At 70.6% G+C, this 55,828-nt stretch carries 50 protein-coding genes and 1 riboswitch (1 of these 51 cut by a window edge); of the genes, 22 read left to right on the top strand and 28 right to left on the bottom strand.

What is annotated here, in order from left to right; translation table 11 throughout:
• Positions 1-256: 256 nt before the first annotated feature.
• A complete protein-coding gene (gene ybaK, locus BM070_RS10420; protein WP_092939518.1) occupies positions 257-757 on the top strand; it encodes a Cys-tRNA(Pro) deacylase in 501 nt (166 codons plus the stop codon).
• A gap of 71 nt (positions 758-828) precedes the next feature.
• Complete coding sequence (plsY, locus tag BM070_RS10415) at positions 829-1,458, top strand: glycerol-3-phosphate 1-O-acyltransferase PlsY (RefSeq protein ID WP_245785173.1); 630 nt, start codon at positions 829-831, stop codon at positions 1,456-1,458.
• A gap of 47 nt (positions 1,459-1,505) precedes the next feature.
• Here plsY and BM070_RS10410 read toward each other — a convergent pair whose 3' ends face one another.
• Positions 1,506-2,972, bottom strand: coding sequence for a diguanylate cyclase domain-containing protein (locus BM070_RS10410; protein WP_092939516.1), 1,467 nt, complete (start codon positions 2,970-2,972; stop codon positions 1,506-1,508).
• Positions 2,973-3,190: 218 nt separating this feature from the next.
• Entirely contained in the window at positions 3,191-5,326 is a 2,136-nt protein-coding gene (locus BM070_RS10405) for a TonB-dependent receptor family protein (RefSeq protein WP_092939515.1), read from the bottom strand.
• 222 nt (positions 5,327-5,548) lie between these two features.
• Here BM070_RS10405 and BM070_RS10400 point away from each other — a divergent pair, with 222 nt between their 5' ends.
• Together BM070_RS10400 and BM070_RS10395 are read left to right on the top strand one after the other, a co-directional pair.
• Entirely contained in the window at positions 5,549-5,881 is a 333-nt protein-coding gene (locus BM070_RS10400) for an SMR family transporter (protein WP_092939514.1), read from the top strand.
• Positions 5,882-6,043: 162 nt separating this feature from the next.
• Positions 6,044-7,432 (top strand): PQQ-dependent sugar dehydrogenase, encoded by a 1,389-nt coding sequence (locus BM070_RS10395; RefSeq protein ID WP_092939513.1) that lies wholly within the window; start codon positions 6,044-6,046, stop codon positions 7,430-7,432.
• A gap of 10 nt (positions 7,433-7,442) precedes the next feature.
• On the opposite strand, the gene BM070_RS10390 is transcribed toward BM070_RS10395, so the two are convergent.
• From BM070_RS10390 to BM070_RS10380, 3 genes are read right to left on the bottom strand one after another with little or no spacing between them, the layout of a single operon-like run.
• Complete coding sequence (locus BM070_RS10390; RefSeq protein WP_092939512.1) at positions 7,443-8,765, bottom strand: type II toxin-antitoxin system HipA family toxin; 1,323 nt, start codon at positions 8,763-8,765, stop codon at positions 7,443-7,445.
• A 27-nt stretch (positions 8,766-8,792) separates the two neighbouring features.
• A complete protein-coding gene (locus BM070_RS10385) occupies positions 8,793-9,110 on the bottom strand; it encodes a helix-turn-helix domain-containing protein (protein ID WP_092939511.1) in 318 nt (105 codons plus the stop codon).
• Between the two features lie 59 nt (positions 9,111-9,169).
• Positions 9,170-10,129 carry a LysR family transcriptional regulator gene (locus BM070_RS10380; RefSeq protein ID WP_092939510.1) on the bottom strand — a complete coding sequence of 320 codons (960 nt, stop codon included), beginning with the start codon at positions 10,127-10,129 and terminating at the stop codon, positions 9,170-9,172.
• A gap of 108 nt (positions 10,130-10,237) precedes the next feature.
• Here BM070_RS10380 and dsdA point away from each other — a divergent pair, with 108 nt between their 5' ends.
• The 3 genes from dsdA to BM070_RS10365 all read left to right on the top strand — a co-directional run bounded on the left by dsdA (position 10,238) and on the right by BM070_RS10365 (position 14,286).
• On the top strand, positions 10,238-11,617 hold the full coding sequence (dsdA, locus tag BM070_RS10375; RefSeq protein WP_175518465.1) for a D-serine ammonia-lyase: 1,380 nt from the start codon (positions 10,238-10,240) through the stop codon (positions 11,615-11,617).
• Positions 11,618-11,691: 74 nt separating this feature from the next.
• Positions 11,692-12,684: a Bug family tripartite tricarboxylate transporter substrate binding protein gene (locus BM070_RS10370; protein ID WP_092939509.1), complete on the top strand. Its 993-nt coding sequence runs from the start codon at positions 11,692-11,694 to the stop codon at positions 12,682-12,684.
• Positions 12,685-12,729: 45 nt separating this feature from the next.
• Positions 12,730-14,286 carry an amidase gene (locus BM070_RS10365; RefSeq protein WP_092939508.1) on the top strand — a complete coding sequence of 519 codons (1,557 nt, stop codon included), beginning with the start codon at positions 12,730-12,732 and terminating at the stop codon, positions 14,284-14,286.
• 70 nt (positions 14,287-14,356) lie between these two features.
• Here the strand turns inward: BM070_RS10365 and BM070_RS10360 are convergent, their stop codons facing one another.
• The 4 genes from BM070_RS10360 to BM070_RS10345 all read right to left on the bottom strand — a co-directional run bounded on the left by BM070_RS10360 (position 14,357) and on the right by BM070_RS10345 (position 17,438).
• The gene (locus BM070_RS10360) at positions 14,357-14,887 is read right to left on the bottom strand and encodes a hypothetical protein (RefSeq protein WP_092939507.1); all 531 of its coding nucleotides are present in this window, start codon (positions 14,885-14,887) and stop codon (positions 14,357-14,359) included.
• 64 nt (positions 14,888-14,951) lie between these two features.
• Positions 14,952-15,161, bottom strand: coding sequence for a putative motility protein (locus BM070_RS10355; RefSeq protein ID WP_092939506.1), 210 nt, complete (start codon positions 15,159-15,161; stop codon positions 14,952-14,954).
• A 112-nt stretch (positions 15,162-15,273) separates the two neighbouring features.
• A complete protein-coding gene (locus tag BM070_RS10350) occupies positions 15,274-16,716 on the bottom strand; it encodes a dihydrolipoyl dehydrogenase (RefSeq protein WP_092939505.1) in 1,443 nt (480 codons plus the stop codon).
• 128 nt (positions 16,717-16,844) lie between these two features.
• The gene (locus BM070_RS10345) at positions 16,845-17,438 is read right to left on the bottom strand and encodes an IMPACT family protein (protein WP_092939504.1); all 594 of its coding nucleotides are present in this window, start codon (positions 17,436-17,438) and stop codon (positions 16,845-16,847) included.
• Between the two features lie 189 nt (positions 17,439-17,627).
• Between BM070_RS10345 and azu the strand changes: the two genes are divergently transcribed.
• Both azu and BM070_RS10335 read left to right on the top strand, forming a co-directional pair.
• Positions 17,628-18,089 carry an azurin gene (gene azu / locus BM070_RS10340; RefSeq protein WP_092939560.1) on the top strand — a complete coding sequence of 154 codons (462 nt, stop codon included), beginning with the start codon at positions 17,628-17,630 and terminating at the stop codon, positions 18,087-18,089.
• 179 nt (positions 18,090-18,268) lie between these two features.
• The gene (locus tag BM070_RS10335; protein WP_092939503.1) at positions 18,269-18,469 is read left to right on the top strand and encodes a hypothetical protein; all 201 of its coding nucleotides are present in this window, start codon (positions 18,269-18,271) and stop codon (positions 18,467-18,469) included.
• 40 nt (positions 18,470-18,509) lie between these two features.
• On the opposite strand, the gene BM070_RS10330 is transcribed toward BM070_RS10335, so the two are convergent.
• The gene (locus BM070_RS10330; protein WP_092939502.1) at positions 18,510-20,120 is read right to left on the bottom strand and encodes a methyl-accepting chemotaxis protein; all 1,611 of its coding nucleotides are present in this window, start codon (positions 20,118-20,120) and stop codon (positions 18,510-18,512) included.
• 266 nt (positions 20,121-20,386) lie between these two features.
• On the opposite strand from BM070_RS10330, the gene BM070_RS10325 reads away from it, so the two are divergent.
• Positions 20,387-22,825 (top strand): YgiQ family radical SAM protein, encoded by a 2,439-nt coding sequence (locus BM070_RS10325; protein ID WP_092939501.1) that lies wholly within the window; start codon positions 20,387-20,389, stop codon positions 22,823-22,825.
• Here the strand turns inward: BM070_RS10325 and BM070_RS10320 are convergent.
• The 3 genes from BM070_RS10320 to BM070_RS10310 all read right to left on the bottom strand — a co-directional run bounded on the left by BM070_RS10320 (position 22,763) and on the right by BM070_RS10310 (position 27,999).
• Positions 22,763-25,282: an EAL domain-containing protein gene (locus BM070_RS10320; RefSeq protein ID WP_092939500.1), complete on the bottom strand. Its 2,520-nt coding sequence runs from the start codon at positions 25,280-25,282 to the stop codon at positions 22,763-22,765. The two genes, BM070_RS10325 and BM070_RS10320, sit on opposite strands and share 63 nt — an antisense overlap.
• Positions 25,283-25,642: 360 nt before the next feature.
• The gene (locus tag BM070_RS10315) at positions 25,643-26,557 is read right to left on the bottom strand and encodes a CoA transferase (RefSeq protein WP_092939499.1); all 915 of its coding nucleotides are present in this window, start codon (positions 26,555-26,557) and stop codon (positions 25,643-25,645) included.
• 77 nt (positions 26,558-26,634) lie between these two features.
• On the bottom strand, positions 26,635-27,999 hold the full coding sequence (locus BM070_RS10310) for a CitMHS family transporter (protein WP_092939498.1): 1,365 nt from the start codon (positions 27,997-27,999) through the stop codon (positions 26,635-26,637).
• A gap of 398 nt (positions 28,000-28,397) precedes the next feature.
• Between BM070_RS10310 and BM070_RS10305 the strand changes: the two genes are divergently transcribed.
• The 4 genes from BM070_RS10305 to alaS all read left to right on the top strand — a co-directional run bounded on the left by BM070_RS10305 (position 28,398) and on the right by alaS (position 34,928).
• Entirely contained in the window at positions 28,398-29,120 is a 723-nt protein-coding gene (locus BM070_RS10305; protein ID WP_092939497.1) for a response regulator transcription factor, read from the top strand.
• The gene (locus BM070_RS10300) at positions 29,107-30,702 is read left to right on the top strand and encodes a sensor histidine kinase (RefSeq protein WP_092939559.1); all 1,596 of its coding nucleotides are present in this window, start codon (positions 29,107-29,109) and stop codon (positions 30,700-30,702) included. Before BM070_RS10305 ends, BM070_RS10300 begins: the two co-directional genes overlap by 14 nt.
• Complete coding sequence (locus BM070_RS10295) at positions 30,699-31,913, top strand: ABC transporter substrate-binding protein (protein WP_092939496.1); 1,215 nt, start codon at positions 30,699-30,701, stop codon at positions 31,911-31,913. The genes BM070_RS10300 and BM070_RS10295 overlap by 4 nt, the downstream gene beginning before the upstream one ends.
• Positions 31,914-32,318: 405 nt before the next feature.
• The gene (gene alaS / locus BM070_RS10290; protein ID WP_092939495.1) at positions 32,319-34,928 is read left to right on the top strand and encodes an alanine--tRNA ligase; all 2,610 of its coding nucleotides are present in this window, start codon (positions 32,319-32,321) and stop codon (positions 34,926-34,928) included.
• A 107-nt stretch (positions 34,929-35,035) separates the two neighbouring features.
• Here alaS and BM070_RS10285 read toward each other — a convergent pair whose 3' ends face one another.
• The 5 genes from BM070_RS10285 to BM070_RS10265 form a co-directional block, all read right to left on the bottom strand.
• Entirely contained in the window at positions 35,036-36,064 is a 1,029-nt protein-coding gene (locus tag BM070_RS10285; RefSeq protein ID WP_092939494.1) for a GGDEF domain-containing protein, read from the bottom strand.
• 32 nt (positions 36,065-36,096) lie between these two features.
• A complete protein-coding gene (trmB, locus tag BM070_RS10280; protein WP_245785180.1) occupies positions 36,097-36,825 on the bottom strand; it encodes a tRNA (guanosine(46)-N7)-methyltransferase TrmB in 729 nt (242 codons plus the stop codon).
• A gap of 44 nt (positions 36,826-36,869) precedes the next feature.
• The gene (gene gluQRS, locus BM070_RS10275) at positions 36,870-37,913 is read right to left on the bottom strand and encodes a tRNA glutamyl-Q(34) synthetase GluQRS (protein ID WP_092939492.1); all 1,044 of its coding nucleotides are present in this window, start codon (positions 37,911-37,913) and stop codon (positions 36,870-36,872) included.
• An 87-nt stretch (positions 37,914-38,000) separates the two neighbouring features.
• Positions 38,001-39,128, bottom strand: a complete 1,128-nt coding sequence (locus tag BM070_RS10270; protein WP_092939491.1) for an NAD(P)/FAD-dependent oxidoreductase — start codon at positions 39,126-39,128, stop codon at positions 38,001-38,003.
• 180 nt (positions 39,129-39,308) lie between these two features.
• On the bottom strand, positions 39,309-40,247 hold the full coding sequence (locus BM070_RS10265; protein ID WP_092939490.1) for a LysR family transcriptional regulator: 939 nt from the start codon (positions 40,245-40,247) through the stop codon (positions 39,309-39,311).
• Between the two features lie 198 nt (positions 40,248-40,445).
• Here BM070_RS10265 and BM070_RS10260 point away from each other — a divergent pair, with 198 nt between their 5' ends.
• On the top strand, positions 40,446-41,000 hold the full coding sequence (locus tag BM070_RS10260) for a flavodoxin family protein (RefSeq protein WP_092939489.1): 555 nt from the start codon (positions 40,446-40,448) through the stop codon (positions 40,998-41,000).
• Positions 41,001-41,013: 13 nt separating this feature from the next.
• A complete protein-coding gene (locus tag BM070_RS10255) occupies positions 41,014-41,925 on the top strand; it encodes a pirin family protein (protein ID WP_092939488.1) in 912 nt (303 codons plus the stop codon).
• 52 nt (positions 41,926-41,977) lie between these two features.
• On the opposite strand, the gene BM070_RS10250 is transcribed toward BM070_RS10255, so the two are convergent.
• The 4 genes from BM070_RS10250 to BM070_RS10235 all read right to left on the bottom strand — a co-directional run bounded on the left by BM070_RS10250 (position 41,978) and on the right by BM070_RS10235 (position 46,291).
• A complete protein-coding gene (locus BM070_RS10250) occupies positions 41,978-42,736 on the bottom strand; it encodes a sulfurtransferase (protein ID WP_092939487.1) in 759 nt (252 codons plus the stop codon).
• A gap of 163 nt (positions 42,737-42,899) precedes the next feature.
• On the bottom strand, positions 42,900-43,748 hold the full coding sequence (locus tag BM070_RS10245) for a MinD/ParA family protein (protein ID WP_092939486.1): 849 nt from the start codon (positions 43,746-43,748) through the stop codon (positions 42,900-42,902).
• A 10-nt stretch (positions 43,749-43,758) separates the two neighbouring features.
• Complete coding sequence (locus BM070_RS10240) at positions 43,759-44,460, bottom strand: GGDEF domain-containing protein (RefSeq protein WP_092939485.1); 702 nt, start codon at positions 44,458-44,460, stop codon at positions 43,759-43,761.
• Positions 44,461-44,605: 145 nt separating this feature from the next.
• The gene (locus BM070_RS10235) at positions 44,606-46,291 is read right to left on the bottom strand and encodes a SulP family inorganic anion transporter (protein ID WP_092939484.1); all 1,686 of its coding nucleotides are present in this window, start codon (positions 46,289-46,291) and stop codon (positions 44,606-44,608) included.
• Between the two features lie 156 nt (positions 46,292-46,447).
• On the opposite strand from BM070_RS10235, the gene BM070_RS10230 reads away from it, so the two are divergent.
• From BM070_RS10230 to BM070_RS10220, 3 genes are all read left to right on the top strand, one after another.
• Positions 46,448-46,915, top strand: coding sequence for a BON domain-containing protein (locus tag BM070_RS10230; protein WP_092939483.1), 468 nt, complete (start codon positions 46,448-46,450; stop codon positions 46,913-46,915).
• A gap of 63 nt (positions 46,916-46,978) precedes the next feature.
• A complete protein-coding gene (locus tag BM070_RS10225; protein WP_092939482.1) occupies positions 46,979-48,241 on the top strand; it encodes a PLP-dependent transferase in 1,263 nt (420 codons plus the stop codon).
• Between the two features lie 71 nt (positions 48,242-48,312).
• Positions 48,313-48,507, top strand: a complete 195-nt coding sequence (locus BM070_RS10220) for a hypothetical protein (RefSeq protein WP_092939481.1) — start codon at positions 48,313-48,315, stop codon at positions 48,505-48,507.
• 157 nt (positions 48,508-48,664) lie between these two features.
• Here BM070_RS10220 and BM070_RS10215 read toward each other — a convergent pair whose 3' ends face one another.
• Entirely contained in the window at positions 48,665-49,342 is a 678-nt protein-coding gene (locus tag BM070_RS10215) for an arylesterase (RefSeq protein WP_092939480.1), read from the bottom strand.
• An 18-nt stretch (positions 49,343-49,360) separates the two neighbouring features.
• On the opposite strand from BM070_RS10215, the gene BM070_RS10210 reads away from it, so the two are divergent.
• The 3 genes from BM070_RS10210 (at position 49,361) to ribB (ending at position 52,042) form a co-directional block, all read left to right on the top strand.
• Positions 49,361-50,074 carry an ABC transporter ATP-binding protein gene (locus BM070_RS10210; protein ID WP_092939479.1) on the top strand — a complete coding sequence of 238 codons (714 nt, stop codon included), beginning with the start codon at positions 49,361-49,363 and terminating at the stop codon, positions 50,072-50,074.
• A 115-nt stretch (positions 50,075-50,189) separates the two neighbouring features.
• Entirely contained in the window at positions 50,190-50,939 is a 750-nt protein-coding gene (gene rlmB, locus BM070_RS10205) for a 23S rRNA (guanosine(2251)-2'-O)-methyltransferase RlmB (RefSeq protein WP_092939478.1), read from the top strand.
• A 49-nt stretch (positions 50,940-50,988) separates the two neighbouring features.
• Positions 50,989-51,189: riboswitch (FMN riboswitch) on the top strand.
• Between the two features lie 145 nt (positions 51,190-51,334).
• Positions 51,335-52,042, top strand: a complete 708-nt coding sequence (gene ribB, locus BM070_RS10200) for a 3,4-dihydroxy-2-butanone-4-phosphate synthase (protein ID WP_092939477.1) — start codon at positions 51,335-51,337, stop codon at positions 52,040-52,042.
• Between the two features lie 21 nt (positions 52,043-52,063).
• Here ribB and BM070_RS10195 read toward each other — a convergent pair whose 3' ends face one another.
• The 5 genes from BM070_RS10195 to BM070_RS10175 all read right to left on the bottom strand — a co-directional run.
• Entirely contained in the window at positions 52,064-53,071 is a 1,008-nt protein-coding gene (locus BM070_RS10195; protein ID WP_092939476.1) for an aldo/keto reductase, read from the bottom strand.
• 129 nt (positions 53,072-53,200) lie between these two features.
• Positions 53,201-53,797: a chromate transporter gene (locus tag BM070_RS10190; RefSeq protein WP_092939475.1), complete on the bottom strand. Its 597-nt coding sequence runs from the start codon at positions 53,795-53,797 to the stop codon at positions 53,201-53,203.
• The gene (locus tag BM070_RS10185) at positions 53,794-54,444 is read right to left on the bottom strand and encodes a chromate transporter (protein WP_092939474.1); all 651 of its coding nucleotides are present in this window, start codon (positions 54,442-54,444) and stop codon (positions 53,794-53,796) included. Before BM070_RS10185 ends, BM070_RS10190 begins: the two co-directional genes overlap by 4 nt.
• Before the next feature lie 196 nt (positions 54,445-54,640).
• Entirely contained in the window at positions 54,641-55,549 is a 909-nt protein-coding gene (mmsB, locus tag BM070_RS10180) for a 3-hydroxyisobutyrate dehydrogenase (protein WP_092939473.1), read from the bottom strand.
• Positions 55,550-55,663: 114 nt separating this feature from the next.
• On the bottom strand, positions 55,664-55,828 hold the 3' end of the coding sequence (locus BM070_RS10175) for a TfoX/Sxy family protein (RefSeq protein ID WP_092939472.1). The gene runs 294 nt beyond the window's last position; 165 of the gene's 459 nt are visible here — the last part of the coding sequence; its start codon lies off the right edge, out of view; it ends in the stop codon at positions 55,664-55,666.

Here is a 55,828-nt window from a genome sequence, read left to right as displayed (position 1 = left end):
GCGCGCCTTCCCCCTTCTCTCGAATCGCTGCGCGATTCGGGAAGGGGGACAACGCCGGTGGACGGGCGGAGCCCGATCCACGGCGTTCGCTGGCTTGGCCTGCTCCGCGGCCTTCTGATTCTTTGGGAGGCGAGTGCGGCTGGCGGTAAATGGCGGGTGGTTCGGCGGCCGAGGTTGTCGCCAGTGCTTGAGGTTTGGAGTCAAAATGGCCGTGAGCGCTTGTGGATCAAGCGCATGACGCTATCATTTCTGAAGTATGGCCAAGAAAGACAAGACCGCGCATGTGAGCGAGACGCCGGCCACGCAGCTGCTGCGTGCGCACAAGGTGGCGTTCACGGAGCATCCCTACGAATACGTGGAGCACGGCGGCACGGCCGAGTCGGCGCGGCAGCTGGGGCTCGATGAGCATGCGGTGGTCAAGACCCTGGTGATGCAGGACCAGGATGCGAAGCCGCTGATCGTGCTGATGCACGGCGATTGCAAGGTGTCCACCAAGAACCTGGCGCGGCAGATCGGCGCCAAGTCGGTCGAGCCCTGCAAGCCCGAGGTCGCCCACCGCCACAGCGGCTATCTGGTGGGCGGCACATCGCCGTTCGGCACGCGGCGCGAGATGCCCATCTATATCGAAGAGACCATCCTGGCGTTGCCGCGCATCGCCATCAACGGCGGGCGGCGTGGCTTTCTGGTGCAGCTCGATCCGCAGGTATGCGTCGAACTGCTGGGCGCGCGGCCCGTGCAGTGCGCGCTGGCAGAATAGCCAGCCTTCCGGCGGCCGGCCCTGGCCGGCCGGACGCCGACGACGATTCCTCCTTTCTCCGAGACAAGACCTTGACCGCCCTGTACCCGCTCCTTGCCACCATCGCCGCCTACCTGCTGGGCTCGCTGTCCTTCGCCGTGATCGTCAGCCGCGTGATGGGCCTGAACGATCCGCGCACCTATGGCAGCAAGAACCCGGGCGCCACCAACGTGCTGCGTTCGGGCAGCAAGGCGGCTGCCGTCGTCACGCTGCTGTTCGATGCGCTCAAGGGCTGGCTGCCCGTGGTGCTGGTGCGCTGGTTCGGCCAGCCCTATGGCATGGAAGAGGGTACGCAGGCGCTGGTGGGCCTGGCGGCCTTCCTGGGCCACCTGTGGCCGGTGTTCTTCCGCTTCCAGGGCGGCAAGGGCGTGGCCACGGCGCTGGGCGTGCTGCTGGGCGTGAGCGGCTGGCTGGGCCTGGCCACGCTGCTGACCTGGATCATCATCGCCTTCTTCTTCCGCTATTCGTCGCTGGCTTCGCTGGTGTCGGCGGTCTTCGCGCCGGCCTACTACGTGCTGGGCGGCGGCGTGGCCTGGGACGGCGATGCGCGCATCGGCCTGTCGATCGCCGCCATGTCCGCATTGCTGGTCTGGCGCCACCGCGAGAACATCCAGCGCCTGATGGCCGGCACCGAGTCGCGCCTGGGCTCGCGCAAGAAGTAGCCGAAGCGCGGCACTCCAGTCATGGCGGGGCAGGGCGCCCACGCCGTTCAGGCAACGGCCGGTGCGAGGCCTGACGCCTCGGCGAAGGCGTAGCCGCCCCCGCCTTTCTTGGCAGCGTACATCGCCAGGTCGGCGGCATGCAGCACATCGTTGCCCGAGGCCGAATACGCCGGTGCCTGCGCGATGCCGATGCTGGTGCCGACCTCCACCCAGTCGCCCGAGTTGAGCTGGATCGGCTGCGCCACCACTTCGATGATGGATTGGGCCACTGCGGTGACGCGGGCGGTGTCGTCCGTGCGCATGAGCACGGCGAATTCGTCGCCGCCCAGCCGGGCGAGCGTGTCTGTGGCGCGCATGAGCTTGCGCATGCGCTGGGCGACGGTGGTGAGCACCACATCGCCGGCCTCGTGCCCATAGGTGTCGTTGACCTGCTTGAACTTGTTCAAGTCCATGAGCATGACGGTGAACCCCCCGCCCGTGAGGCCCAGGCTCTCTTCGGCATGGCGCAGCCGGGCCTGGAACAGGCGGCGGTTGGCCAGGCCCGTCAGCGCGTCCTGCTGCGCGACGCCTTCGAGCGGGTTCACCACCCGCCGCGTGATCTGGTGTGCGGCGATGATCGAAACCGCCGAGCTGAGCACGATGCTGATGGCGAAGAGCCCCTCCAGCTTCAGGAACGGCGACAGCACCGGCGCGAAGGGTTTGGCGGCCACCACCTGCACCACGTGCCCGGCGATGCCGCCCATGGGCATCATCTTGACCCGGTACGACTCGCCCGAGGGCGAGGTGATGGTGGAGTTGTCGGCCGAGATCTCTTCATGGATGGTGCGGCCCGTGAAAAGATCCTGGGGCAGGGTGGAAGCGTGGATGGTCCACGGCGACTGGGGGCTGGTGCGCGAGACGTAGGCCATCGCCAGCTGCGTCATGTCCGTGAACTGGGCCGTCGATTCATCGGTGATGCGGAAGGCCAGGTACATGTTGGCGATGGGCCGCGGCGCGCGCACGACGATCTTGACCCAGCCATAGAGCGGAATGCGGGCCCCGCCGTCGGGCAGCGGCATCAGGTTGCCCTGCTTCTCATTGACGTGCGAGACGAGCTCCGTCAGTTCCTTGTCGGTCTGGACGTCACGTTCCTTGAAGAAGGCGGAATTGGAGGCCCGCGCCATCAGCCGCTGCTCGGTGTCGGTCAGCACGATCAGGTCGGCGCCGGTGCGCGCCAGCTGGCTCACGAGCGCGGATTCGATCGTGGTGCGGTTGCCGTTGCCGATGGCGTCCAGCAGGCCGTAGTCCTTGGCGACCAGCTGCGAGGTGAGCACCCGGTATTCGCGCCGGGTGTTGCGGGTGAAGGCGTAGGTGTCGGCGCCGGCCTGCAGCGCTGCGTCCACGCTGTTGAGCGCGATGCGCCGGTTGGCCAGGTGCAGGAAGACGAAGGCGGCGATCTGCGCGGCGATCAGCGCAGGTACCAGCAGGAAAAGGATCTTGTGGCTGGATCGTTGGAAATAAGTGAGTCTGCGCATGGGTTCCTGTCTCCTGGCCTTCCGCGGCATCGTCGCGTGGCTTCCGCCCCATGCTTGCGGCCTGGTCACCCTCTGCGGGGGTTGTGATTGACATTAACCGACATCTCACTGACGTTGTACTGACCCCTGCCCAGGTCTGTGCGTCGGACAGCTGCAGGCATTTCGCAGCTTCCGTTCTGCGGAATTCAGGGGCCGCAGCCGCGCTGCGGCCCCAGGCATCACAGGAATTGCGCCCGCAGCCCCACCATCACGCGGCGGCCGGCCGCGGGTTCGTAGAAGCGGCCGTTGCCGTCGTTCACGATGACCGAGCCGACGTAGTTGCGGTCGAACAGGTTGTCCAGCCGTGCCCAGAGCTGCCAGCGCGGCTGGCCGGAGCCGCCTGCTGCGCCGCCGCCGATGGTGTAGCCCGCGCGCAGGCCCACCACGGCGAAGCCGGGCGCGGCGGCGGTGTTGGTGTCGTTGACCTGCACCTTGCTGGAGATATCCAGCGATGCGCCCAGCTGCCAGGCGGCCGTGGGGGCGTAGTCCAGCGCCAGCTGCGCCACCTGGCGCGCCGTGCCCGGAACGCGGTTGCCTGCGGCCACGCGGGCGTTGTTGGCGCCGGTGTAGGGGCTGCCGAAGTAGGCATCCAGCCAGGTGTAGGCGGCGCGCGGTGTCCAGGCGCCGGCCTTGGCGCTCCAGGCCAGTTCCAGGCCGCGGCGGCGCACGTTGTCGGCGTTCTGATAGACGGTGCGGCCGTTCACGGTGGCGGCGGGCACGATCTCGTCGCGGCTCCTGGCGTCGAACAGCGCGCCTTCCACGCGGTGGACCGCGCCCTGCCACTTGGCGCCCAGCTCCACCTGCCGGCTGCGCGATGCGGCCAGGCCGTAGTTGGGCCCGGTGTTGTTGCGGCTGTAGGCCATTTCGGCGAGCGTGGGCGTCTCGAATCCCTGGCCCACGTTGGCATAGAGGTTCAGCTGCTCGCTCGCGGCCCAGACCAGGCCCACGGCCGGGCTGGTCTGGCTCCAGCTGCGCCGGCCGCTGTCGTCCGGGCTGTTGGCGTTGACGAAGCGGTCGTCCACCGAGGCGCGCACGCGGCTCATGCGCAGCCCGGCGATGGCGCGCCACTGCGGTGCGATCCAGGCATCGACCTGCGCGAACAGGTCGGTGTTGCCCGCGCGGTCCTGCTCGTTGCGGCGCTGGGCGCCGTTCTGGCCGTTGTTGTTGACGAAGCCCTGGCGGTGTTCGGACTGGCGGTCGGCGTCCAGGCCCACCGTCCAGGTCAGCGGCAGGCCCGAGGGCATGCGGGTGGCATGCGTCCAGGCCAGGCCCAGGCCGTAGTAGTCGCGGTCCAGGTCCACCACGCCGCCGGAGCTGGTGGCGGCCGCGCCGCTGAACGACAGGGTCTGCGTGAGCTGGCGGTTGCCGCCGTAGGCGCGGGCGCGCACGCTGTCGTGCTCGCCCAGGCGCCGCTCCAGCACCACGCCCAGCTGGTTCTGCGAAATGGACTTGCGCGTGTCGAAGGTGTAGGCCTCCGCCGGGGCCTGGCGCGGGTTGACCTGCCACTGCGCGCGCGTCAGGCCCAGCGGGTCTTGCGACAGGGGCTGGTCATACAGGTTGACCAGGGTGGTGATGGTGGTGTCGGCATCGGGGCGGGCCACGAGCTTGCCGTTCAGGTGGGTGCGGCGCGCGGCGCTGTGGTCGCGCCAGCCGTCGGTCTCGAAGCGCGAGACATCGACCAGCCCGCCCAGGGTGCGGTCGCCGAAATCGACCGAGGCATCGGCCAGCCGCTGGCCGTAGGAGCCCGCCGCCACCGAGGCCTGCGCGCCGCCGCCCGGGCGTGGGTCGCGCGTCGTCACCTGCAGCACGCCGCCGGCGGAATTGCCGTAGAGCTGCGCCAGCGGGCCGCGCAGCACGTCGATGTGCGCGGCCGACTGCAGCTGCGCCGTGGCGGCCTGGCCCTGGCCGTCGGGCATGGTGGCGGGAATGCCGTCCACCAGGATGCGCACGCCGCGCACCCCGAAGGTGGAGCGCGCGCCGAAGCCGCGCACCGAGATCTGCAGGTCCTGCGCGTAGTTCTGGCGGTCCAGCGCCACCACGCCGGGCTGGCCGGCCAGCAGTTCCGACAGGTTGACCAGCGGCGTGGGCGCGGTGAAGCTGTCCACGTCCACCCGCGTGTAGCTGGCCGCGGCGTCGAAGCGGCGCTGCGCCTCGGCGCTGCCGCCCGGCACGTTCACCGTGGGCAGCGTGGCAGCGCCGGCCGCTGCCTGGGCGAAGGCGGCGGGCGTGCAGGCCAGGGCGGCACACAGGGCGATCAGCGGGTGGGATTGCGCCAGGGACGGCGGCAGAAAGCGAAGAGGAGGGCGCTGGGACATGGCGGGGGACCGAAAGCGGCAGGGGATGGAAAGAGAAGAAGGAAGCCGGGCGCGCATGGGCACCGAAGAGGCGGCGAGGATACAGGCGCGGAGCCTGGGAACGTGTGCAAAGGGCAGGCGCTGTTGCTTATAGTCCTCAGTCATCGGGCGGCTCGCGCCTCCCGGGGCCGCATCCCGGCGGGCCCCTCGTCCTGTCTCATCCGTTCGCCTTCTTGTCCATCCATGCCTCCCTTCGCGCTCCTGTGTATCGCCATCGTGGCCGAGGTCATCGCCACCTCGGCCCTCAAATCGTCCGACGGCTTCCAGCGGCTCTGGCCTTCGGTGCTGTCCGTGGCCGGCTACTGCCTGGCCTTCTTCATGCTGGCCCAGGTGATGAAGAGCATTCCGACCGGCGTGGTCTATGCCATCTGGTCGGGCATGGGCATCGTGCTGATCTCCATCGTCGGCTGGGTGCTGTACGGCCAGAAGCTCGATGCCGCGGCCATCGCCGGCATGGCCTTGATCGTGGCCGGGGTGGCGGTGATCCAGCTGCTGTCCAAGACCGCGTCGCACTGACCCGCTGGTTCAAGACCCAATCGCCCTGCGGCGCAGGTGGAACGGGCGCGCTGCGCTTTTATTTTGATAGCAAGCGGCGGACGGGCCGCTGGCTGACAGACAGTGCGCGCGGCAGCGGGCCAGACTGCGGCCTCTGTCCCTCCTGACGAAAGTCCACCCACCATGCCCCAGCCCCGCGCCTTCGCCCGCCGCCATCCCCTGCATACCCGCTGGCCCGCCCTGGCGCTGGGCCTGATCGCCGCCGCCGCGCTGTCGGCCTGCGGCGATACCGCCAAGCTCCCCTTCGAGGCCGGCGTGGGCCCGGCGCCCACGCTGCCCGAGCCCAACAAGTCGCTGATCCCCACCGTCAACATCGCTCCCGCCGAAGGCTGGCCGCAGGGGCAAAAGCCCGTGCCCATGGCCGGCATGCAGGTGACGGCCTTCGCCCAGGGGCTGGACCACCCGCGCTGGCTGCTGGTGCTGCCCAACGGCGATGTGCTGGTGGCCGAGACCAACACGCCCCCGAAGGCCGAGCCGCCGGACCAGGGCGTGTGGCAGAAGCTGCGCGGCTGGGTGATGGGCAAGGTGATGGCACGCGCCGGCTCCGGCGCGGCGCCGCCCAACCGCATCACGCTGCTGCGCGACACCAACGGCGACGGCGTGGCCGACACCCGCAGCGTGCTGCTGCAGCAAGGCCTGAATTCGCCCTTCGGCATGGCGCTGGTGGGCAATGAGCTCTACGTGGCCAACACCGATGCGGTGGTGCGCTTTCCGTACCAGACGGGCCAGACGCAGATCGCCGCCGCGCCCGCCAAGGTGGTGGACCTGCCCGGGCTGCCCTTCAACCACCACTGGACCAAGAACCTCATCGCCAGCCCCGACGGCGCCAAGCTCTACGTGACCGTGGGCTCCAACAGCAACGTGGCCGAAAACGGCATGGAGGCCGAAGCCGGCCGCGCCGCCATCTGGGAAGTGGACCGCGCCACGGGCGCGCACCGCCTCTTCGCCAGCGGCCTGCGCAACCCCAACGGCCTGGGCTGGGCGCCCGGCACCGGCGCGCTCTGGACGGTGGTGAACGAGCGCGACGAGATCGGCAGCGACCTCGTGCCCGACTACCTCACCTCGGTGAAGGACGGCGGCTTCTACGGCTGGCCCTACAGCTACTACGGCCAGCATGTGGACCAGCGCGTGCAGCCGCCGCAGCCCGAGCTGGTGGCCCGCGCCATCTCGCCCGACTACGCCCTGGGCAGCCACGTGGCCCCGCTGGGGCTGGCGTTCTCCGACCCGGCGCGCGACAAGGCGCTGCCGCCGGCGCTCGCCAGCGGCGCCTTCATCGGCCAGCACGGCTCCTGGAACCGCAAGCCGCGCAGCGGCTACAACGTGGTCTTCGTGCCCTTCGTGGGCGGCAAGCCGCAGGGCCAGCCGATCGAGGTGCTGAGCGGCTTCGTCAGCCCCGAGGGCAAGGCCTGGGGCCGCCCGGTGGGCGTGGCGCTCGATGCCCAGGGCGGCCTGCTGGTGGCCGACGACGTGGGCAATGCCGTGTGGCGGGTGAGCGCGGCCCCGGCCCGCTGAGACCCTGTGTTCAGGGGCGGCGCGAAGCGGTGAGCGCCACGCCGCCCTGCAGCCGCTCCAGCACCGTGGCGCGCAGGCTGGCGGGCGCATCGGCCAGCAGGGCCGGCCATTCGGCCTGCGCCCGCGCTGCCGCCTCGCGCGCCCAGGCCACGTAGCGCGACGGGCGCAGCAGGCCGGCGGCCTTGAGCAGCGCCTCCAGGTCGGCCCAGGTCAGGGCGCGCAAACTCTTGTCGATGGCGCGGTTCACGGCGTATTGCGTGGGCGGCGTGCCCTCGAAGAAGGCGGCCACGCAAACCGGGTCGTAGAGCGGCGCCAGGCAGGGCGTGCGGCCATCGGGATAGATCAGCGCCCAGTTCTTCAGGTGCGCGTCGGTATTGCCCAGCAGGGTGAAGGCGACCATGCGGGTGACGAATTCGCGCACGTCCTGCACCGGCCGGCTGCTCAGGCGGTCGAGCACGCGCAGCATGGTGGCGCCGTCGTGCAGCAGGCCGCGGCCGTACTTCTGGCGCGGCGTATAGCCCAGCACCTGGTTGAACTCTTCCATGTGGATGCGCGAGCCATCGGGCAGATGGTCGAAGCGCTGCACGGCCAGCAGCTTGTCGAAGGGCAGGCTCTCGGGCAGGTCGGCCTCGGCGCGGGTGACGATGGCGGCCTCCGCGCAGTCCAGGCCCAGCGCTTCGCAGAGCCGGTAGCCCGTGAATTCGTTGTCCACCAGATCGGGGTGCGCGGTGGTGGGCAGCTTGAGGATCACGCTGCCCGCCGCGCCCCGGCGCCGCACGACGTAGCGGCGCCCGTCCTGCACGGCGCTGAACTTGGTCACCACGCCGGGCAGCGACGCGGCGTCTTCCACCGGGTATTCGACGAAGCCGGGCTCCAGCACGTCCAGCCCCTGGGTGGTGTGCCAGTGGCGCACCACGTCGGGAATGCCTTCGCGCGGCGGCACGGGCTCGACTTCCAGCGCACCCATCAGGTCGTGGCCGGCGGCGGCCAGCAGCTCGAATTCGTCGTCAGGCCCGCAGCCGCGCTCGCGCGCCAGGCGCTCGCGGTTGTGGCCTTCGGGCAGCAGGTTCTGGAAATACGCCGGCCAGCGCCCGTCGGTGCGCACCAGCCGCGCATCGCGGGCCGAGGCCAGGATCTGCCGCGTGGCGGCCTCGCTGTCGCCCCGGTAGGCCAGGGAGAGGGTGGGGCGGCCGGGGTCTGCGATGTAGTCCGCATCGAAGGACACGCGCAGGATGTCGCCGTACTGCGAGAGATAGCCGATGCCCCGCCGCCCGCCGCCCAGCGCCGCAGGCTGGTGCAGATAGAGGCGCAGATAGCGGATGGCGGTGGACATGGCTGAAGCTTGGGCTCGGGGCGGGGCCTAGCCCTGGCGCAGGCCGTCCACCACGGAGGGCGGCGCATCCGCGCCCGGCGGCTGGCCCAGAAAGCGCCCGCCGGCCTGGATGAAGGCCTGCAGCTCGGGCCTGAGCGCGCTGGGCACGGCGATCAGCTCCATGCCCAGCACCCGGGCCATCTCGGCCAGCGTGGAGAAGCGCGGGTCCAGATCGCCGCCTTCGGTGCGCTGCACCGTCATGCGCGACAGGCCAGCGCGCTCGGCCAGCTGCGCCTGGGTGAGCTGCTGGGCCTTGCGGGCGGCGGCCAGGCTGGCGATCAGCGAGGGAGAGGTACTTTCATTCATGATGATGTTTATACGCTTTTTATGGGAGAAGCGTATTTTGAATGGCTTTATTGCGCTTATTAGGCCGGTGCCGGCAGCACGCTGCCTCTTCGCTGCGCGAAGCGCCGCCCTTCCTGCATCAGCCATTCGCCCACCCATTGCATCGCCGTGCCGGGCTGCGGCAGGGTCACGTAGGAATAGGCGGCGTGCGAGACCACGCAGCGGCCGAAGAGCGGCACCAGGCGCCCGGCGATCACATCGTCCAGCACCAGCGCGGCGCGGCCCATGGCGATGCCCCGGCCCGCGAGCGCCGCGCTCAGCGCCAGCTGCGAGAGGTTGAATTCGGGCCCGCCGCCCCAGGCCGGCAAGGGTGCGCCCACCTGGCTCAGCCAGTGCTGCCACTCCTCATGGGGGCGGGCGCCTTCCCAGGGCGTGCTGTCGTGCAGCAGCCAGTCGCCCTGCAGCTGGGCAGGCTCCTGCAGGCCCGGGTGGGCCGCCAGAAAGGCGGGGCTGGCGACCGGGATCAGCCATTCATCGAGAAACACGCTGGCCTGCAGATCGGTGTAGCCGCCCAGGTCGAAGCGCACGGCGGCCTCGATGCCGCCCTGCACCATGCGCGTGCGGTCCAGCCGGTGGAATTCTCCGAACACGCGCAGGCCCACCTCGGGGTGCAGGCGCAGGAAATCGCCCAGGCGCGGCGTGAGCCACTGCATGGCGAACGAGGGCGAGCAGCTCAGGGTGGCGATGGGCGCCTGCGCCTCGCCTCGCCGCTGCATCTGGCCCAGCGTGCTTTCGATGGCCTCGAAGCTCTCGCGCAGCACCACCGCCAGCCATTTGCCTTCGGGCGTGGGCACCAGGGCGCGCGGCGTGCGCAGGAACACGGGGCGGCCCAGCCACTGCTCCAGCTGCTTGACCTGCTGGCTGACCGCACCCTGGGTAATGCAGAGTTCGGCCGCCGCGCGGGTGAAGCTGCCATGGCGGGCAGCGGCATCGAAGGCGCGCAGCCAGGCCAGCAGGGAGGGGGAGAGTCGGATATCCATGGTGTGGGACGGGCTGCACCGGGCGGCTGTTGGGCCTTGAGGCATGAGTCTGGCTAATGGCAGCGAGCAATATAAATGCTTTGTGTGCTGGCCGCCCCCGGCCCAAGAATGCGGCACATGACTTCTGACTGCCACGTTGCCGATCCCACCTTGTCCAGCATCCGCCATGCGGAGCCCGTGCTCTGGGCCAATCCCGCGCGCGCCGCCGACCTGCCGCCCGTGCTGGATGCCGGCGGCCAGGGCATTAGCCTGGATGATACGAAGGCCGCAGCCGCCCGGCTGGCGCGCTGGGCCGGGGCGCTGGCCGAACTGTTCCCCGAACTGCAGGCCACCGGCGGGGTGATCGAATCCCCGCTGCTGCCCGCCGAGGCGCTGCGCCCGGCGCTGGGCCTGCCGGCGCAGGCCGGCGCGATCTGGATCAAGGCCGACCACAGCCTGCCGGTGGCGGGCTCCATCAAGGCCCGGGGCGGGCTGCACGAGGTGCTGGAATTCGCCGAGCGCCTGGCGCTAGAACATGGCCTGGTGGATTCGGCCACCCCGCCCGGTGCGCAGGTGCAAGCCTGGCGTGCGCTGGCCTCGCCCAGCGCCAAGGCGCTGTTCGGCCGCTACACGGTGGCGGTCGGCTCCACCGGCAACCTGGGCCTGAGCATCGGCGTGGCCGCGTCGGCGCTGGGCTTCAAGGCCGTGGTGCACATGTCGGCCGACGCCAAGGAATGGAAGAAGGCGCGCCTGCGCCAGCGCGGCGTGCAGGTGGTGGAGCATGCGGGCGACTACGAACGCGCCGTAGCCGCCGGCCGCGCCGAGGCCGAAGCCGACCCGTTCTGCCACTTCGTCGATGACGAGCGCTCGCTCTCGCTGCTGCTGGGCTACAGCGCCGCGGCCCTGCACCTGCAGGGCCAGCTGCAGCAGGCGGGCATCGCGGTGGATGCCGGGCATCCGCTTTTCGTCTATCTGCCCTGCGGCGTGGGCGGCGCGCCGGCCGGCATCGCCTTCGGGCTGCGGCAGCTGCTGGGCCCGCACGTGCATTGCTTCTTCGCCGAACCCGTGCAGTCGCCGTGCTTTCTGGTGCAGATGCTGGCGGGCGCGGGCGCCCACCCCTCCGTCTATGACCACGGCCTGACCAACGCCACCGAGGCCGATGGCCTGGCCGTGCCGCGCGCCTCGCTGCTGGCGGCGGAGCTGATGCAGCCGGTGATCTCGGGCTGTTTCACCGTGCGCGACGACAACCTGTTCCGCCAGCTGGTGCAGGTGCTGGACGCCACGGGCCAGCGCATCGAGCCTTCGGCCGCGGCCGGCTTCAGCGGCCCGGCGCTGCTGGTGGGCAGCGACGCCGGCCGGCAATGGCTGCAGTCCACGGGCCTGGAAAGCCGCCTGGCGCAGGCCACGCATCTGGTCTGGACCACGGGCGGGCTCTTCGTGCCGGCCGCCGAGTACGAGCGCTTCGAGCAGCGGGGCCGGGCGCTGCTGGCGCAGGCGCCCGCTGCCTGAGCCTCGGGCTCCGTCTCCCCCCATTTTTCGCTTCCGCTTCCGTTTTTCGTCAACTGCCGTCTGAGAGAACCGCCATGAACCGCAAGAAGATGATGCTGTCCCTGCTGCTGCCCGCAGCCCTTTGCGCGCTGGGTGCGTCCGCGCCCGGCGTGGCCGCGGCGGCCGAGGCCTATCCCGCCCGGCCGATCACGCTGGTCATTCCGTTCCCGCCGGGCGGCGCCACCGACGTGCTGGGCCGCCTCATCGGCAAGAAGCTGGGCGACGTGCTCGGCCAGAGCGTGGTGATCGACAACCGCGCCGGCGCGGGCACGGTGATCGGCGCGAGCTATGTGGCCAAGGCCGCGCCCGACGGCTACACGCTGCTGATGAGCTCGGGCACGACCTTCACCGTCAACCCGGCGATCCGCGCGCGGCTGCCCTACGACCCGGTCAAGGGCTTCGAGCCCATCGGCATGGCGGGCCGCACCGGGCTGATCCTGCTCGCCGGCAAGGACGTACCGGTGCGCGACGTCAAGCAGCTCGTCGCGTTGGTGAAGGCGGCGCCCGACACCTATTCCTACGGCTCCTACGGCACCGGCACCACCTCGCAGTTCGCGGGCGAGATGTTCTTCAACGCCGCCGGCCTGAAGATCCAGCACGTGCCCTACAAGGGCAGCGCGCCGGCCATGGTGGACCTGATGGGCGGGCAGATCCCGTTCACGGTCGATACCGTGGCGGCGGCCGTGCCGCAGCTCAAGGACGGCAAAATCCGCGCGATCGCCGTCACCTCGGCGCATCGCTCGCCGCTGCTGCCGCAGGTGCCCACGCTGGCCGAAAGCGGCTACCCGGGCGTGGAGATGGACACCTGGCTGGCCGTGGTGGCGCCCGCCGGCCTGCCGCCGGCCGTCAAGACCCGGCTGGAGCAGGCGCTGGCCACCACCATGGCCGACCCCGGCACTCGCCAGAAGCTGCTGGACAATGGCTTCGAGCCGGTCTTCATGCCCGGCAAGGACGTCAGCGCGCTGATCGAAAAGGAACTGCCCCTGATGCGGGCCATCGCCCAGCGCGCCGGCATCAAGGCGGACTGAGCACCCACGGCCCGGCCGTCCGGGCCCCTCTCTTGATGGAACCCCATGACCTCTGACACCCGCCTGGTGGAGCTGTCCGCCAACGAGCTGCGCCACCGCATCGGCCAGCGCGAGATCTCGCCCGTCGAACTGCTCGAAGCCTGCATCGAACGCATCGACGCGGTGAACCCCTACGTCAACGCCATCACGGCTACCTGCTACGACCGTGCCCGTGCCGAGGCCCGCGCGGCCGAACAGGCCGTGCTGCGCGGCGAGCCGCTGGGCCTGCTGCACGGCCTGCCGTTGGGGGTGAAGGATCTGGAGGCCACGGCCGGCCTGCTGACCACCTATGGCTCGCAGATCTACCGCGAGCACATCCCCGCCGAAGACAACGTGCTGGTGGCGCGGCTGCGTGCGGCGGGCGCCATCGTCACGGGCAAGACCAACATTCCCGAAATGGGCGCGGGCGCCAATTCGCGCAACACGGTGTGGGGTGCCACGGGCAACCCCTTCAATCCCAACCTGAACGCGGGCGGTTCCTCGGGCGGCTCGGCGGCGGCGCTGGCCTGCGACATGCTGCCGGTCTGCACCGGCTCGGACACGGGCGGCTCGCTGCGCATCCCGGCAGCCAAGTGCGGCGTGGTGGGCTTTCGGCCCTCGCCCGGCGTGGTGCCCAGCTCGCGCAAGCTGCTGGGCTGGACGCCGCTCTCGGTCGTCGGCCCCATGGGCCGCACGGTGGCCGAGGCCTGCCTGCAGCTGGCCGCGTCGGCGGGCCTGTCGGCCGGCGACCCGCTCAGCTATCCGCTGGACCCGATGAGCTTTCTGGACCCCGAGCCGGTCGATCTGGCCGGCCTGCGCGTGGGCTACACCGAAGACTTCGGCGCCTGCGCGGTCGATGCCGGCATCCGCCGCAGCTTCCGCGAGAAGATCACCGCCATGCGGCACCTGTTCAAGCGCTGCGACCCGATCGACTTCGACCTGGGCGACGTGCACCGCTGCTTCGACGTGCTGCGCGCCGAGGCCTTCGTGGCCAGCACGCGCGACGCCTACCAGCGCGACCCAGAGAGCCTGGGCCCCAACACCCGCGCCAACTACGAGATGGGCGCCGCCATGTCGCTGCTCGACAGCGCCTGGGCGCAGGCCGAGCAGACGCGCATCCTGGCGCGTTTCCAGCAGGCCTTCCGCGACTTCGACGTGATCCTGGCGCCCACCACGCCGGTCTCGCCCTTCCCGTGGACCTCGCTCTTCGCCAGCCACATCGACGGCGAGGCCCAGGCCAACTACTACCGCTGGCTGGGCCTGACCTACGTCACCACGCTGACCACCCACCCTGCGCTCAGCCTGCCGTGCGGGCGCGACGAGGCGGGCATGCCCTTCGGGCTGCAGATGGTGGGGCCGTTCCGGGGCGACCATTTCACGCTGGGCGTCGGCCAGTCGCTGGAGCAGGCCTTTGCCGGCATCGCGGGGCTGCAGCGGCCCCGGCCCGATCTGGCGGCGCTGGCGCGGATGCCGGCGGAGCCGGCGCTGGCCTCCATCGTCACCCAGGCGCCGCATCCTGACGACGTGCGTGGCGTGGCGCGTGCCGGGGCGTCGGCGTCTGCCGCCACGGTCTCGGCTGTCTGAATTCGGGGCTCGGCGCTCCGGCAGCCCTGCGCCAAGGCTGAGCCGGATCGCCGCAGGCTGCGGCGCCTGCTCAGGCGTAGGTGTTGACCTGGGTGCCCAGGGGGCCGGAGCCCGCGAGCGGCGGGTTGGGCGGCGTCGCGGTGCCGTTCCCAGGCGCTGTGCCCGTGTTCGAGCCAGTCCCTGTATCGGGCTGGACTTCGGCCAGCGATTCCAGCATGCCGGCCTGCAGGAATCCGCCATCCATCGCCCCCGGTTCGGCCAGGCCTGAATAGGCCTGTAACAAGCCGCCCTGGGGCACGGAGCCGAGCAGGGTGCTGTCCAGCATGCCGGTCTGCAGCAGGCTGGCTTCTCTCAGGCCCTCCTGCAGGGTGGGGTCTGCCGTGCCGGGAGTGGGCGGCGGCACGCCTCCCAGCGTCTGGTTGTCCAGCAAGGCTGCCTGCAGGGAGCCGGAGAGCACGGCGGACGGGCCGAGCAGCGCCAACTGGTCGGCCTGCTCGAAATCCTGGACCTGCTGCAGCGCGTTCGCGTGCGCCGTGGGGTTGGATGCGTCGAACCCTGCGCTGCTCAGGCCGGGGAGGGTGGGGGAAAGGGAAACGTCCATACGAACTCCTTGGGTGTTGGCAGCCTCGCCACGGCCACCATCATTTCCACCCCTTGGAGGCTTCTCAGGCGAAAGCGTTCACTTGCGTGCCCAGCGTGCCGGAGGAGGCGAGCGCTGGCTGGGGCGAGGGCAGGGCCTGCAGCAGCGTGGCTGCGGCGGTTGCCTGAGTGTCCATGGCTTTCTTCAGCACGGCAACACCCACGGCATTGGACGTCTTGGCGTTGGTCACCGCGCTGGCGGTGTTGACGATGGATTGGGAGAGCGAAACGTCCATGGAAGACTCCTGGTGGTGTGCCCGAACGTCAGCGGGGTGCCGGCATGCAGGTGCAGTCCGCTGCTTTATCGGCAGATCGGCCGGCAGGTTGAGCCTCAATTCCTCAATATCTTCAATCCAGCGCGTTGCTGCCATAGGCACCGCAGGCGGCCAGGTCCGAATCCGAGAGGCGCGGCAGCTGGGAGGCGGCCTTGCGCAGCGCGGTGCGCAGGCCTTCTTCCAGCACCGGGTGGTAGAAGGGCATGCCCAGCAGCTCGGCCACGGTCAGCCGGCGCTCGATGGCCAGGGCCAGCAGGTGGGCCAGGTGCTCGCCATCGGGCGCGCACAGCTCCGCGCCCAGCAGCCGGCCGTCGGCCTTGTCGGCATAGACGTGCAGCAGGCCGTGGTTGCGCTGCGCCACGCGGGCGCGGCCCTGGTCCTCGAAGTCCACGCTGCCGGTCACGAAGTCGCTGCCGTCCGATTCAGCCGATGGTTTTTTGCGCTCCTCCAGCGCGGCATGGCGGCGGCCGATCACGGCCGCGTTGGGCTGCGTGAAGGCGATCGCCAGGCGGGTGCGGCGCTTGAAGTGGTGGGGCTCGTCCGCCATCGCGTTCAGGCCGGCGATGTGGCCTTCATCGGCCGCCTCGTGCAGCAGCGAGCGGTCGCCGTCCACGTCGCCGGCCATGAAGACGCGCAGCTCGCCCACCTGCATGGAGCGCGGGTCGATGGGCGGCAGGCCCTTGTCGTCCAGCTCCAGGCCGAGCGTGTCCAGGCCCATGTGCTCGATGTTGGGGCGGCGGCCCAGGGCGGCCAGCACCTGGTCCACCACCACGGTGGTGCGGCCATCGGTCACCTCGATGCCGCCGGCCACCTCGCGCAGCTCGACTTCGCCGCCCAGGTGCACGCTGAATTCGTCCTTGAAGCTTTCGATCAGCGCGGCGTTGACCTGCGGGTCGCTCAGGCCCGCGACGGTGCCCTGCTTGCTGAAGGCCGACACCTCCAGCCCGAGCCGCGCCAGCGCCTGGGCCATCTCGGAGCCGACCGGGCCCAGGCCGATCACCGCGATGCGCGGGCCCAGGGTGGGCTGCTCGAAGAGGGTGTCGGTGGTCAGGATGCGGTCGCCGAACGCCAGCCAGGGTTCGGGCACCACCGGCCGCGAGCCGGTCGCGATCACGATGTTGCGCGCCCGGTGGATGGTGCCGTTCACCTCGACCCGCTGCGCATCCAGCAGGCGCGCCCGGCCGGAGAGGGCGCGCTCGCCCGCGTCGGTCGAGCGCAGCGTGGCCTCGACGAAGCTGTCGCGCACGGAGCGCACCCGCTGCAGCACGGCAGGCAGGTCGGCCGAGAGGCCTTCCCCGCCGCGGATGCCCAGCGTTGCGAGCTTGCGCCGCGCGTGGAAGGCGTTGCCGGCCTCGATCAGCAGCTTGGACGGCATGCAGCCCACGCGCGCGCAGGTGGTGCCCCAGGGGCCGTCGTTGACGATGAGGTATCGGTCGGTACGCTTGCGCACTTCGCGCAAGGCCGCCAGGCCGGCGGAGCCGGCGCCGATGATGATGACGTCGAGGGTGTCGCTCATGTACGCAGTCCTGCTTCAGCGGAAGAAAAGAAGATGGCTGCGGCAGTGTCGCTGGCGGCGGCGCACGGCGATGTAGGCGGCAAGGCCCTGTGAGTGCGCAGTCAGGCCGCGCCTGGGGCGGGGCGGCGTCAGTCCTGCACCGGATGCCAGCCGACCCGGCCCTGGCCCAGGTCGTTGATGCGCTGCACGAACGCATCGGCCTGCACCTGGGGCAGGCGCAGGCGCAGCACGACCTGCGAGGCATGCTCCACCTGCAGCAGCTCGGCGCCGGCGGCTTCGGTCTCGCGGCGCAGCAGGCCTTCCAGCGCATAGGGCACCTCGCATTGCAGCGTGGCCATGCGCTGCAGGATCACCTTCTCGGCTCCCAGCAGGGCCTGGGCCACGGTGTCGGTGTAGGCCCGCACCAGGCCGCCCGCGCCCAGCTTCACGCCGCCGAAGTAGCGCACCACGGTGGCCAGCACGCCTTCCAGATCCTGGTGGCGCAGCACGTCGAGCATGGGCCGGCCGGCGGTGCCGCCGGGCTCGCCGTCATCCACGGCGGCGGACTGCCCGCCCGCCAGCAGCGCCCAGCAGATGTGGGCTGCATCGGGGTGCTGCTTCCAGAGCGCATCGACGGTGGCCTGGGCGCTGGCGCGGTCGGCCATGGGCTGCACGCAGCCGATGAAGCGGCTCTTCTTGATGATGATTTCGCTGTGGGCGGGGGCGCTCAGGGTCTGGGGCATGGGGCGCAAAGTCTAGGGCAAGGCCGGGCCCGTCTGGCGCCAGGCCATGTGCGCGCCTGCTTGAGCCACGTCAATGCCGGCCACAACCGTCTGCCTAAGAATGGCCTGGCCGATGCATGCGCGCAAGCGTCCATCGTTTTGCAGGCCCCGGGCCTGCCATCCTTTTCTCTCATCGAAGGCAAGAAGAACATGGCTATTTTCTGGAAACCCCTGGTGCTGGTCGCGGTGTTTGCCGCCGCTGTGGCGGGCCCCGCCCGCGCGGCCGACTGCTCCGCCGAGATCGACGGCAACGACGCGATGCAGTTCAGCAAGGCCAGCATCGCCGTGCCCGCCAGCTGCAAGCAGTTCACCGTCAAGCTCAAGCATTCGGGCAAGCTGCCCAAGACGGCCATGGGCCACAACTGGGTGCTGACCAAGGCGGCCGATATGCAGGGCGCCCTGGCCGATGGCATCGCCGCCGGTGCGGCGAAGAATTTCGTGAAGGACGGCGATGCCCGCGTGATCGCCCACACCAAGCTGGTGGGCGGCGGCGAAAGCGATGCGGTGTCGTTCCCCGTGGCCTCGCTCAAGACGGGCGAGTCGTATGCGTACTTCTGCTCCTTCCCCGGCCATGCGGCCCTCATGAAGGGCACGCTGACGCTGGCGAAGTGATGCCTTGATGCGGGTTTGAGGGCGATGGCTGTGGCCTTGGCGCCACGGCCGGGGTGCGAGACGGGAGAGGAGGGGTGGCGACCTACAGCGCGGCGGCAGGAAGCCTTCTAGGCTCGGGCTTGCATCGCCTGCACTGCCATCACCCCGCGCCGCCTCAGCGCCGCTCCAGGAAGCCCGCCATGTTGTCCTTCAATCTGCCGTTCGCCTTGACCCGCCTGTTCTCCGCCCCGTCGTTCGTGGGCGAATCGCCGGCCACCGCTGCGCTGCAGCCGGCGGGGGCGATGCAGGCGCTGCCTGCCGCCCCCTCCATGCTGCTGTCGGCCTACGACGAGCCCCCGGCCGATCTGGATCAGCGCGTGCGCGCTTCGGGCGAGTGGTGAGCGCCGGCAGTCGCCCGGCTCACTTCCGGCCTGCGGCCGGTCACTGCAGCTGAGGCGACAGGCCCAGGGCCGCGCGCGAAGCCGGCTGCAGCTTGAAAGTCGAAACCGCCGCGAACAGCTCCTGCGCCTGCTGCTGAAGGCTGCTGGCCGCAGCGGAGCTTTCCTCCACCAGTGCGGCATTTTGCTGGGTGGCCTCGTCCATCTGGTTCACGGCCAGGTTCACCTGGGCCACGCCGCTGCTCTGCTCGGTGCTGGCGGCGCTGATCTCTCCCACGATGTCGGTCACGCGCTTGATCGACGACACCACTTCTTCCATGGTGCGGCCCGCACGTTCCACCAGGGCCGAGCCGGCTTCCACCTGCGTCACGCTGTCGGTGATGAGGCTCTTGATCTCCCGTGCGGCCTGCGCGCTGCGCTGCGCGAGGCTGCGCACCTCGCTGGCCACCACCGCGAAGCCGCGGCCCTGGTCGCCGGCGCGGGCGGCCTCCACCGCCGCGTTGAGCGCGAGGATGTTGGTCTGGAAGGCGATGGAATCGATCACGCCGATGATTTCGGCGATGCGGCGCGAGCTTTCGTTGATCCCGCGCATGGTCACCACGACCTGGCCCACAGCCTCGCCGCCTTGCTGCGCCACGCCGGAGGCCCCCTGCGCCAGCTGGTTGGCCTGCTGGGCGTTGTCGGCGTTGTGGCGCACGGTGGAGCTCAGTTCCTCCATGGTGGCGGAGGTCTGCTGCAGCGCGCTCGCCTGCTGCTCGGTGCGCAGGCTCAGGTCGCGGGCGCCGGCGGCGATCTCGGTCGATCCCGTGACGATGGAGTCGGAGGCGTTGCGCACCTGGGCCACCATGCTGGCCAGGCTGCGCTGCATGGCGGCCAGGGACGCCATGACGCTGCCGTCCGCCAGGGCGTGGGTGGTCTCCAGCGGGCTCAGGTCGCCTTCGGCGACGCGCTGTGCCGCCAGGCCTAGCTCGGCTGGTTCGGCGCCCAGTGCCCGCACCAGTCGCCGCGCGATGACCACGCCGGAAGCGATGGCCATGGCCAGGGCGCCCAGGCAGGCCACGATGAGGATGTTGCGCTGGGCGGCCAGGCTCTCGCTCGCGGCTTCCTGGGTGGCCTGGGCACGGAGGTCGGCATCGGCGACGAAGTCCCCGGCCTTGCCCGTGAGCTCGGCCAGCAGGGGGCGGCATTCCTTGTCGATCTTGGTGACGGCGGCCTGGTGTTCGCCTGCCACGGCCAGACGGACGATGTCGCGCGCGACCGGGCCATACGAGGATTCGATGCGGGTCAGTTCGTTCAGCAGGCCACGGGTCGATGGGGGCGCGACGCCGTCCTTCGCGATGGACTGGGTGAGCGCTGCCAGGTCCTTCTGCACATCTTCATCCGCCTTGCGGACCAGCGTGAGTTCCTTGTCGATGTCCGAGCGTTCGGTGACGAGCACCAGGTTGCGCACGGCGATGGCCCGCCGGCTGACCGCATCGCGCATGCTGCTGGCCATGTCGGACTGCGCCTGGATGCCATGCACGTAGCCGTTGAAGTTGTCGTTCGCAGAACTCAGTGATCGCAGGGACAGGGTGGAAACCACGAGCACCATGATCACCAGGGCGCCGAAGGCGAGGCCGAGTTGTTTCTTGACCGTCAGGCGGGTGTGTTGCATAGAGGGTGTCTCCGAAGGAGTGGGTTTTGTGTCATTTTTGGCATTGTTGTTTCATTAGGTAAGCTTGCGCACTGTCAATTGCAAACAACCATTGACGCGGTAGGGCGGAGCTGGGCGTGCCTCGGAGCGTGTGGCGGAAATGCGTCGGGAGCCGCAGCGGCTGCCGGCATGGATGCCCCCTCCGTCCCCAGGGTGGCGAGCGGGGTGCCGGGGCGCTTCGGAGCGCGAGCCTCTAGAATCCACGGCCCCCCGCCAACACCAATCCAATGAACGCCCCTGTCGACGTTTCCTTTTTCGCGCGCGCCGCCAAGCCGCTGACGAGCTACCGCCCTTACTGGGCCAAGCGCTTCGGCACGGCTCCGTTCCTGCCCATGAGCCGCGAGGAGATGCAGCAGCTGGGCTGGGACAGCTGCGACGTGATCCTCGTCACCGGGGACGCCTACGTCGATCACCCCAGCTTCGGCATGGCGGTGATCGGCCGCACGCTGGAGGCGCAGGGCTTTCGCGTGGGCATCATTGCCCAGCCGGACTGGCAGAGCGCCGAGGCGTTCAAGGCGCTGGGCCGGCCCAACCTGTTCTGGGGCGTGACGGCGGGCAACATGGATTCGATGATCAACCGGTACACGGCCGACCGGAAGATCCGCAGCGACGATGCCTACACCCCCGGCGACGTGGGCGGCAAGCGCCCCGACCGCGCCGCCATCGTCTATAGCCAGCGCTGCCGCGAGGCCTACAAGGACGTGCCCATCGTGCTGGGCGGCATCGAAGGCAGCCTGCGCCGCATCGCCCATTACGACTACTGGAGCGACAAGGTGCGCCGCTCCATCGTGGTCGATTCCAAGTGCGACCTGCTGCTCTACGGCAATGCCGAGCGCGCCCTGGTCGAGGTGGCCCACCGCCTGGCCGCGCGCGAGCCGGTCGAGCAGATCACCGACGTGCGCGGCACGGCCTTCGTGCGCCGCCCGGGCGACGAGACGGCCGCCGGCTGGTTCGAGATCGACTCCACCGACGTCGATGAGCCCGGCCGCGTCGAGGCCCACGTCAACCCCTACATGACGACCAGCGAGCAGGCCGCCGCCCAGGGCAGCACCTGCAGTAAGGAGGATGCTCCTGAATCGATAGCTGAAGGCCCAGGCGCCGCCTGCGCTAGCGGCCCCAAAGATGCCAAGCCGGCCGCCCAGCCCATCCAGTTCGTCGCCAACCCGTCGCTGCGGGTCAAGCTCAAGGTGCCGCCGCGCGAGAAGAGCGTGATCCGCCTGCCGAGCTACGAGCAGGTCAAGAGCGACCCGGTGCTCTACGCCCACGCCAACCGCGTGCTGCACCTGGAGACCAACCCCGGCAACGCCCGCGCGCTGGTGCAGGCGCACGGCGAGGGCGCCACGGCGCGCGACGTGTGGATCAACCCACCGCCCATCCCGCTCACCACGGCCGAGATGGACTACGTGTTCGACCTGCCGTATGCGCGCGGCCCGCACCCGAGCTATGCCGACGAGAACGGCAGCCACGACGGCGCGACCAAGATCCCGGCCTGGGAGATGATCCGCTTCAGCGTGAACATCATGCGCGGCTGCTTCGGCGGCTGCACCTTCTGCTCGATCACCGAGCACGAGGGCCGCATCATCCAGAGCCGCTCGGAGGATTCGATCATCCAGGAGATCGAGGACATCCGCGACAAGGTCAAGGGCTTCACCGGCACCATCTCCGACCTGGGCGGCCCCACGGCCAACATGTACCGCCTGGGCTGCAGGAGCCCCGAGATCGAGGCCGCCTGCCGCAAGCCCAGCTGCGTCTATCCGGGCATCTGCCAGAACCTCACCACCGACCACGGCCCGCTCATTAAGATCTACCGCCGCGGCCGCGCGCTCAAGGGCATCAAGAAGATCCTGATCGGCTCCGGCCTGCGCTACGACCTGGCCGTGAAGTCGCCCGAGTACGTCAAGGAACTGGTGCAGCACCACGTGGGCGGCTATCTCAAGATCGCCCCCGAGCACACCGAGCAGGGCCCGCTCACCAAGATGATGAAGCCGGGCATCGGCAGCTACGACCGCTTCAAGCAGATGTTCGAGCAGTTCAGCGAAGAGGCGGGCAAGAAGCAGTTCCTGATCCCGTACTTCATCGCAGCCCACCCGGGCACGAGCGACGAGGACATGATGAACCTCGCCATCTGGCTCAAGAAGAACGGCTTCCGCGCCGACCAGGTGCAGACCTTCTACCCGAGCCCCATGGCCACGGCCACGGCCATGTACCACTCCGGGCGCAACACCCTCACGCGCGTGCGGCGCCAGATGCGCGACGCGGACGAGGAGTCGGTGGACATCGTGCGCGGCGAAAAGCGCCGCCGCCTGCACAAGGCCTTCCTGCGCTACCACGACCCGAACAACTGGCCGCTGCTGCGCGATGCGCTCAAGGCCATGGGCCGGGCCGACCTGATCGGCAACGGCAAGCACCATCTGATCCCGACCTTCCAGCCGATGACGGATGGCAGCTACCAGAGCGCGCGGCGCAGCAACAGCACCGTCGCTCCGGCCCGCAAGACGGTGCAGTCCAGCAAGCCCGTGCCGGGCCGCTTGCTCACGCAGCACACCGGCCTGCCGCCGCGTGCTGGCGTGGGGGGTGGTGCCGCCAAGCCCGCGGGTGGCGGCTCACGCCCCGCCGGCAACGGCGGAAAACCCGCCGCCGGCAAACCGCTGCGCCGCGGCCGCTGAAGGCGGCGGCCGGCGGGCCGGCTGCGCCGCGGCGAAGGGCAGGGGCGGGGCGATGGCGTTGCCCTGCGCATGGTCCACGCCCATCTCCCGCAGCGTCTCCAAGGTGGCCGGGGTTTCGGCGTATTCCGCGATGGTTTCCTTGCCCATCACGTGGCCGATGTGGTGGATCATCTGCACCATCGCGCGGTGGGCCTCGTCCTGCGCCATGCCGCGCACCAGGCCGCCGTCGATCTTGAGATAGTCCACCGGCAATTGCCGTAGGTAGGTGAACGAGGACATGCCGGCGCCGAAGTCGTCCAGCGAGAAGCGGCAGCCCAGCTGCTGCAGATCGCCGATCAGCCGGATGGCGTTGGACATGCGCGCGATCGCGGCCGTCTCGGTGATCTCGAAGCACAGCATGCCGGGCGGCACGGCGTGCAGCGCGATCTGCTCGCGCAGGAAGGCCAGCAGGCTCTCGTCGCCCAGGCTGGTGCCCGACAGGTTGATGGCGCAGCGCTCGATGGCGGGGCCGATGCCCTCCGCCCGGCGCCGGGCCAGCTCGGCCAGGGTGCGGCGCACCACCCAGCGGTCGATGGCGGGCATGAGCCCGAAGCGCTCGGCCGCGGGGATGAACTGCGCTGGCGCGCTGCCGTCGGTCCGGCCGTCTTCGAGCCGCAGCAGCACTTCCAGATGCAGGCCCGAGCTTTCGCGCTGCAGCGGACGGATCTCCTGCGCGTAGAGGCTGAACAGGCCCCGGTCCAGCGCTTCGCGCAGCCGCTGCATCCAGTCGATGTCGCTGTCGCCGGCAGGCGGTGCCGCGGTGTGCGGCTGGTGGACGTGCACGGTGTTGCGGCCCCGCTCCTTGGCGCCGTAGCAGGCCATGTCGGCCACGCGCAGCACCTCCTGCAGGGAATCGAGCGCGGGCGCCAGATGCACGAGGCCGATGCTCACGCCCGTGCGCAGCACGCGCTCGCCCCAGCGCATGTGCAGCGATTCGGCGCCCTGGCGCATTTCGTTGGCGACCTGCAGCGCTTTCTCGGGCGGGCAGCCGGCCAGCAGCACGCCGAATTCGTCGCCGCCCAGGCGCGCCAGCGTGTCCTCGGCGCGCAGCCCGTTCTGCAGCAGCTGGCACACGGCCAGCAGCATCGCGTCGCCGGCCTGGTGGCCGCAGCTGTCGTTGATGAGCTTGAACTGGTCCAGGTCCACGTAGAGCAGGCTGCCCCGGGTGGGCTGCGTGCCGTGCGGCTCGCCGCCCGGCAGGGGCTGGGCCAGCAGGGCGTGCAGGCGGCGCTCGAACTCGCGCCGGTTCACCAAGCCCGTGAGCGGATCGTGCGTGGCCTGCCAGGAGAGCTGCTCCAGGTATTGCTGCTCGCGCCGCATGTCGCGCAGCACGAAGACCGCGCCCGAGATCTCGCCCTCTTCGTGCAGCGGCGAGCCGACCACGGTGACGGGCAGCGTGCTGCCGTCTGCACGCTGCAGCGCGAGCATGCTGTCGCCTTCGTGCAGCGGCCCTCCGTGGAGCAAGGCGCGCTCCAGCATCGGTGCGAGCGGACAGGCATTGGCGCCGGCCGAAAAGCGCATCAGCTCCTGCGCGGGGCGGCCGCCGGCCTGCTGCAGGTTGAGGCCCAGCATGGCTTCGGCGGCCGGGTTCATATAGGCCACGCTGCCATCCACGCGTGTGGTGACCACGGCGTCGCCGATCGCGGCCAGGGTGGCGCGGGCGTTCTCGCGTTCGCCCTGCAGGGCGTTTTCCAACCGGCGGCGCTGGGCCTGCAGCTGGCGCGTGAGCCACAGGGTGCACACGATGAGCAGGGCGGCGGTGCCGAGGTTCACGGTGAGCAGCAGCCGGCTGATCTGCCGCGTGGCGTCGCCCAGCGCCAGGCTGAAATCGATGGCGGCCGGCGTGGCCGCTTCGTCGATGGCCTGGATGCGCTGGTGCCATTGCCGGCGCGTCGCCTCATCGGGCGGGCCGGCGGTGGAGAGGTGGGCGCGCATTTCCAGCGAGAGATCCTTCAGTTGCAGCAGGCTGGCATCGCCCAGTTCCCAGAGAGCGATGGGTTTTTCGAGCAGCGCCGAACGCTGGAAGTGGCGGATCAGGAAGACCAGGTCGCCCGCGTCGCTCGGATGGTTGCCGCCGCGCACCGCTGCGGCGTACGCCCCCGCGGTGTCGGCCGGGTCGGCCAGCGCGGACTGCCGCGCCTGCCGGTCGGCCAGCGGCACGCTCAGGGCCTGCTCGAAGCGCGCCAGGTGCTCGGGGCGGCCGGTGTCGGCATACAGGCTCAGGTAGCGCACCGCGTCCTTCTGGCCCTTGCTCCACTGGCTCTCGTCATTGACCAGGGCCCGCAGCGCGGACATGAGATGGATGCTGCCCGCCGCCAGCGCCACCTGCAGCAGCACCATGGCGATGACGGGCCAGGAGCGGCGCAAGGTGTGCCGCAGCTGCGCGATGGGCGAAGGCTGCTGCGGCTGTTTGCTCATGGTGATGCCTGCTAGCGCACGGGACGGCCGGCGGGCCCAAGCCTTCCGCCGCACGGCCCGTGCAGTGCGCCGGGGCGGGGTGGAAAGAGGTGGCAGGCATGCGCTTCCATGGCAACCACTATAGCGACGAAGCGCCTGTTTGCGGGGCCCTGGAAGCCCTCGGTCCGGGCCGGGTTGGCGCGCATCGTGCGGTGGGCCGCACGCCGGTCTTGACCTTGGTCAAGAAAGGTTCGCGGTGGCCCCGGGCGCGCGCTGCGTGTCGGACGGAGCCGTCCGCTGGCGCCCGTGCTGCATGCCGGATCACGTTGGTGCCCAGGTTCTAACCGCGTATACCGCTATGAAGAGAGAAGCGCCGGCCGATCAGTCCGCGGGCAGCGGGTGCAGCGGAAGGTCATGCTCGCGGGCCAGCGCCTGCAGGTCGGCGCAGGAGCGGCCCGCCACGAAGGCGGCGACGGCCTGGTGCGTGGCCGGTGCGCGCGGGTCGCTCTGCGGGGGCAGCCCCGCCGCGGTGAAGAGGCGCTCCGCGAAGTGCGGCTCCAGCGCGGCCAGGGCCACGCGGCCATCGGCGCAGGCATGGACGGCGTAGCCCGCATGCGCGCCGCCGACGTCGCCAGAGGGCGTGGTCAGGCCCCAGGCGTGGGGCAAGGCCAGCCAGTGCGCGGCGTCGGCCAGCGCGACGTCGATGCAGGCGCCGCACCCGGATGTGCCGCGCGCCAGCAGCGCCTGCAGCACGGCTTCGGTGGCGGCGAGCGCGCCGGCCATGTCGGCATGCAGCGAGGCGGGCAGCGCGCAGCCGGAGTGGGCGAGCAGCCCGGCCTCGGCCTGGTAGGTGAGGTCGTGCCCCGGTTCCTCGGCCCGCTCGCCCGCCGCGCCGACGATGCGCACCAGCGACAGGCGCGGCCAGCGCTGCTGCAGCGCGCCCCAGTCCAGGCCCAGCCGGGCGAGTGCCGAGGGGCGGAACGAGGTCAGCAGCACGTCGGCCGCCGCCAGCTCGGCCTGCAGCGCGGCCTGGCCCTGGGGTGTCTTGAGGTTGGCCTGCACGATGCGGATGCCTTCGTGCAGCGCGGCGTAGGCCGCGGGGCTGTAGTGGCCCATGGGGTCGCCGCTCTGGTGGCCTGCGGGGGCGGGCGGCTCCAGCTTGGCGCAGTCTGCGCCCAGCTGCCGGCAGCGCAGCAGGGCGGCGGGGCCGGGCAGGTTCAGCGCCAGGCTGAGGATGCGGGTGTGCCGCAGCGGCTGCAGGGCCGGGGCGAAAGAGGGTGGGGTGGTCGAGGGCATCCACCCGTTATACCCACGGATGCCCTGCGGCGCAGTCCCCTCCGCAGGGCTGCGCCGCACCGGCCGGGGCGCTGGGCTCAGCGCGCCAGCGCCTGTCCCACCAAAGGGAAGAGGCCCAGCAGCAGGCAGGCGCCCATCAGCGCCAGGCAGACCAGCACGGCCCACTTGAGGGTGAAGCGCTGGTGGTCGCCGAAGTCCACGCCGGCCAGGCTGACCAGCAGGTAGGTGGAGGGCACGAGCGGGCTCAGCAGGTGAACGGGCTGGCCGATGAGCGAGGCGCGGGCCATTTCCACGGCGCTGATGCCGTAGCCCTGGGCGGCTTCGTTCAGGATGGGCAGCACGCCGAAGTAGAACGCGTCGTTCGACATGAAGAAGGTCAGCGGCATGCTCAGCAGCGCGGTGATGCTGGGCAGGTAGGGCCCCAGGCTCGGCGGGATGGCCGCCAGCAGGCCGCGCGACATGGCTTCCACCATGCCCGTGCCCGACAGGATGCCGGTGAAGATGCCGGCCGCGAAGATCAGCGCCACCACGGCCAGGGCATTGCCCGAGTATTCGGCGATCAGGTGCCGCTGGTGCGCGAGGTTGGGGTAGTTGATGACCATCGCGATGGCGAAGCCGATCATGAACAGCACCGGCAGCGGCAGCAGACCCATCACCAGGGCCACCATGAGCGCGGTGGTGAGCGCGAAGTTCACCCACAGCAGCTGGGGGCGGCGCAGCTCGGCGGTCTCGGCGCCGGCCATGGTGGGCAGATGCTCGCCCGTGCTCTCGTCGTCGCCCTGCACGGCGGACGTATCGGCCGTGCCCTCGCCCGGCAGCGCCACGCGGCCCAGGCGGCGGCGTTCGCGCAGGCCCAGCCAGAAGGCGATGGCCATCAGGCTGGCGATGGCGATGCCCATGGCGGGCACCATGGGCACGAAGACCTCGCCCGGGTCCACATGCAGCGCGCTGGCGGCGCGGGCCGTGGGGCCGCCCCAGGGCGTCAGGTTCATGATGCCGCTGGCCAGCAGCGCCACGCAGGTCAGGTTCAGCGGGTTCATCTTCAGCCGCTTGTAGAGCGGCAGCATCGAGGCGATGGTGATCATGTAGGTGGTCGAGCCGTCGCCGTCGAGCGAGATCAGCAGCGCCAGCGCGGCCGAGCCCATCACGATCTTGAGCGGGTCGCCCTTGACCAGCTTGAGGATCACGCCCACCACCGGGTCGAAGAGGCCCGCGTGGATCATCACCCCGAAGTACAGGATGGCGAACATCAGCATCACGCCGGTGGGCGCGATCTTGCGGATGCCGTCCAGCATCATGGTGCCCATGGTGGGGCCGAAGCCGCCCAGCAGGGCGAAGACGATGGGGATGATGATGAGCGCGACCAGCGGCGAGAGGCGCCGGGTCATGATGAGCGTCATGAACGTCAGCACCATGCCGAATCCGAGCAGGGTCAGCAGCATGGCGGGGTTCTCCGGGTGGATGGCATCGGGGGTGTCTCCGTGATCTATCGAATCGAATGCGGGGGCAGGAAAAGGAACGCACAGCGAACGCCTGCGCCCAGTGCCTGGGCCACAGGGAGTGCGGCGGGGTGAACCTTAGGCAGCGACCCTGTCGTGCGCCTGTCGTGGGCGGGCCTATAGGTGGATGTGCTGATGGGGTAAACCCTGGTGTCCATGGCCGGCGCCGGGGCCGATTGCAGCGATACTGCCGGGCTTCGCACCGACGCCCCCGACATGTATCCGACGACCGTTGACGCCGCCGCCTCTGCCGTTGCACTGCCTTGCCGCTCCGCCATCGCCGCCGTTCCCTCTGTTTCCGCCGTTGCTGCCTTCGCGCGGCGCGGGGCAGGGGGCTGACGATGCGCATCCTGGTGGTGGAAGACGACACCGACCTGGCCGAGGCCGTGGTGCGCCGCCTGCGGCGCCAGGGCCACGCGGTGGACTGGCAGTCCAACGGCCGCGAGGCCTGCGAGGTGCTGGGCTATGCGCAGTTCGACCTGCTGCTGCTCGACATCGGCCTGCCCGGCATGGATGGCCTGGCGCTGCTGGCCCACCTGCGCCGCCAGGGCAACAAGACGCCGGTTCTGATGCTCACCGCGCGCTCCGACATCGAGGACCGCGTCAACGCGCTGGACGAGGGCGCCGACGACTACCTCGACAAGCCCTTCGACTTCCGCGAACTGGACGCGCGCTGCCGGGCCCTGCTGCGCCGGCCGCAGGGGCAGGCCTCCGGGCTCTGGGCGGTCGGCGGCCTGGCCATCGACAGCGCCGCGCGCCGCGTCAGCCTGCACGGGCAGGAGCTGGATCTGCCGCACCGTGAATTCAGCCTGCTGGAGATCCTGGTCGGCCGGCTGGGCCGCGCCGTCAGCAAGGACGAGATCGCCGGCCGGCTCTTCCACTTCGACGAGGACGTGGGCCTGAACGCCATCGAGGTCTATGTGGGCCGCCTGCGCCGCAAGCTGGCCGGCAGCCAGCTGGTGATCACCACCGTGCGCAGCGTGGGCTACCGTGCCGACGTGCTGCCGCTGCCCCCGGCCGATGGGGCCCCGCCGGCCCCGGCGCCCGCCGATGGCGGCCGTTGACGGCGCGCTGGGCGCAGGCCCCGCGCCCGACGCCCCGGTGCGCACGCTGCCCGCCGTGCGCCGCACGCTGCTCACGGCCATCGCCGCGCTGTTCGCGCTGGCCACCGTGGTGCTGTTCTTCGCCGCCCGCAGCTACGGCCTGAGTGCGGCCGACCGTTCCTACGACCACCTGCTGCGCGCCTCGGCCCTCTCCATGGCCGACAGCGTGGCCTTCGTGCAGGGCCGTTGGCAGGTCGATCTGCCCTATGCCGCGCTCGACCTGCTGGCCATGGCGCCCGAAGACCGCGCCTTCTACCGCATCGCCGGGCCGGACGGCGCCACCATCACCGGCTATGCCGACCTGCCCGCGCCGCCGGCGCCGCTCTCCACGGGCGATGCCGATGGGCTGCAGCCCGTCTTCTTCAGCGCCCAGTACCGCGGCGCGCCCGTGCGCTTCGTCGTCGTGCCGAGGGCCATCGCGGGCGGGCCGGGCTCGGGCCGCTTCTGGGTGCAGGTGGGGCAGACCCGGCAGGCGCGCGACGCGCTGGCGGCCGACATCGTCTGGCGCGCCACCGCCGCCATCGCGGCGCTGATGGCCTGCGTCTTCGGCCTCTTGTGGCTGGGCGTGGACCGCGCCTTGCGCCCGCTGGCCCAGCTGCAGCGCGAACTGCTGGAGCGCGAGGCCTCCGACCTGCGCCCCATCGCCAGCCCGGTGCCGCGCGAGCTGGCGCAGCTGGCCGGCGCGCTCAACGGCTTCATGGGGCGACTCGCGCTCAACCTGGATGCGCTGCGCACCTTCATCGCCGAAGCCGCCCACCAGATGCGCACGCCGCTGGCCGCGCTCATCGCCCAGGCACAGGAAGGGCTGGACGACGACGACCCGCGCGCCCAGCGCCAGAGCCTGCAGGCGGTGGAGCGCAACGCGCTGCGCCTGCGCCGCCTGCTCAACCAGCTGCTGAGCGATGCCAGCGTCACCCACCAAGGGCAGCTGCAGCGCTTCGCAACCATCGATCTGCTGGCGTTGGCCCGCGAGGCCCTGCGCGACGTGGTGCCGCGCGCCGAGCCGCAGCCCGTGGTGCGGCTGTGGGTGGAGGTTGATCTGCTATCGAAAGCGGAGCTGCTGGCCCAGTACCCGCAAGCGCTGGAGGCCAGAAATGCCATGAATCCCGCCCCCTGCGCCTGGGTGCATGGCGACGCGCTGATGCTGCGCGAGGCGATCAAGAACCTGGTGGACAACGCGCTCAAGCACGGCGTGCCGCCCGGGCAGGACGAAGAAGAGGCGGCGCAGCCCGCCACCGTCGATGTGACGCTGCGCGCCGTGCCCTCCGGTTGGCAGCTGGAGGTGGCCGACCGCGGCCCGGGCGTGCCCGAAGGCCAGCACGCGCGGCTCTTCGAGCGGTTCGTGCGCGGGCCGGGCGCGGCGGCCGGCGGCGCGGGCCTGGGCCTGGCCATCGTGCAGCGCGTGGTCGCCGGGCACGGCGGGCGCATCGAGATGGCGGCGCGCGAAGGCGGCGGCTGGCGCATCGCCTTCACCCTGCCGGGGGTTGCCGATGGCGCGCCGCCCCCATCCGCGCAGCCATCGCCCGTGGAGCGTTCGCCATGAACACCACCATCCCCTCCCGCCGCCGGTGGCTGCAGGGCCTCGCCGCGCTCGCGCTGGCCCCGGCCGGCGCCGCGCCTGCCTTGGCCGCGCCGCTGCCCAACGCCGCCGCCAGGGCCATGCGCGGCACGACCACCGTGCGCGGCGATGCTGCGACGGTCACCTTCTTCCCGCCGGCTTCGGGCCGCCAGCAGGCGCTGCTCAGCATCGACTGCGCGACCGACACGGCGCTCTTCGCCCCGGCCATCCGCGACTTCCAGCGCCGCGAGCCTGACCTGGCCGTGCGCTGCGCCGACCGGCAGAGCCTGGACATCCACGCCCAGGCCCTGGCCCGCGCCGAAGGGCGGCTGCGCGGCGCCGCGCCTCCGCTGGCAGCGGACGATGATGCACCCGACCTGCTCGTCAGCAGCAGCCTGGACCTGCAGACCCAGCTGGCCAACGACGGCCATGTGCTGGCCCACCCCTCGGCGCTGGCGCGCAGCCTGCCCGCCGGCGCGCACTGGCGGCACGAGGTGTTCAGCCTGGGCGCCGACGCGGTGGTCATGGTCTATCACCCGCGCCTCTTGCCGCAGCACCTGGCGCCGCGCACCCGCGGCCAGCTGCTGGCGCTGCTGCGCGATCCGCACCGGCCGCTGGCCGGCCGCCTGGGCACCTACGACGCCACCCGCAGCGGCCTGGGCTACCTGCTGGCCACGCAGGACTCCCGCCAGGACAGCACCGCCAGCGTGCTGCTGGCCGCCATGGGCGCCAACCGCGTGCGGCTGGGCGACCACATCGATCCGCTGCTGGATGCGCTGGAGCGCGGCGAACTGGCGCTGGTCTACAACGTGCCGGCCTCCTACGCGCAGGCCCGCATCGCGGCTGGCTCGCCGCTGCGCGTGGTGGTGCCTGAGGACTACACCCTGCTCACCACCCGCTCGGCCGTCATCCCCGCCACGGCGCCCCATCCGGAGCTGGCCCGGCCCTTCCTCGACTACCTGATCTCGCCCGAAGGCCAGGCCGTGCTGGCCCGCGACACGCGGCTCATCCCCATCCGCCAGGCGGTGGCCGCCGGCACCGCCGGGCGCACCGCCGGCATCGACCCCGAACTGGTGGGCGCGGGCGCCAGTTCATGGCGCCTGCTGGCGCCCGGGCTGGGGCTGCTGGTCTATCTGGACCCGCTGAAGCGCCAGCGCTTCCTGCAGGCCTGGGCGACCAGCATGGGCACGGGCTAAGAACGTGTTCCCGATCTCGCAGGGGATCGCGTTGGAGCGCAATCGGGATGAGTGGATGCTTCGGATGCGCCGCATGGGCTGGTGCCCATGCAAGCAGCCGGGGCGTCAAAACTCGTTGCCATGGCCCGATTTCGCTCCAACCCGAAGGGCAGCGGTGTGGGCGGTCGGTCTGCGGCGTTGCGGCGCTTGTGGATAGCGGGGCTATCCACTGCGCACCGCGCCTTGCATCCCATCCCGCCGACGTAGCTGCGCGACCCCTGGGAGATCGTGAGCACGTTCTCAGGGGGCACGGCCGCCCGGGGAACGATGAGATAATCGAAGGCTTTCGCCCCTTCCATTTCCACCGAAAAGACGCCGCTTGGCATGCGCTGGCTCCAGCGCGGCAGGCCGCGCAGAAAGACCCGGATGAAAGTCTCTGAAATCCGCGCCAAGTTCCTCGACTTCTTCGCCGAGCGCGGCCACACCGTGGTGCCTTCGTCGTCGCTCGTTCCGGGCAACGACCCCACGCTGATGTTCACCAATTCGGGCATGGTCCAGTTCAAGGACGTGTTCCTGGGCACCGACAAGCGTCCCTACAACCGCGCCACCTCGGTGCAGGCCTGCCTGCGTGCCGGCGGCAAGCACAACGACCTGGAGAACGTGGGCTACACGGCCCGCCACCACACCTTCTTCGAGATGCTGGGCAACTGGAGCTTCGGCGACTACTTCAAGCGCGAATCGCTGAAGTGGGCCTGGGAGCTGCTCACCAAGGTCTATGGCCTGCCGCCCGAGCGCCTGCTGGCCACCGTCTATCAGGAAGACGACGAGGCCTACGACATCTGGACCAAGGAGATCGGCCTGCCGCCCGAGCGCGTGATCCGCATCGGCGACAACAAGGGCGGCCGCTACAAGTCCGACAACTTCTGGATGATGGCCGACACCGGCCCCTGCGGCCCGTGCTCGGAGATCTTCTACGACCACGGCGCGCACATCCCCGGCGGCCCTCCGGGCAGCCCCGATGAGGACGGCGACCGCTTCATCGAGATCTGGAACAACGTGTTCATGCAGTTCGACATGAAGGAAGACGGCAGCGTGGTGCCGCTGCCCGCGCCCTGCGTCGATACCGGCATGGGCCTGGAGCGGCTCGCCGCCATCCTGCAGCACGTGCACAGCAACTACGAGATCGACATCTTCGATGCGCTGATCAAGGCCGCCGCACGCGAGACGCACACCACCGACCTGGCGAACCCCTCGCTCAAGGTCATCGCCGACCACATCCGCGCCACCTCGTTCCTCATCAGCGACGGCGTGATCCCCAGCAACGAAGGCCGCGGCTACGTGCAGCGCCGCATCGTGCGCCGCGCCATCCGCCACGGCTACAAGCTGGGCCAGAAGACGCCGTTCTTCCACAAGCTGGTGAAGGACCTGGCCGAGCAGATGGGCGATGCCTACCCCAAGCTGCGCGAGCAGCAGCAGCGCATCACCGAAGTGCTCAAGGCCGAGGAAGAGCGCTTCTTCGAGACGCTGGCCAACGGCATGGAAATCCTCGACGCAGCCCTCGCCGGCGACGCCAAGGTGCTGCCCGGCGACGTGGCATTCAAGCTGCACGACACCTACGGCTTCCCGCTCGACCTGTCGGCCGACGTCTGCCGCGAGCGCGGCGTGACGGTCGATGAAGCCGGCTTTAACGCCGCCATGGAGCGCCAGAAGTCCCAGGCCCGCGCTGCCGGCAAGTTCAAGATGGACCGCGCGCTCGAATACACGGGCGCTGACGGCGAATTCGTGGGCTACACCACGCTGGGCTCCACCGCCACCGTTACCGCGCTCTATGCCGACGGCGTGAGCGTGCAGCGCCTTGAAGAAGGCCAGGCCGGCGTGGTCGTGCTCGACACCACGCCGTTCTATGCCGAATCCGGCGGCCAGGTGGGCGACCAGGGCTATCTGCGGGCCGACCGTGCCGACTTCGCCGTGTCCGACACGCAGAAGATCAAGGCGCAGGTGTTCGGCCACCACGGCGTGATGGAGCGCGGCGAGCTGCGCGTGGGCCAGACGATTTCCGCCGAGGTGGACAAGCCCCTGCGCGAAGCCACCCTGCGCAACCACTCCGCCACCCACCTGATGCACAAGGCCCTGCGCGAGGTGCTGGGCGATCACGTGCAGCAAAAGGGCAGCCTGGTGACGCCCGAGCGCACGCGCTTCGACTTCACGCACGGCGCCCCGGTGACCGATGCGCAGATCCGCGAGATCGAGCGCCGCGTGAACGCCGAGATCCTGGCCAACACCGCCACCGATGCGCGCGTGATGGACATCGAATCGGCCCAGAAGACCGGCGCCATGATGCTGTTCGGCGAGAAGTACGGCGAGACCGTGCGCGTGCTGGACATCGGCAGCAGCCGCGAGCTGTGCGGCGGCACCCACGTCGAGCGCACGGGTGACATCGGCCTCTTCAAGGTGGTGGCCGAAAGCGGCGTGGCCGCAGGCGTGCGCCGTATCGAGGCCGTGACCGGCACCCATGCGCTGGCCTACCTGCAGCAGCTGGAAGACACCGTGAGCCAGGCCGCAGGCGCGCTGCGCGCCCCGGTGGCCGAGATCACCGGCCGCATCGGCCAGGCGCTGGACCAGGTCAAGGCGCTGGAGCGCGAAGTGGCGGCCCTGAAGGGCAAGCTCGCTTCCAGCCAGGGCGACGAACTGGTCGGCCAGGCGGTGGACGTCAAGGGCCTGAAGGTGCTGGCGGCCACGCTGCCCGGCGCCGACGCCAAGACCCTGCGCGACACCATGGACAAGCTCAAGGACAAGCTCAAGACCGCCGCCATCGTGCTGGCCGCCGCCGATGGCGACAAGGTGCAGATCGCCGCGGGCGTGACGGCCGACAGCACGGGCCGCGTCAAGGCGGGCGAGCTGGTCAACTTCGTGGCCAGCCAGGTCGGCGGCAAGGGCGGCGGCAAGGCCGACATGGCCATGGCCGGCGGCACCAACGCGGCCGCGCTGCCGGCGGCCCTGGCCTCGGTGCAGGCCTGGGTGGCCGAGCGGGTCTGAGTCCCGCCGCCGGCGCTTTCGGGCGCCCATGAAGAAAGGCCTGCACATGCAGGCCTTTTTTTCGTCTTCGATAGCGGCTGCGGCCCTGGCTGGTCGGCCGGAAAGGCCTAGAAGAGCTCGACGTCGTCCTGCCGCACGGCGGTGGGGAGGTGGCCTTGCTTGACGAGGTCGCCGTAGAAGCACACCCGGTTGCGGCCATTGCCTTTGGCGTGGTAGAGCGCCTGATCCGCCCGGCCCAGGATCTCGACGGGAATGCCCAGCTGCGTGCCGACGAAGCCCACGCTGACGGTGACCTGGCCGACCTGGGGGAAGGGGTGCTCCTGCACCGCCTCGCGGAAGCGATTGAAGATCCGGTGCGCCATCTCCAGCGTGGTGGAGCGCAGCAGCACCACGAATTCCTCGCCGCCGAAGCGGAAGATGCGGTCCTGCGCCCGGAAGGAGCTGCGCAGGATGTTGGCCAGGAGGATCAGCACCTCGTCGCCGTAGAGGTGGCCGAAGCGGTCGTTCACCTGCTTGAAGTGATCGACGTCCACCACCGCCAGCCACTGCTGCGCGCCCTGTTCGGCGTCCTCCGGCCCCAGTTCGCTGGTGCAGAGGGCGTTGCCGGCGATGCGCCGGGAGAACTCCTCGTCGAAGGTCTTGCGGTTGAAGAGGCCGGTGAGCGCGTCGCGTTCGCTGTAGTCCAGCAGGTTCTGGTAGTTCTGATAGACGAAGAACACGCTCCTGAGCACATCGACCTTGTGCGGCGCGAAGGGGCGCGACTGCGTGATCTCCAGGCAGCTGTGCACCTCGTCGTGCAGCCAGATGGGCAGCCACATCACGTGCACGCCCTTGCGCGGCGAGTGCAGGGCGCTGATCTCGCGTGCCTCGATGCATTGGCCGAGCACGGGGAGGTCCGACAGCGGCTGCGCCTTCTTGTCCTCCGACGGCTCGTGCACGGCCGTCGTCACCCATTGGTCTTCGTGCAGCCAGACGCGCGGGCGCACGAAGAGCGCGTCGTCCTGGCGGAAGATGTCGAGCGAGCGCACCTGCTTGACCGACGGCAGCTTGTGCAGGGTGGAAAGCACCGACAGCTCCAGGCGAAGGTGGTCGCGATGCCCCGTCATTTCCACCAGATGGGCAAGAATGGGTTGCATGGGCGGCCTCCGCTTCCTTCGATCGCAGCCGGTCAGGGCCGGCGTCTGAACACCACGTCCCACACGCCGTGTCCGAGCCGCAGGCCGCGGTTCTCGAACTTGGTGAGCGGGCGGTAGTCGGGCTGCGGCGCGAAGCCGCCTGCCGGCTGGCTGTTGGCCAGCAGCGGCTCGGCCGACAGCACTTCCAGCATCTGTTCGGCGTAAGGCTGCCAGTCGGTGGCGCAGTGCAGGTAGCCGCCGGGCTTGAGGCGCGCGGCCAGCTTGGCGACCAGCGGCGGCTGGATCAGCCGGCGCTTGTTGTGCTTCTTCTTGTGCCAGGGGTCCGGAAAGAAGATGTGGATGCCGTCGAGCGAGCCGGGCGCCAGCATGTTGTCGATCACCTCGACCGCGTCGTGCTGCAGGATGCGGATGTTCCCGATGTCCTGCTCGCCGATGCGCTTGAGCAGCGCGCCCACGCCGGGCTCGTGGACCTCGCAGCACAGGAAGTTGTCGTCGGGCCGCACGCGGGCGATGTGGGCCGTGGCCTCGCCCATGCCGAAGCCGATCTCCAGGATCAGCGGGGCCGTGCGGCCGAAGGCGGCCGCCGCATCGAAAGGCTGCGCCGCATAGCTCAGCAGGAAGCGTGGGCCCAGGTCCTCGAAGGCCTTGGCTTGGCCCGTGGTCGTGCGGCCTGCACGGCGCACATAGCTCTTGATGGTCTTGGGATAGGCCACGCCGGCAGGCGCGCCGGACGCGCTGGAGGCGGGTGACTCTGCGGTCACGGTGGCGGATTCGGCGTTTTCGCCGGTGGAGGAATAAGTTGCGTTCACGGTGACAGATTGTAGTTTCGCTGCCAGGCCGCGACCCAAAAGCCGAGCGCCTGCGCGATGGCCGGGCCCGCGTCGTGGGGGGGCTCGTCCGCAGGGGCGGCCGGGTGCGCCTCGGGCAGGCCCAGCGCCTGCGCGGCAGCGGCCAGCGCCTGCAGCGGCCGGCGGGTGTCGATGGGCGGGGCGCCGTGCTGCTTGGAGAGCTTCTCGCCATCGGCGGCGCGCACCAGCGGCACATGCAGGTAGCGCGGCGTGGGCAGGCCCAGCGCGGCCTGCAGCAGGATCTGGCGCGGCGTGTTGTCGGCCAGGTCTTCGCCGCGCACCACATGGGTCACGCCCTGATCGGCGTCATCGACGACCACGGCCAGCTGGTAGGCCCAGAGCCCGTCGGCGCGGCGCAGCACGAAGTCGCCCACCTGCCGGGCCACGTCCTGCTGCTGCGGGCCCAGGCGGCGGTCGGTCCAGCTCACCGCGCTGTCTGCTATCGAATCAATAGCTTTCTGCGCAGGCGCCACCTGGGCTGGTGGCTGATTTTGCTGGTATTCGGTGGCCGCGAAGCGCCAGGCGCGCGCGGGCCGCCCGTTCAACCCGTGGCGGCAGGTGCCGGGGTAGGGCAGCTCGCTGTGCCGCTCCCGGGCATGGCCGGCGGCGGCGAGGGCCGCCTCGATGTCGCGGCGCGAGCAGGCGCAGGGGTAGGCGCGCTGCTGTGCCACCAACCGGTCCAGCGCGGCCTGGTAGCGAGCGTTCCGGGCCGATTGCCACACGGGCGGCTCGTCGGGCACCAGGCCGCAGGCGGCCAGCTGCTGCAGGATGGTTTTGGCCGCGCCCGGCACGCAGCGGGGCGTGTCGATGTCTTCGATGCGCACCAGCCAGCGCCCGCCCGGCGCGGCGCGCGCATCGAGCCAGCTGGCCAGGGCGGCGACCAGCGACCCCGCGTGCAGCGGGCCGGTGGGCGAGGGCGCGAAACGGCCGATGTAGCGGCCTGCAGTGGGCTCCGCATCGAGACGGGTGCCGGCGAGGGGAGAGGGTGGAACCGGGAACAAGGCGCAAGAGGATGAAAAAAGCGCCGGGCCTCGCAGGCCGGCGCCGGGGAAGGGAGGCGTTGCGGAATCGTTGCGGTCGATGCGGGGTCAGCCGATCGCGTCCAGCGCGAGTTCCAGGCCGGAGACGAAGGCATCTTCCAGCCGGTGGCCCAGACACCAGTCGCCGCACAGGCCGATGCCGGCGGCGGCATTCCACAGGTGGCTCTGGCCCAGCGGCTGGCGCGTCTGCGCGTGGCGCCAGCGGCGCACCTCGGCATAGGTCGGCTCGGCGCGGATGCCGGTCACCTCGGCAAAGCCCTTGAGCAGCTTGGCGAGCACGCGGGCGGCGTCGTCTTCCAGGTGCTCGGTGGACCATTCCGGACTGGCCTGCACCGTCCAGCGCTCGATCTGCGAGCGCCCGGGCTTGGACGATTCGCGCGCCAGCCAGGCGATGCGGTGGTGCGTGCTGCGCGCCGCGTTCCACTGCGGGCCCAGCGTGGTCAGGCCCGGGCGCACGGCCTGGGCGAAGGCCAGCATCAGCGTCCAGCACGGGGCGATGGTGACGGCCTCCAGCTTCGGGCCTTCGGGCAGCTCGATGCCCGAGGCCTGCAGCAGCGCGGTGGCCGCGGGTGCGGGCTGGCTCAGCAGCACGGCGTCGAAGCCGGCATGCACTTGGACCGATCCGTCGAGGGCTCCGGTGCGCACCTGCCAGCCGCCGGGGCGCAGCGGGTCGGCCTCGATGCGGGTGGCGTGCGTGCCGGTCAGCAGCCGGCCGGCCTGCTGCAGCGGCTGGGCCCAGGCGGCGACCAGCGCATCCATGCCGGGGGTCGCGACCCAGTGCGCTTCGCCCGGGGGCGGCGCGGCGGCGGCCACGCGGCCGGCGGCGTCCAGCACGCGCACGGTGTTGGCGCTCCAGGCACGGCACAGGCCGGGCACGGTATCGAGCGCCTTCTGGAAGCGCGGATCACGCACGGTGAAGTACTGCGCGCCGGTGTCGAAGCCGCCGAAGGGCGATTCGAGCGTGCCGGTGCGTCCGCCGGGCCGGGCGGATTTCTCGAACACCACCACCTCGTGCCCGGCCTGCACCAGCGTGCGGGCGCAGGCCACGCCGGCCATGCCGGCGCCGATGACGGCGAAGCGGCGCGCCGCCGATGCTGCGGGTGCGGCCGCAGCCGGCTGGTGGGCAGGCTCGGCGTTTCGCAGGCGGCGCTGTGATCGGGGAACGGAAGAACGCATGGCAGGCCCTTTCAGTGGCAATCGATGGGTGGGGCAGCGGCGCCCCCGGATCGGCGAGGAACGCTGGAGCGCGCACGGTGCTTGGCTGTCACTCTACACGCGCTGCGGGCCGCGGTGGGCGGGTGGCAACCCGCTGGTGACACCTGCGGGTGATGCTCTGCGGCAATGCCCGCAGTGCGATCAGACCGGCTGGTGGTTTTCCAGCAGCGCCCGGCGCGTGGCGGGCTTGCGCAGCTGCTCCAGCCACCATTGCAGCGCCCGGCCCGGGACGGAGTGGCCGGGCCCGCCCCAGGCGTAGTGCAGCTGCACGGTGCGCGCGGGCCGCGCCACGGCGCGCACCACCAGCCGGCCGGCGGCCACGTGGGCGCGCGCCATGGGCTCGGGCAGAAAGCCGCCGCCCAGCCCGCGCAGCAGGGCCTGCACCTTCGCCTGCATGGTGTCCACGGTCAGCACGTCCTGCCCGCCCAGGATGCCCATGGTCACGCCGCCTTTCTTGGCCGAGTCGGCCACGGCGATCACCCGGTGCTCGCGCAGTTCGGCATCGCTCAGCGGCTCGTCGCCCCGCGCCAGCGGGTGGTGCGGCGCGACTACGAAGTCGAACAGCATCCCGCCCAGCGACTCCTGCTGCAGCCCGGCCACCGTGCCGGGGCTGACGGCCACGCCCAGCGCCAGATCGGCATGGCCGGCGATCAGCGATTCGAGCGTGCCCGAGAGGATGCCGTCGCGCAGCTTGAGCCGGGTGGGCGGGGATAGGGCATAGAACGCCTCGACCAGCTCCAGCACCGTGGTGGGCGAGATCACGCCGTCGATCGAGAGCGTCAGCTGCGGCTCCCAGCCGGTGCCGACGCGGCGCACCCGGTGGGCGATGGCTTCCACGTCGTTCAGCAGCCGGGCGCCTTCGCGCAGCAGCTCCACGCCCGCCTCGGTGGGCCGCGCCTGGCGCGCGCTGCGGTCGAAGAGCAGCACATCGAGCGCATCCTCGATCTGCCGCACGCGGTAGGTGAGGGCGCTGGGCACCAGGCCCAGCTGCCGCGCCGCGGCGGCGAAGCTGCCCGAATCGGCGATGACCTGCAGCATGGACAAATGGTCGGGAGTGAGGACGTCGCGTGCTTTTTGCATGGTGCGCCAATGCTAATTCAAGCGATTTGAATGGAGACGTCAAGCCGCCTGCGCGCGGCGGCTTTCCGCCAGGGCTACGCTGCGGGTGGCCGCAGCGGGATACAGTGTCCCCCTTCGGCCGTCGCCGGCCCGCTGCCGGCCGGGCCTTCCGCGGCCGCCCCCACCCCATTCATCCATTTCAGCAAGAGAGCACACACCATGGCAAACATCGTCGTCGTCTTCCATTCCGGCTACGGCCACACGCAGCGCGTCGCCCAGTTCGTGGCCGAAGGTGCGGGCGCGAGCCTGCTGGCCATCGATGCCGATGGCGAGCTGCCCGAAGGCGGCTGGGAACAGCTGGCCGCCGCAGATGCGATCGTGATGGGCGCGCCGACCTACATGGCCGGCCCCAGCTGGCAGTTCAAGAAGTTCGCCGATGCCTCGTCCAAGGTCTGGTTCAGCCGCGGCTGGCAAGACAAGCTCTTCGCCGGCTTCACCAACAGCGCCAGCCTGAACGGCGACAAGGGCACCACGCTGGCCTATCTGCAGACGCTGGCCTCACAGCACGGCGGCCTCTGGATCAGCCTGGGCCAGCTGCCCGCCAACAGCAAGGCCGCCACGCGCAACCACCCCAACAACCTCGGCGGCTCGGTCGGCCTGCTGGTGCAGTCGCCTTCGGACGCGAGCGTCACCGAGATCCCGCAGGGCGATCTGGACACGGCCCGCCTGTTCGGCGAGCGTGTGGCGGCCATCGCCACGCGTTTCGGCGGCTGAGCGGAGCGCCGCCATGAGCGCCCCGTCGCCCACCCCCGAAATCGGCCTGCTGCGGCTCAAAGGCCATGAGAAAGACCTGGGCGGCGGCTTCACCGTGCGCCGGCTGCTGCCCGCGCTGCAGCTGCGTTCGGTGGGCCCCTTCCTGTTCTTCGACCATTTCGGGCCGGTGGCGGTGGAGCCCCAGGACGAGTACGACGTGCGGCCGCATCCGCACATCGGCCTGGCGACGGTGACCTATCTGTTCGAGGGCGCGATCATGCACCGCGACAGCCTGGGCTCCGAGCAGCAGATCGAGCCCGGCGCCATCAACTGGATGACGGCCGGGCGCGGCATCGTGCATTCCGAGCGCCGCCCCGAGGCGCTCGCGCAGCGCCGCTACGTGAACCACGGCATCCAGCTCTGGGCAGCATTGCCGGTGGCGGCGGAAGAGTGCGCGCCCTCGTTCGTCCACACGCCCGCCGCCGAGATCCCGGAGTGGTCGCAAGGCGGCGCCCGCGTGCGCGTGCTGGTGGGCGACGGCTTCGGCTGCCGCTCGCCGGTCGAGACGCTGGCGCCCGCGCTCTATCTGGACGTGCAGCTGCAGCCCGGCGCCTGGCTGGAGCTGCCTGCGCTGGCGCAGCAGATGGCGCTCTATCCGGTGGATGGCGACCTGTGGCTGGGCGACGAGCTGCTGCCGCGCCAGACCCTGGCCACGCTGCCCCAGGGACAAGCCGTGGCGCTGCGCGCCACCAGCGGCGAGCCGGTGCGCTGCATGGTGATCGGCGGCGATCCGCTGGACGGGCCGCGCCACCTCTGGTGGAACTTCGTTTCCAGCAGCAAGGAGCGCATCGTGCAGGCCGCCAAGGCCTGGGAGGCGCAGGCCATGGGCCGCGTGCCGGGCGAGACGGAATGGATTCCGCTGCCCGAGCGGCGCTTCAAGCTCTGAAGAATTTTGGGCGAAAAAGGGTTGCAGCGCTTGATGGATAAGCGCCTGCAGCTCACGAATTCATTGCATCCTTGGCCGGATTGGGCGACAGGTCAGCTTCCAGCACGCGCCGCTCGTCGAACACGAAGCAGCCGCCCTGGTAGTGCGCGCCGTCGGTCAGCTCGAAGTATTTGAGGATGCCGCCTTCGAGCTGGTAGACGTGCTCCAGCCCCTCTTCGCGCATGAGGATGGCCGCCTTCTCGCAGCGGATGCCGCCGGTGCAGAAGCTCACCACTGTCTTGCCGGCCAGCTCGGCCTTGTGCTCGCGCAGCGCGGGCGGGAACTGCGTGAACTTGTCGATGCGCCAGTCGATGGCGCCCTCGAAGGTGCCGTGGTCCACCTCGAAGGCGTTGCGCGTGTCCAGCGTCACCACCGGGCGGCCCTCGTCGTCGTGGCCGGCCTCCAGCCAGCGGTGCAGGGTCTGCGGGTCCACGGCGGGCGCGCGTCCGCCGGCGGGGCGGATGGCCGGGTGGTCCATGCGGATGATCTCCCGCTTGACCTTGACCAGCATCTTGCGAAAGGGCTGGCTGTCCGACCAGCTCTCCTTGGGCTCCAGCGGGGCGAAGCGCTCGTCTTCGGCCTTGAGCGCGGCGATGAAGCCGCGCACCGCCTCGGCCGGGCCGGCGAGGAACAGGTTGATGCCTTCCTCGGCCAGCAGGATGGTGCCCTTCAGGCCCATCGCCACGGCCCGCTCCTGCAGCCAGGGCTGGAGTTCTTGCGCGTCCGGCAGCGGAACGAAGAGATAGCTGGAGATATTGAGGACGTTGTTCACGGCTGTGCAATGGCAAAGGAGCTGGCCGGGGGAGGGCGGCGCCTGCGGCAGGCGCTGCAGCCATCCCCGGAGCCCGGGCAGATGATGGGTGAAGTGTGCCGCAAGCACGCGGCGGCACGGCCGGCATCGGCCGCTGGATGTGCGGCCGAGCCGGTTTGCTGCGTCAGGGCGCAGGCGCCAGCAGCGTCGATTCGATCTTGTTGGCGAGCTGGGCGATCGCCAGCGCCGCCGGGCAGCCCGGCATCTGCAGCAGCAGCAGCTGGCGGCGCATGACGGCATTGCGCACCGACGGATCGGCGGGAATGTCGCCCATGTGCAGCAGCCGCATGGGGCGGCCCGATTCGGTGCTGACGAAGCGGTCCAGCACCTGCTGCAGCTGGCTGGTGATGGCACGGCCATCGCCCGGGCGGGCGGCCTGGTTGACCACCATGCGCACGTGCTGGCGCTTTTGCTGCGTGGCCATGACCTTGATCGCGGCGTAGGCGTCGGTGAGCGAGGTCGGTTCCGGCGTGGCGACGATCAGCACTTCGGAGGCGAGCGAGATCGAGAACAGCACCACGTCGGAGATGCCCGCGCCGGTGTCCAGCAGCACCACGTCGTAGCGCGGGGCCAGCGTCTGCAGCACCTGCATGAACTGGTTGCGCACTTCGGGCGTGAGGCGCGAATATTCGACCATGCCGGAGCCGGCCAGCACGGCCGAGAAGCCGCCGGGCGCATCGATCACGGCGTCTTCCAGCTGGGCCTTGCCGGTGAACACGTCGTGCAGCGTGATCTTGGGGTGCAGGTTCAGCACCACGTCGAGGTTGGCGAGGCCCAGGTCGGCGTCGAGCACCAGCACGCGGTGGCCGCGGCGGGTGAGGGCGGCCGCCAGATTGGCGGAAACGAAGGTCTTGCCCACGCCACCTTTGCCACTGGTGATGGCGATGATGCGGGCGCCGGCAGGCGACTTGCCCGCGGCGTAGGGTGAAATGCCAGCAGAGGCGGCGGTTTGGGGGGACAGCGCGTCGGTCATCTCTGTGCTTTCAATAGGCGCTGCCTGTGGAGGGATCCAGGGGCGGGGGCACGTCGCCCCAGCCTGCAGGAGTGTATAGGGGCCCGAACAACAGGCTCTTTTCTTCTGCGGTCACGGTGCTGTCGGGTTGATCTTCGATGCTGACTCGATTGCGCCCGCCCATCTTGGCCTTGTAGAGCTGGGCGTCGGCCCGCTCGGTCCACAGCAGCGTCGTGCTGCGGATCCATTGCAGCGCGAAAGCGCCGCCGATGCTGATCGTGATCTGTAGCTCCACGGTGGGGGAGATGGCAATGGGCGTGCTCTCGACCGCCTGCCGGATGCGTTCGGCCACCGCCGTGCCGAAGCCGGCATGGCAGGCCGGCAGCACGACGGCGAATTCCTCGCCGCCGTAGCGCGCCAGCGTGTCCATGGGGCGCACGCAGGCGTCCAGCGTGCGCGCCACCGACTGCAGCACCAGATCGCCCGCCATGTGGCCGTAGGTGTCGTTCACGCGCTTGAAGTTGTCGATGTCCAGCATCAGCAGCAGCGCGGATTCACCTGAGCGCGTGACGCGGTCGATCTCGCGTTCCAGCACGGTCCGGAAATGCCGACGGTTGGCCAGCCCGGTGAGGGGGTCTTTCAGCGATAGCTCGCACAGGCCGTCGATCAGGCTTTGCAGGTAGAGGGCGGGAGTGTCCGAGTGCAGCGTTGCCTCGGAGCCCATCGATTGCATCACGAGCGCATGTGCTGTCGAAAGTCGCAGCTCGTTCAAATGGACGGTGTTATGAGGCACGGTTTCGGTCACGAAATGGCGGCAGCAGGGGTGACGGTGAGACTTATAAGCGAGTGTAACCGCGCATTGTTATCAATAGTTTCTTTCATGCCGTACCCCTGCCCTGTTGCAGGGCTGAGAGGGCCTCGGCGTCGGTGCGGTACATCGCCAGCAGCGGGCTGGGTTCCAGCAGCCCGGCGCGGCGCAGCACCTGCTCGGCGGGCAGCTTCAGACCGCTCACGTGCAGCTGGCCGCCCCGGCCGCGCACCAGCGCCAGCAGGCGGGCGAAGGTCTCGGTGCCCGTCACGTCCACGCGGTTGATCGGCAGCGCGAAGAGGCAGACGTGCTGCACGTCGGGGTGGGCGGCCAGGTGCTCGGCCACGCGGCGCTCCAGCGCGGCGGCGGAGGCGAAGTCCAGCTCCGCGTCCATGCGCAGCGCGAGCAGTCGCGGGGCGATGGGCGGCAGCTGCCAGAGGTGGCGGTCGCGCAGGCTGCCGTCCGGGTGGATGCCGACTTCGATGATGCGCGGATGCAGGCGCTGGAAGAGGAAGTGCGCCAGGCTCATGAAGATGCCGGCGAGCACGCCCCAGTACATGCGCGGCGCGGTGGCCAGGGTCAGCGCGAAGGTGACGCCGCCGATGGCCGCCTCCACCCGCGAGACGCGCGCCAGCTTCCACATGCTGGCCGGCTTGATGAGGCTGGTCACGGCGGTCACCACCACCGCGGCCAGCACCGACTGCGGCACGTGGTAGAGCGCGGGCGTGAGCCAGAGCAGCACGGACAGCACCAGCAACAGCGCGAAGAGCGTCGCCCAGCCGCTCTTGGCGCCGGCATAGAGGTTGATGGCCGAGCGCGAGAACGAGGCGCTGGTGGCGAAGCTGCCGCACAGGCCCGAGCTGATCTTGGCCATGCCGTGGGCGACGAGGTCCTGGTTCTCGTTCCAGCGCGTGCCGGCCTGGCTGTGCTCCACCTTGGCGCTGGAGGCGGTCTCCAGGAAGCTCACCAGCGTGACCACCAGCACGGGCAGCAGCAGATCGCCGAATTCGTCCCACGACAGCCATTCGGGCCAGTAGGGGGAGGGCAGGCCGGCCGGCAGGTGGCCGACCACGGCGCCGTGCGCGTCGGCATAGCCCAGCGCCCAGCTCAGCGCAGCCGCTGCGGCCACCACCACGATGGCGGCCGGAAAGCTGGACCGCCACCGGCGCGCCAGCACCAGCAGCACGAGGCTGCCCAGGCCGAACGCCAGCGCGATGGGGTCGAAATGGTGGATGGACGGGCTCACCCAGAGCGCGTGCCAGCTGGTGCGCAGGCCCAGCAGCGCCGGCAGCTGCGACGCCAGGATCAGCAGGGCCGCCGCCTGGGTGAAGCCGTTGAGCACCGGTGAGGTGACCAGGTTCAGCAGCCAGCCGAAGCGCGCGGCCCCGAGCGTGACCTGCACCAGCCCCGACAGCATGGCCATCCATGCGGCGAGCGCCACCCAGTGCGCGCTGCCGGGCTCGGCCATGCCGGTGAGCGATGCGCCGATCAGCAGGCTGGTGAGCGCGGTGGGGCCCACGCCCAGGCGGGTCGATGAACTCCAGAGCACCGCGATCAGCGCCGGCACCAGCGAGGCGTAGATGCCCGTCACCAGGGGCATGCCGGCGAGCGCCGCGTAGGCCACGCCCTGCGGCACCAGCATGAGGCCGACCGTCATCCCGGCCCAGAAGTCGCCCGCCAGCAGGGCGCGGTCGGGCCGGGGCCAGGCCAGGAAGGGGAGCCAGCGCGACAGGGCCAGCATGCGCGAAGAGGTCATCCGGCGATTGTCGTGTCTGGGCGCCAGCCGCAGCGTGGATTCGTTCGGCAACTGGCAACTTTGTCCTACGGCAGCTTCGGCAGGCGCCCACCATGGGCCTGCGGGGGCGGGCCTACAGTCCGGCACATCCCTCTCAGTTGTTCCAAGGAGACTGCCATGACGCACCCATCCCATACTCTCTCCCAACGTTCCGCCTGGCGCCTGCTGGGCCTGGCCGGCGCCGTTGCGCTCAGCCTCGGTCTGGCAGCCTGCGACCGCAACAGCGGCGAGCAGACCGCGGGCCAGAAGCTCGACGCCGCCGTCGCCAAGACGGAGCAGGCCGCAGCCGATGCCAAGGTCAAGCTCGAAGACGCGACCCGCGATGCCACGGCCGCCACGCGCAGCGCCGCAGCCGATGCCGCCGCGGTGATGGACGACGCCGGCATCACCGCCAAGGTGTCGGCAGGCCTCGCCAAGGACTCGGAACTCAGCGCCATCAAGATCGACGTGGACACCCGCAACGGCATCGTGACTCTCACCGGCCCCGTCAAGAGCGCCTCTGCCAGCGAGCGTGCCGAAACCATCGCCCGCGGCGTGCAGGGCGTGAACTCGGTGGTCAACAAGCTCACCGTCAGCGCCACCTGACCAGGGCCGCCCTGTGGCGGCACGGATCATGGGCCGATAGCGCCACGGCGCTACCATCGGCCCATGACTGCTTCCCTGCCCGACACCCCAGGCCCGGCGGACGCCGAGCCGCGCCACCTGACGACCCGTCTCGTCCACCATTCCTATGAGGCCCCGGCCGGCTTCGCCGCGCCGCAGCCGCCGGTCCACAAGGCTTCCACCGTCATCTTTCCCAACGTGGCCGCCATGCGTGCCCGCGAGTGGAAGGACAAGACCAGCTACACCTACGGCCTGCACGGCACGCCCACCACCTATCTGCTCGAAGAGCGCCTCGCCACGCTCGAAGGCGCGGCCCAGTGCCTGCTGGTGCCGAGCGGCCTGGCGGCCATCGCCAACGTCGCGCTGGCCCTGCTGCGCACGGGCGACGAGGTGCTGATTCCCGACAACGCCTACGGCCCCAGCAAGGCGCTGGCCGAGGCCGAGCTGCGGCACTACGGCATCCGCCACGTCATCTACGACCCGCTCGACCCGGCCGATCTGGCCGCCCGCATCACGCCCGCCACCCGGCTGGTCTGGCTGGAAGCGCCGGGCTCGGTCAGCATGGAATTCCCCGATCTGGCCGAGCAGGTCCGCATCTGCCGTGCGCATGGCGTGATCTGCGCGCTGGACAACACCTGGGGGGCGGGCCTGGCCTTCGCTCCCTTCGATCTGCTGGGCGACGGCACGCTGGGCGTGGATGTCTCCGTGCATGCCCTCACCAAGTACCCCAGCGGCGGCGGCGACGTGCTCATGGGCAGCATCACCACCCGCGACCAGGGCCTGCACCTGCGCATCAAGCTCGCGCACATGCGCCTGGGCCTGGGCGTGGGCGCGAACGATGTGGAATCCGTGCTGCGCTCCCTGCCCAGCATGGCGATCCGCTACCGCGCGCACGACGTGGCCGCGCGCGAGCTGGCCCGCTGGATGGCGGGGCAGCCGGCAGTGGCCCAGGTGCTGCACCCGGCCCTGGAAGGCTCTCCCGGCCATGCCCAGTGGCGTGCGCTCTGCGGCGCGGCCCAGGGCGGCGAGGGCGCAGCGGCGGGGCTCTTCAGCGTGGTGATCGACGAGCGCCACTCCCAGGCCGCGGTGGATGCCTTCTGCGACGGGCTGCGCTATTTCAAGCTGGGCTACAGCTGGGGCGGCCCGATGAGCCTGGTGGTGCCCTACGACCTGCCCGGCATGCGCGACCGCCCGGCCGGCCACCTGAAGCCCGGCACCGTGGTGCGTTTTTCCATCGGGCTGGAGGATGTGGAAGATCTGCGCGCCGACCTCGAACAGGCGCTGCGCGGCGCCTTCGGCGGGTCTTGAGACGGCCGGGGCGGGCCAAGCTGGTACATTGGTCCGTCAACTAGATCACTTCATGAGAAAGAGGAGCCCCCTTGGCTACACCCAACTACGGATACGAAAAACGCCAGCGCGAGCTGGCCAAGAAAAAGAAGAAAGAGGAAAAACTCCAGGCCAAGTCCCAGCGCAAGACCGATGACCACCCCCATGGCGGGTCGGGCGACGGCGCTGACGGCGGCGCGGTGAACAACCCCGCGCAGGACGGCACCGGCACGCCCGTGGGCGGCTGATACCCGTCGGGTTCCGCCTCAGGCGCCGCGCTGCGGGCCTGGCGGGCGGTGCCCGGCCTGCGGCCCGGTTCCAGCCGGGCGCAGGCGCGCCGCCTCGGCGTGCGCGTTCTTCCCTTCTTGACGGTTCTTTTCGTTCTTCTTCAGCCCTGCGCGCGGCTCAGCGCGGCAGCAGCTTCTTCAGTTCCGGCCACACATTGGCCAGCATGATCGGATGGGCCTCCGCACGCGGATGGATCCGGTCGGCCTGGAACAGCCTGGTCGGGTCCGGCGCATCGGCCACGCCGCTCAGCAGGAACGGCACCAGCCCGGTCTTCTCGGCCTTGGCCACCGCAGGAAACACCGCGCCGAACTTGCGCGCATAGTCGCCGCCGTAGTTGGGCGGCACCTGCATGCCCACCAGCAGCACCCGGGCGCCCGCCTTGGTCGATTCCCGCGCCATCCACGCCAGATTGTCTTCGGTGTTCTTCAGCGGCAGGCCGCGCAGCGCGTCGTTGCCGCCCAGCTCGATCACCACCACGGCCGGCTTGTGCTGCGCCAGCAGCGCCGGCAGGCGCGAACGGCCGCCCGAAGTGGTGTCGCCGCTCACGCTGGCGTTCACCACGCGCGCGGCGATCTTCTCGGCCGCCAGCTTCTTGTCCAGCAGCGCCACCCAGCCCGTTCCGCGAGCCAGGCCGTATTCGGCGCTGAGCGAATCGCCCACCACCAGGATCACCGGGCCGGCCGCGGCAGGGGCCGCCGCCGCTGGCGCCTGGGCCAGCGCGGGGCCGGCACAAAGCCCTGCGGCGACGGCCAGTGCCGCTGCCGCGATAAAGTCACGCCGACGTTCCACTTGCATCACAGCCAAAGCCCTTTCATGTCCGAACCATCGCCATCGCCCGCTCCCTCGTCCCCGCCCGGCACGCCCATCATCGCGGTGGAGCATGTGGTCAAGTCGGTAACGGATTCGACGGGCACGCTCGACATTCTGCGGGATATCGATTTCCGCCTGGCGCAGAGGGAAACGGTCGCCATCGTGGGGGCCTCGGGCTCGGGCAAGAGCACGCTGCTGTCGATCATCGCGGGCCTGGATACGCCCACCAGCGGCACCGTGCGGCTCGACGGGCAGGACCTCTTCGCCATCGACGAAGACGCCCGCGCCGCGCTGCGGGCCCGCAAGCTGGGCTTCGTGTTCCAGAGCTTCCAGCTGATGGCCAATCTGACGGCGCTGGAGAACGTGATGCTGCCACTGGAGCTGGCCGAGCGCCGCGACGCCCGCGCGCTGGCCGCCGAGATGCTGGCCCGCGTGGGCCTGGGCCAGCGCCTCTCGCACTACCCGCGCGTGCTCTCGGGCGGCGAGCAGCAGCGCGTGGCGCTGGCGCGGGCCTTCGTGGTGCAGCCGGCCGTGTTGCTGGCCGACGAGCCCACCGGCAGCCTGGACTTCGCCACCGGCGAGACCATCATGCGGCTGATGTTCGACCTCAACCGCGAGCTGGGCACGACGCTGGTGCTGGTCACGCACGACCGGGCGATCGCGGCGCAGTGCGAGCGGCGCATCACCATCGACGCCGGGCGGCTCTCCGAAGGCTGAGAACGTGAACACGTTCTGAGCCCTTTCGCGCGGGCAGCGCCCGCGAATCCTGCGCGTGGCGCTATGGATTTGATAGTTTTCCGGCCGAGGCGCGGGCGCCGGGGATAATCGCCCCATGTCCAGCCCCAAAGTCCTCTTCGGCTTCCACGCCGTCGGCGTGCGCCTGAAGACCGCGCCCCAATCCATCATCGAGATCTACTACGAGGCCACGCGCCGCGATGCCCGCATGCGCCAGTTCCTCGACCGTGCCCGCGAGTCCGGCGCGCGGCTGATCGAGGCCGACAGCGAGCGCATCGCCAAGCTGGCCGGCAGCCACGGCCACCAGGGCGTGGCGGCGCGGGTGGAGGCGCTCAAGCAGGCGACTTCGCTCGACGAGCTGCTGGAAGACCTGGAAGCCGCCGGCATTGAGCAGCCCCTGCTGCTGGTGCTCGACGGCGTGACCGACCCCCACAACCTGGGCGCCTGCCTGCGCGTGGCCGACGGCGCGGGCGCGCATGCCGTCATCGCCCCCAAGGACCATGCCGTGGGCCTGAACGCCACCGTGGCAAAGGTGGCGAGCGGCGCGGCCGACACGGTGCCGTACTTCATGGTGACCAACCTGGCGCGCACGCTGGGCGAGTTGAAGGAACGCAACATCTGGTGCATCGGCACCAGCGGCGATGCCACCAAGAGCATTTACCAGGTGGACCTGAAGGGCCCCGTGGCCCTGGTGCTGGGCGCCGAGGGCGACGGCATGCGCCAGCTCACCCGCAAGACCTGCGACGAGCTGGTGTCCATCCCCATGAAGGGCGGGGTGGAGAGCCTGAACGTGTCGGTGGCCAGCGGCGTGTGCCTCTACGAGGCGCTGCGCCAGCGCGGCGGCTGAGTGAGGGCCGCCGTGCCCCGCAGGCATGACCGGGGCCGCGCGATAATCGGCGGGTCTTCAGGGCGGGGTGGAATTCCCCACCGGCGGTAGGCGGCGTACCCGGTTCATGCGTTCCGGGCCGCGCTGCGAGCCCGCGAGCGCCCCGGCGGGGTTTTCCATCCTGCCGGGGGTCAGCAGATCCAGTGCGAGGCGGCGCCTGCCGCTTCCAGTCTGGAGCCGACGGTCACAGTCCGGATGAAAGAAGATGTGCGATGCGGGGCCTGCTGGCAAGGCGGGCCCGGCGCCGCCGTGTGTCCGCGCGCGTCCGCAGCCCTTCGCCGGGCCGGCTGCGTGCGGATGCTTCTTGCATGCACAGCCTTGGAGCGTTTCTTTCAATCTTGTTTGAGGAGCGTTCTATGTCTTCCCCCGTGTCTCTTCCTTCCGCCCCGGCCTGCGATGCCGGCGTGCCGCTGGCGCCTTTGCCGGAGATCATCGCGGCCATCGCTGCCGGCCAGCCGGTGCTGGTGCTCGACGATGCCGACCGCGAGAACGAGGCCGATCTGGTCTGCGCCGCCGCCAACATGAGCGAGGCCACCATGGCGCTCATGATCCGCGAGGGCAGCGGCATCGTCTGCCTGTGCCTTGTGCCCGAGCACGCGCGGGCCCTGGGCCTCAAACCTATGGTGGAGGTCAACCGCTCGGCCTTCTCCACCGCGTTCACGCAATCCATCGAGGCGGCGCACGGCGTGTCCACGGGCGTGTCGGCGGCCGACCGGCTGCAGACGGTGCGCTGCGCCCTGCGCATTCCCGAACAGGGCGAGGCGCCCGAGGTGGTGAGCCCGGGCCATATGTTCCCGCTGGTGGCGCGCCCCGGCGGCGTGCTGGAGCGCCAGGGCCATACCGAATCGGCCGTGGACCTGGCCGTGCTGGCGGGCCTACCGCCGGCCGGCGTGCTGTGCGAGCTGATGAACCCCGACGGCAGCATGGCCCGCGGCGCGCAGGTGGCCGAATTCGCCGCGCGCCATGGCCTGCTGTGCACGACGGTGCAGGCGCTCGTGGCCTACCGCCAGGCCCTGGCGCAACCGGCAGCGCAGGCGCTGGCCGCGGAATGCGCCGAGGCCTGATCTGATGCCGGACGCCGCCGCTCAGGCGGTTTCGGCGCTGGCCTGGCTGAGTGCCTCCAGCGCGTCAGCATCCAGCTGCAGCTGGGTGGCCTTCACCAGGCCAGCCAGCTGTTCCAGCGAGGTGGCGCTGGCGATGGGCGCGGTGATGCCGGGCTGGGCCAGCTGCCAGGCGATGGCCACCTGGCCCGGCGTGGCCTCGTAGCGCTCGGCCACCTCGTCCAGCTCGGCCAGGATGCGCAGGCCGCGTTCGTTGAGATACAGGCCCACGGTCTTGGGGCCGCGGGCGCTCTTGGCCGCGTCCGCCTCGGTGCGGTACTTGCCGGTCAGAAAGCCGGCCGCCAGGGCGTAGAAGTTGATCACGCCCACGCCATGCTCCAGGCACAGCGGGCGCAGCGCGTCTTCGAACACCGCGCGGTCGTAGAGGTTGTAGAGCGGCTGCAGGCTCTCGTAGCGCGGCAGGCCCAGGCGTTCGCTGGTCTGCAGGGCCTGGGCCAGGCGGGGCGCCGAATGGTTGGAGGCGCCGATGGCGCGCACCTTGCCGGCCTGGATCAGCTCGGCATAGGCGCCCAGCGTTTCTTCGAGCGGGGTGTCGAGGTCGTCGTCGTGCGACTGGTAGAGGTCGATCACGTCGGTCTGCAGGCGGCGCAGGGAGTCTTCCACCGCCTGGCGGATGTAGGCGGGCTTGAGGCCGACCTTGCCATTGCCCATGTCCTTGCCGACCTTGGTGGCCAGCACGATGCGGTCGCGCTGGCCGCGGGCCTTGAGCCATTTGCCGATCACGGTCTCCGATTCGCCGCCCTGGTGGCCGGGCGCCCAGCGCGAATACACGTCGGCCGTGTCGATGAAGTTGAAGCCGGCGTCCACCCAGGCGTCGAGCAGCGAGAACGAGGTGGCCTCGTCCACCGTCCAGCCGAACACGTTGCCGCCGAAGCACAGCGGCGAGACCTGCAGGCCGGAGCGGCCGAGGGCGCGGCGTGCGGGGGTGGTGGAGTCGGGGGTGGGCGAGGTCGTCGCTGTCGTCGTCGTCATCGGTATGTCTCCTGCGTCAAAGCGGTGATGAAGGGCGGGGCCAGCCGGCCCCGGCGAACGGGATGGGGCCATTCTTGCCCCTGTGCCCATGGCCCCATGCTGCGCTGCGGTATCGGGCGCCGGGTTCGGTCAGACCCAGCCCAGCGCCCCCAGCACGGCACCCGCGCCCAGCAGCCACAAGAGGTGCAGCCGCGTGCGCCAGACCAGCAGCATGGAGACGCCCGTGAGGCACCAGAGGCGCCAGTCGTGCTCCAGGCTGCCGTGGGCGCTGGCCAGCACCCAGGCGGTGGCCAGCATCAGGCCGACCACCAGCGGCGCCATGCCCTGCTTGAAGGCGCGCACGGCCCACCGTTCGCGGTTGCGGTGCGCCCAGCGGGTGGCGGCCCAGGTCAGCAGGCTGCTGGGCAGCATGATGCCGGCCATGCACAGCAGCACGCCCAGGGTGCCCCAGGCCCAACCCGCGGCGCCGGGGCCGCCCGCGTTCAGGCCCACGTTCCAGCCCAGCAGGGCGATGAAGAGCACGTTCGGCCCGGGCGCGGCCTGGGCGATGGCGATGGAGGCACTGAACTGCGGATCGGTGATCCACCCTTGCTGGCCGACGAGGTGGCGGTGCATGTCGGGCGCGGTGGAGATCGCCCCGCCCACGGCCAGCAGCGAGAGCGAGAGGTAATAGACGAAGAGGTGCAGCCAGTCGGCCGGCTGCAGGTGGAGCGTGAGCGGCGTCATGGGCGGGGCGCCCCCAGCCGGCGCCAGGTCAGCACGCAGGCCGCGCCGCCGATGACGAGAAGCGTCCAGGCCAGCGGCACGTGCAGCAGGGCCATGGCGGCGAAGGCCGCCAGCGCGATGGCGCCGCACACCCAGGGCCCGAGCGGGTGGCGCACCAGCGGCGCGGCCAGCTTGCAGCCCACGCCGGCCACCAGGCCCGCCGCCACCGCGCCCATGCCGCGCAGCGCGCCGGCCACGGCGGGCAGCGAGGAAAAGCTGGCGTAGGCCATGGCCAGCGCCAGCACCACTAGCAGGGGCAGCGTGAGCATGCCGGCGATGGCCACCAGCGCGCCGCGCAGGCCGAAATGCCGGTCCCCGATCATGATCGAGAGGTTGACCACGTTGGGCCCGGGCAGGATCTGGGCCACGGCCCAGTCCTCGACGAATTCCTCATTCGTCATCCAGCGCTTTTTCTCGACCACCTCGCGCTGCACCACGGCCAGCACGCCGCCGAAGCCCTGCAGCGCCAGCCAGGTGAAGGACCAGAAAAGCTCGCCGAGCGAGCGGGGCACGGGGCGCGCTTCGGCGGCTGGCGGAGGGTTGGTGGGGGCGGCTGCAGCGGCATCCTGCAGCGCGGAGGGTGGAGGCGGCGTGGAAGAGGAGGGCATGGGCGACTGGCGGGGCGATTCGAGCGGCGGGACGGCATGGCCGGAGGGCGCATGGCACCGTGGCTGCCGCCACGGGCGCCGGCCATGGTACGCCCACCGCCCGGCCCGGGCCGGCCCTCCGGGCCGAAGCCGGCCATCGCCTTGCACGATCGCAGGTATCGGCTCTGGCGAGGCGATGCGAGGCTGAGGGCGGCGATCAGCCCGCCGTCTTCTTCGGCTTCTGCACGGCGAAGACGATGCTGGAGAAATCCAGCGCGCCATGCCCGGCCAGGCTGTGCGATGCATAGAGGTTGCGCGCCAGCCCGCCCAGCGGCGTGGCGGCCTTGACGGCCATGGCGTTCTCTTGCGCCAGGCCCAGGTCCTTGAGCATCAGGTCGGTACCGAAGCCGCCCGCGTATTGCCGGCTGGCGGGGGCGGCTTCCATCACGCCGGGCCAGGGGTTGTACTTTTCCAGCGCCCAGTTGCCGCCGGAGCTGCGGCGCATGATCTCGCTCAGCACCTTGGCATCCAGCCCGTTGGCCACGCCCAGGGCGATGGCTTCGCTGGTGCCGGCCATCAGGATGCCCAGCAGCATGTTGTTGCAGATCTTGGCCGTCTGGCCCGCGCCCACGGCGCCGGCATGGAAGATGTTGGCGCCCATCTTTTCCAGCACCGGGCGGGCGCGTTCCAGGTCGGCCGCATCGCCGCCGACCATGAAGGTGAGCGTGCCGGCGATGGCGCCGCCCGTGCCGCCCGAGACCGGCGCGTCGATGAAGGCCACGCCCTGGGCACGGGCCGCATCGGCCACCTTGCGCGAGGTGGCGGCGGCGATCGTCGAGCAGTCGATCACCAGCGTGCCGGCCGGGAGCTGGGGCAGCAGGCCTGGCTGGCCGCCCTGGCCCAGGTAGAGCGCCTCCACGTGGGCGCTGGCGGGCAGCATGCTGATGACCACGTCCACGTTGGCCACGCAGTCCCCGGCGTCGGTGCTGATGCGCACGCCGTCGGCCGCGAGCTTGTCGCAGGCGGGCTTGGACAGGTCGAACGCGCCCACGTCGTGGCCCGCCTTGTGCAGGTTCAGCGCCATGGGGCCGCCCATGTTGCCCAGGCCGATGAATGCGATTTTCATGGTGTCGTCTCCTTTGGTGTGTGGATGGATTTGCTCTTGTATTGATAGCTGCTGCCCCCGGCGATACGGGCGCTGGCGCCCGAAATGGCCTGGATTTTTTCAGCCGCCGGATGTTCAGTCGTCGTCCGCCTCGAAGATGCTGTGGCGCTTGCCGGGGCGGGCCGGTGCCGCGCTGGCCGCGGCCTCGGGCGCCGCTGCGGGCTTGCGGCGCCGGGGCGATGCCTTGGCGCGCGGGTTGAAGGCCAGGGCCTCGTCCAGCCAGAAGCGCCACTGCGCCCG

The sequence above is a fragment of the Paracidovorax wautersii genome (genome assembly GCF_900113035.1).
In the GTDB taxonomy this organism is placed as follows: Bacteria; Pseudomonadota; Gammaproteobacteria; order Burkholderiales; family Burkholderiaceae_C; genus Paracidovorax; species Paracidovorax wautersii.
This window is presented reverse-complemented; position numbering and strand designations above follow the sequence as displayed.

Excerpts from the sequence above, each read along its gene's own strand:
- ybaK (WP_092939518.1), top strand. The coding sequence starts at position 257 with ATGGCCAAGAAAGACAAGACCGCGCATGTGAGCGAGACGCCGGCCACG.
- BM070_RS10410 (WP_092939516.1), bottom strand. The coding sequence starts at position 2,972 with ATGCGCAGACTCACTTATTTCCAACGATCCAGCCACAAGATCCTTTTC.
- BM070_RS10405 (WP_092939515.1), bottom strand. The coding sequence starts at position 5,326 with ATGTCCCAGCGCCCTCCTCTTCGCTTTCTGCCGCCGTCCCTGGCGCAA.
- BM070_RS10400 (WP_092939514.1), top strand. The coding sequence starts at position 5,549 with ATGCCTCCCTTCGCGCTCCTGTGTATCGCCATCGTGGCCGAGGTCATC.
- BM070_RS10395 (WP_092939513.1), top strand. The coding sequence starts at position 6,044 with ATGCCCCAGCCCCGCGCCTTCGCCCGCCGCCATCCCCTGCATACCCGC.
- BM070_RS10390 (WP_092939512.1), bottom strand. The coding sequence starts at position 8,765 with ATGTCCACCGCCATCCGCTATCTGCGCCTCTATCTGCACCAGCCTGCG.
- BM070_RS10385 (WP_092939511.1), bottom strand. The coding sequence starts at position 9,110 with ATGAATGAAAGTACCTCTCCCTCGCTGATCGCCAGCCTGGCCGCCGCC.
- BM070_RS10380 (WP_092939510.1), bottom strand. The coding sequence starts at position 10,129 with ATGGATATCCGACTCTCCCCCTCCCTGCTGGCCTGGCTGCGCGCCTTC.
- dsdA (WP_175518465.1), top strand. The coding sequence starts at position 10,238 with ATGCGGCACATGACTTCTGACTGCCACGTTGCCGATCCCACCTTGTCC.
- BM070_RS10370 (WP_092939509.1), top strand. The coding sequence starts at position 11,692 with ATGAACCGCAAGAAGATGATGCTGTCCCTGCTGCTGCCCGCAGCCCTT.
- BM070_RS10365 (WP_092939508.1), top strand. The coding sequence starts at position 12,730 with ATGACCTCTGACACCCGCCTGGTGGAGCTGTCCGCCAACGAGCTGCGC.
- BM070_RS10360 (WP_092939507.1), bottom strand. The coding sequence starts at position 14,887 with ATGGACGTTTCCCTTTCCCCCACCCTCCCCGGCCTGAGCAGCGCAGGG.
- BM070_RS10355 (WP_092939506.1), bottom strand. The coding sequence starts at position 15,161 with ATGGACGTTTCGCTCTCCCAATCCATCGTCAACACCGCCAGCGCGGTG.
- BM070_RS10350 (WP_092939505.1), bottom strand. The coding sequence starts at position 16,716 with ATGAGCGACACCCTCGACGTCATCATCATCGGCGCCGGCTCCGCCGGC.
- BM070_RS10345 (WP_092939504.1), bottom strand. The coding sequence starts at position 17,438 with ATGCCCCAGACCCTGAGCGCCCCCGCCCACAGCGAAATCATCATCAAG.
- azu (WP_092939560.1), top strand. The coding sequence starts at position 17,628 with ATGGCTATTTTCTGGAAACCCCTGGTGCTGGTCGCGGTGTTTGCCGCC.
- BM070_RS10335 (WP_092939503.1), top strand. The coding sequence starts at position 18,269 with ATGTTGTCCTTCAATCTGCCGTTCGCCTTGACCCGCCTGTTCTCCGCC.
- BM070_RS10330 (WP_092939502.1), bottom strand. The coding sequence starts at position 20,120 with ATGCAACACACCCGCCTGACGGTCAAGAAACAACTCGGCCTCGCCTTC.
- BM070_RS10325 (WP_092939501.1), top strand. The coding sequence starts at position 20,387 with ATGAACGCCCCTGTCGACGTTTCCTTTTTCGCGCGCGCCGCCAAGCCG.
- BM070_RS10320 (WP_092939500.1), bottom strand. The coding sequence starts at position 25,282 with ATGAGCAAACAGCCGCAGCAGCCTTCGCCCATCGCGCAGCTGCGGCAC.
- BM070_RS10315 (WP_092939499.1), bottom strand. The coding sequence starts at position 26,557 with ATGCCCTCGACCACCCCACCCTCTTTCGCCCCGGCCCTGCAGCCGCTG.
- BM070_RS10310 (WP_092939498.1), bottom strand. The coding sequence starts at position 27,999 with ATGCTGCTGACCCTGCTCGGATTCGGCATGGTGCTGACGTTCATGACG.
- BM070_RS10305 (WP_092939497.1), top strand. The coding sequence starts at position 28,398 with ATGCGCATCCTGGTGGTGGAAGACGACACCGACCTGGCCGAGGCCGTG.
- BM070_RS10300 (WP_092939559.1), top strand. The coding sequence starts at position 29,107 with ATGGCGGCCGTTGACGGCGCGCTGGGCGCAGGCCCCGCGCCCGACGCC.
- BM070_RS10295 (WP_092939496.1), top strand. The coding sequence starts at position 30,699 with ATGAACACCACCATCCCCTCCCGCCGCCGGTGGCTGCAGGGCCTCGCC.
- alaS (WP_092939495.1), top strand. The coding sequence starts at position 32,319 with ATGAAAGTCTCTGAAATCCGCGCCAAGTTCCTCGACTTCTTCGCCGAG.
- BM070_RS10285 (WP_092939494.1), bottom strand. The coding sequence starts at position 36,064 with ATGCAACCCATTCTTGCCCATCTGGTGGAAATGACGGGGCATCGCGAC.
- BM070_RS10270 (WP_092939491.1), bottom strand. The coding sequence starts at position 39,128 with ATGCGTTCTTCCGTTCCCCGATCACAGCGCCGCCTGCGAAACGCCGAG.
- BM070_RS10265 (WP_092939490.1), bottom strand. The coding sequence starts at position 40,247 with ATGCAAAAAGCACGCGACGTCCTCACTCCCGACCATTTGTCCATGCTG.
- BM070_RS10260 (WP_092939489.1), top strand. The coding sequence starts at position 40,446 with ATGGCAAACATCGTCGTCGTCTTCCATTCCGGCTACGGCCACACGCAG.
- BM070_RS10255 (WP_092939488.1), top strand. The coding sequence starts at position 41,014 with ATGAGCGCCCCGTCGCCCACCCCCGAAATCGGCCTGCTGCGGCTCAAA.
- BM070_RS10245 (WP_092939486.1), bottom strand. The coding sequence starts at position 43,748 with ATGACCGACGCGCTGTCCCCCCAAACCGCCGCCTCTGCTGGCATTTCA.
- BM070_RS10240 (WP_092939485.1), bottom strand. The coding sequence starts at position 44,460 with ATGCAATCGATGGGCTCCGAGGCAACGCTGCACTCGGACACTCCCGCC.
- BM070_RS10235 (WP_092939484.1), bottom strand. The coding sequence starts at position 46,291 with ATGACCTCTTCGCGCATGCTGGCCCTGTCGCGCTGGCTCCCCTTCCTG.
- BM070_RS10230 (WP_092939483.1), top strand. The coding sequence starts at position 46,448 with ATGACGCACCCATCCCATACTCTCTCCCAACGTTCCGCCTGGCGCCTG.
- BM070_RS10225 (WP_092939482.1), top strand. The coding sequence starts at position 46,979 with ATGACTGCTTCCCTGCCCGACACCCCAGGCCCGGCGGACGCCGAGCCG.
- BM070_RS10215 (WP_092939480.1), bottom strand. The coding sequence starts at position 49,342 with ATGCAAGTGGAACGTCGGCGTGACTTTATCGCGGCAGCGGCACTGGCC.
- BM070_RS10210 (WP_092939479.1), top strand. The coding sequence starts at position 49,361 with ATGTCCGAACCATCGCCATCGCCCGCTCCCTCGTCCCCGCCCGGCACG.
- rlmB (WP_092939478.1), top strand. The coding sequence starts at position 50,190 with ATGTCCAGCCCCAAAGTCCTCTTCGGCTTCCACGCCGTCGGCGTGCGC.
- ribB (WP_092939477.1), top strand. The coding sequence starts at position 51,335 with ATGTCTTCCCCCGTGTCTCTTCCTTCCGCCCCGGCCTGCGATGCCGGC.
- BM070_RS10195 (WP_092939476.1), bottom strand. The coding sequence starts at position 53,071 with ATGACGACGACGACAGCGACGACCTCGCCCACCCCCGACTCCACCACC.
- BM070_RS10190 (WP_092939475.1), bottom strand. The coding sequence starts at position 53,797 with ATGACGCCGCTCACGCTCCACCTGCAGCCGGCCGACTGGCTGCACCTC.
- BM070_RS10185 (WP_092939474.1), bottom strand. The coding sequence starts at position 54,444 with ATGCCCTCCTCTTCCACGCCGCCTCCACCCTCCGCGCTGCAGGATGCC.
- mmsB (WP_092939473.1), bottom strand. The coding sequence starts at position 55,549 with ATGAAAATCGCATTCATCGGCCTGGGCAACATGGGCGGCCCCATGGCG.